We start from the raw sequence: 57,671 nt of genomic DNA on the forward strand, positions 1-57,671 counted from the left end.
TGCAACGCTAGTGTCAAATAATGTAGTATCTTGCGTTACTAAAGAGATTTGCCGTCTTAAAGAGTCAATTTTTATATCTTTAATATCGTAATCATCAATTAAAATTTGCCCGCTAGTTGGGTTATAAAATCTTACTAATAAATTAGCTAATGAAGTTTTGCCGCTACCAGAACGTCCTATAACAGCTGTAGTCTTCCCTTGCATTAATTGTAAATTCAGATGCTTTAAAGCTACTTTATTATTAAATTTTAGCTCTACATTATTAAAGATTATTGATGGATTAACTAACTGAATAGTCTGAGCATTTACACTATCTTTAATAATAGGCTCAGTATCTAGAATATTAAATATTCTTCTTGTCGCAGCAATTCCCTCTTGTAGGTTGATATTTAAAGACACCAAACTCTTAAAAGGTCTATACGCTGTGATAAAGGCTGTAATAAAAGCAAAAAGTGCTCCTGGAGTAGTCTCTCCTTCTATGACTAACAATCCACCATACCAAATAAGCCCACCAACTGTTATACCACTTAATATTTCCATAAGCGGTGAGATCAGTGCATCCAATTTGGCAGTTTTTTTTAGAAAACGTAAAATATTGCTGGAAATCAATAAAGCTCGATTGCTTTCAATTTTCTCTCCTAAGAAAGACTTAACAATTTTAATTGACCCAAAAGTCTCATCTAACCTTGAAGTATAATTAGCTAATTCCTCTTGAGCTTGACCGGATATTTTGCGAATTTTTCGTCCTAATTGTTGTGTTGGATAAATTGCTGCTGGAAATGCTATAAATACAATACAAGATAGCTTAGGTTCTAACCTAAACATCACTATGATCAGACCTAGTACTGTTAAAAAATGTTTGGCACAACATACCAGTATATTCGATACTGCACCACGCATCATCGAAATATCGTTAGTAAAACGTGATATTAAACGCCCCGATGATTGAGACTGAATAAATAGAATATCAGCAAATAATAAATGTTCATACATTTTAATTTGCAAATCAGTTAAAATTCTCTGACCAATAAATTTAATTAAATAACTTGAATAATATTCAGCAATCCCCTTAATAGTAAATGTTAGTACTACCATTAACGGTAAGAATAATAACATTTGACGATTATGTGTTAAAAATATTTGGTCAATGGTTGGTTGAACTAATTCAACAATATAAGCATTACAGCAAGCGTTAACTACCATAAACAATACTGCCACCCCAATCTGTTTTAGATAGGGTTTTATATGGTCAACTACTAGCCGTCTTAAAGTACTATAGGCACTATAGTCATAATTTATTAGATTATGTTTTTTTGGCAAAATTCTCTCCTTCCGTTTGATAATTTGTTATAACTCTTGCACTATACAGATAAATTACTGTACTGCACAATATTAGTAATAATAGCATAAAAAATCCTAGCACTAAGTATATTGAATTAAAATATTGCCATAATAACATACAAAAAAATGGTGTTGTCGATGAAAGTATCATTCCACCAAGTGAATGAGATAGGCTACACATTCTGCCCCTAATATTAGTTACAAACATAGATTGGACAATAATTTGTAATGGCACTACGTAAAATGGAGCAAGTCCGATAAGTATTACCGGAAAGTAAATTACCGAGATTTTTATATATAATAGCAATTGTACAATAATTATCACTAACAAACTTAATGATAGTGAGATGATAATTTGTTTTTTAGGATAAAACCTATCGGCTAAAAAACCAGACAATACCGACATACTAGCATAAATGCTTATTAAAACTATATTGATAATTTGAGATTGATGGCTATTCATAACCAATGCACTTTTTACAGCAAAGACTCCCAAAAAATAAATGAGGAAATGGTAAATACCCCCTATACAGCCACTGATTAATATTGCTAAAATAAATTTGCTAGGCAAATTTTTGATAATCTTTGCCAAATAAAAAAAGTTATAATCAGCAGATTTATGATCTTTTCTAGATTTTAAAAATTCTTCGCTTTCATGAAAATAGTGCCTCAGGAATATAATAATTAAGCCAAAAATTCCACCAATAATAAAATTCGCTCGCCATAAATAAGCAATTGACTCAAACTCTGTAGAAAAATGGTAAATTGTTGCCGCAAGCAATGCTCCAACCTGACTACAAAATGATACAATACCACTAGCACAATTTTTGCTAGCCTTACCCACTTTTTCTACAACATAAATTTTTATTGCATCACTTTCTCCTGCTAAACTCATTAAAAATGTCATACGGCAAAATATTAAAATTATTGTTGCCACTATACCAATTTTATCAAAATTAGGAGTTAACCCGATAAGAATTGTCGAGATAGTAGCTAAAAATACCGAAATTCTCACTGAGACAATTCTACCATATTTATCACTAATAAAACCAAAAATGATAGAACCAATGGGACGAGCTATTACAGCTATACTAAATATAGCAAAAAATAATAATATTTGTTGATCATTTGATCCTAATGGTAAAAAGTTCTTGGATAAAATAGTTGCTGATAGACCAAAAAGAGCATAATCATAATAACGAACAGTTGTTGTAAAAAAAGCAATTAGGAACGCCGGTCTTGTCATACATCTAGACCTATTATTTTTTTCATGGTATAATGAATAACCTCTATCGAATTTTCAACAGTTGTTGGGTCAATCTTCAATGCTTATTGACATTGGTCTCATGAATTAAAATATCAGCTGGAATATTCAAATACTCATGTAAATTTCGTATCATTGGTAATGTTAAATTCCTTTTTCTGTTGAGTATTTCTGATACTCTCCCCCTAGAACCAATAGTCTTTTCTAAATCCTTGCGTGACAACCCTAGTTGCTCTAGTCTGAAATTAATAGCTTCAATTGGATCGGACATTTCTATTTTATAATGTTTACTCTCATAATCTTCTACTAATATAGATAATATTTCTAGTTGTTCTGACTGCTCAGAATTTTCTGTAACTTCAAGTAACTCATCTATTTTTCTCAAAGCGGATGTGTATTCTTGCTCTGTTTTAATTATATGTATGTTCATAATTTTATATCTCTTTAGCATTAATTTTATCATGAACCCATATTGGGAGCAAATGCTATTTTACCAAACTGTCATTTTAGAATGTTATCAACATATATTAGAAAAAAGCTTGTATACCAATAGCAGAATATTGTACAATTATGTTGCACAATATTTATTATATAATAATCAAATGGAAAGAGTAACTTATTCATATACTAGACAACATTTAAATACAATTTTAGATCAAATTGCTGATAATACTGAAGTCTTTTGTATTCACAGGAAAAATGGAAAAGAAGTAGTAATGCTTGAAAAAGATCATTATGATAGTTTAGTAGAAACTGCCTATTTATTACGTTCACCTAAAAACGCTCAAGAATTATTTAAGGCTTTAGCAGAATCAAAACAAAATATAGGAAAAAAAGTTGAATTTTGAGATATAAGAAAATGTTAGTTATATGCGGACCTACCGCTAGTGGTAAGTCTTATTTGGCACATTATTTAGCCAAAATATATGATGGCGAGATAGTTAACAACGACTCTATGCAGATATATAGGCATATCCCTATTATTACTGCTTCACCATCACCAATATACCGAGACGAGATACCATATCATCTTTATAACTTTTTATCCGTAGATCAAGAATTTTCAGTAATACAATATGTAAATCATGCTCTTGAGAAAATTACAGACATCCGTAATAGAGGTAAGCTGCCAATAATTGTTGGTGGTACAGGGTTATATATTAATTCCCTGCTTTTTGGTTATAATGAAATACCCACAATATCTCCAGAGATTAGGCAATATGTTAGAGAGTTGCACTCTAAGATTGGCTCATGTCAATTCTTTAGTCAACTAAAAGAGCTTGATGTATTGGCTAGCCAGAAATTAAATAAGCATGATAGTCAGAGGGTTATAAGAGCCTATGAAGTATTTATGCAAACCAAGCAATCTATATTTACTTTCCAAGCTACACAGAATATACCCATTCTTCCAGAATTTGACTTTAAAGTAATTTTTCTACATCCGGAGCGAGAATTTCTTTATCAAACATGTAATACTAGGTTAGAAAAAATATTTAATGAAGGAGCAATTGAAGAAGTAGCTCTAATTAAAGAAAACTTTCCCGATATAATATCTTCTGCAATAAAAACCATTGGTCTGCGAGAAATATTATCTTATCTAAATAATGAAATTACTTTACAAACTGCCTTAAATCTAGCACAAATTAAAACCAGGCAATATGCAAAAAGACAAATTACCTGGTTTAAAAACCAAATAAAAGACAAGATTACTCTAGAATATTCCAATAATCAACAATTTGAAGAGTTATTAATAGACTTACCTAAATCTATCTCTTAGTGCTGGAAAATTTTGTGCTATACTAAAAATTATAAAGAACATTGATTATTAAAATAGGCTATACTGAAAATGTAAGCTTTTTATGCTAAATATGAGAAAATTATGATATATTGCAACCAATCTAACCAAAAATCCTATCCTTTTGTTTTGCCGGAATTACCTTATGGTAAAGGTGATTTTGTACCACATTTTTTCCCTGAAACGTTTGATTACCATCATGGGAAACACCACCAAACATATGTAACTAACTTGAATAATTTGTTGCAAAATAATCAGGAATTACAAAAGAAGAGTTTGGAAGAGTTAATAATTTACGCAAGTACCAAGCCAGATGAAGCAGCCATATTTAATAATGCTGCACAAATATGGAACCATAGTTTCTTTTGGCATTCTATTAAGCCTTCAGGTGGTGGAAAACCTACTGGTATGATGTTGGAGCAGATAAATAAAGATTTTGGTAGTTATGAGAATTTTGCTACTGAATTTAAGCAAGCGGCAATAAGTCAATTTGCTAGTGGCTGGGCATGGCTAATCTCTAATAATGGAAAATTACAGATAGTAAAGACTAGTAATGCTGAAACGCCTATTACTAAGTCTATGAAACCTTTGCTTAACTGTGATGTTTGGGAACATGCATACTATATAGATTACCGCAATAAACGTCCAGACTATGTTTCAGTTTATATAGAGCATATGATTAATTGGCAATTTGCTGCCAGTAATCTTTGAAATTGCCAAATATAGAATTACTTATTATTGCAATCTTCTAAATAACTATCTACTGCTTCATGAAAAGCTTTTACCAGAGATTTGGCTTCGAAAGCCTCATAATTTACTAAATCTCTTATAAATTCTATTTTTCCAAAAAAAAGCTCTTCTTGCGAATCAAAATGAACTGATCCATAATAATTTTTGTAACAAATTAAATCAATTTTTGTCATATCAGCCTCTCTTCTTCTAGTTTTTTAATTATAGTCAATTGACTATACTCTTTACAAATTTATTGATTGTTCTTGGCAGATTATTTTATAGATTTCACTTTTTTCTAACAATTTAACATGAGTATCCCGAGCAATTAACGTTCCATGATCAATTAGCAAAATTTCATCAGCCTGTTCTATACTTGAAATACGATGAGCAATCGATAATATAGTTTTGCCTTTCATTATTTCTTGCAATTTACTCAATAATTTTTGTTCATTCTCGCTATCTAAAGCACTCATTGCTTCATCTAAAAGTAAAATTTCTGGGTTATATAGAATTGCCCTACTGATAGCTATTCGTTGTTTTTGTCCTCCAGATAATCTAATACCCTTTTCACCAATTTCAGTATCTAGTCCTTCTTTAAGATTTTGGACAAAATCCATTATTCCTGTGCTATTAGCCGCTTCTATTATTTCTTCCATACTTGCATCAGGTTTAGCAAAAGCAATATTTGACCTAATTGTACCAGAAAAAATACTTGAATCTTGTGGAACATAGGCAATCTTGCGTCTTATCTGATGATCTTGAGTTTTTGATATATTTTGACCAGCAATTCTAATTATTCCTTTCTCAGGAAAATAAAATTTTAACATTAATTGCATAATAGTACTTTTACCAGCACCCGATCTGCCAACTATGCCAATAAACTTACCTTTATCTATCTTAAATGACAGATCATCTATAACTAAATTGTCTAATCTTGATGGATAGACAAAACTTACATTGTCAAACTCTATACTCAAAGAAGATTTATTATCTTGATAATCACCCATTGGAACATTAGTTAATTGATTTTTGCAAGTATAATCTATAAGAACAAAAACTCTTTCCGAGGCTACAAGAGATGAGTGGACTTCAGTTAAAAGCTCAAAAATACCCCCACTACTTACACCAGCGATGATAGCGTAATAAATAAATGATATCATCTGACCTGATGATAAATGCCCCTGTACTATGTCTCTACTACCTACCCATATAATTATAGTAATCGAGAATAATATAACTGAAATAGCCAAAGCAAAAAATACTGAACGGACTTTCAAACGACTTGCCGCATGTTGTAAATAATCAGAAATTTGCTTATTGAAAGCCTCTACTTTATTTGCCTGCTGATTAAAGGCTTGTATTGCACAAATATTTGATATGCTCTCTTCTAAATTAGCGGTAATATTAGCTTGTGATTGGAGAACATTTTTTGATAAATTTCGTACATATTTACCAAATTTTATTAGTGGTAGCAATAATAATGGTATAATAATAATGACAATCGCAGCGAGTTTAGGACTCTGGCAAAACATTAAGACAATTCCACCAATTAGCATTATTGAGTTACGAACAAAAAAAGAGAGAAAATTGACAATCAACTTATAAATAAGTTCTATATCTATACTCAGGCGGGAGATGATATCACCAATTTTGAGATCCTCAAAACAAACAATATCGAAATTAATTATGTTACTGTAAGCCTCTTGCCTAATTTGACTAACGATTTTTTCAGCAATATTATTAATGAAATAAGAACGGAAAAAACTACCCGTACTAAAAATTAATATTAAAATACTAATATATAATATTGATTGGTTGATTGATTGTAGATAATTTCCTTTCAAACCGCTATCGATTAACTGCCTAAAAGCTCCACCTATTGCTAGCAAAGAAATTGACACACATAATAATGCCAACATGACAATTGCAAGATCTAATTTATAGAACTTTAAATAGTTGATAAATCTACAAGGAATTGTCTTATGCATTACAAACATAATTTTGTTACTTGCTGTGGTGCCGGATGTCGGATTTGAACTGACGACCTACCGCTTACAAGGCGGTTGCTCTACCACTGAGCTAATCCGGCAAATAAGAAAAAGCTCGTGTGACCTTTAATGTCATTGCAAGGAGATACTTTACAACACATCATCATTATCATTGCGAGGAGGTGTAAACCTCCGAAGCAATCCATTTCTAATCACTTTTATAGATTGCCACGTCGCCGCTTTGCGGCTCCTCGCAATGACGTTTTTTAGACTTATAATTACTTCTTCAGCTTACGCCTTTTCGCAATGTCATATGTTCTATAACCATCATTGCGAGACCATGTAATGGTCGAAGCAATCCATTTTTAAAACCTTTATGGATTGCTCGTCAGCTAACGCCTCCTCGCAATGACAGCATGTTATTTAAGCTTTTTTGGACTCTTTCTTAGGAGGCTTTATTTTACGATTCTTAATTTTTATTTCCATTTTCTTTTTGATCGAGGCTGGGAGTGCTATACCTGCTTCTTCAATAAACCTAGCAACAAGATCTGTAGGTTGAGCACCAGTACTTAACCAATATTCTATACGATCCGATTTTAGAATTACACGATTTGCATCACCCTTGACAAGCATAGGATTATAAGTACCTACCTTCTCCAAAAAGTCACCATCTCTAGGAGCCGTTTCATTTGCTACAACCACTCTATAATGAGGACGTTTCTTGGTTCCACCTCTTGCCAAACGAATTTTTGTTGCCATATATTCCTACTATTTCACTACTTAATCTTTTCTTCTTTAAAAGGAACGTGTTTCCTAACTACCGGATCATATTTCTTAAATGCTAATTTCTCAGTTTGGGTCTTAGGATTACGTTTCTTTACCAAAAAATACCCTGTACCAGCTGTACTAACAAGTCTTACCAAAACATTTTTATTTTTTTTAGCCACAACTATCAAACCTTTTAGTATTATTTTATAAATTGCCAGTCATCATAAAACTAAGACAACAAATAGTCAAGAGTAAAATAGTTTTCTTACGTCAACTATTGTGCTAGGCTCTGTGAACAAAATTTTAATTGTTTAGATTTTGAGTATTTTTAAGCGAAAATTAATAAGATTTTTGCCGGAATAGTTAGTTCTATTTCAAAAAAATCTTATAATTTGCAGCTAAAAAGAGTCGAAATCTAGTAATTTAAATTTTGTTCACAGAGCCTAGGAGTCTGCCTAGGCTTTTTCTTTATCATTACTAGTACTCAACGTCACGAAACGTTGGGCTGAAGTATCTAAAGCACGGCAAGCAATTGATTGAATTTGTTGCGTTGCCATATCGGCTTTTGCAGTTAGTTCTTTCATTAAAATTTCCTGCTTGGTAATTTTATCTCAAGATAACTAATACTTTGTGCTTGCAATTTTAACTTGCCTTCATATTCCTGCTGTTTAAGTTGCATGTCAAAATCATATTGCTGTGATAGCTTACTACGAAGCAATTCTTCTGCATTATTTACCGCCTCTTTTATTATATTTGGAATTTGCCCTACTTGCATTTCTAAAGATTCATAATCACCCTCTTTTTCTACTAAATCAGCTTCTCGTTTTAATAGATTATCTCTTAAATCCGATAATTCTTTCTCCATAATAGCTTTCTTACTATTATATTCATCAATTTCCTTACGACGTTTTAATTCTAATGTATAAATATATTCTTCTTCCTCACGTTTCTTGGTCTTTTCAAGTTTTTCTTTTTGCTCTTTATAATCCCGCTCAAGTTGCTCACTTTGCTGTTGCCACTGAGATTTTTTGGCTGTCATTTCTTGAGTAAAAGTTTGTTTGTTCCATTTCTAATTTAAACTGTTCTTTTTGCCCAATTTGGGCTTGTAATAAGGCAGATAAAGTATTAGCTGTTTCATTAATTTGATATAATTCTTGTAAATGTTTTTGCTCTAAATTAATTGCTTCCCGTAAATTTACCAATTTTTCTGATTCTTTAAGCAATTGCTCTGATAAATTATCGATTTACGTCAATTCGGGATAAGGATATTGTGAACATGTAGATTAAAATCAAATTTTGTTGAAGGTTTATTTTTCTTTAATGAGTAAGCAACAAGAGTAGATAATATATGGACAAAGGCATTTATTGGTGATCTATGTCTAGTATGTTCAAGGTTCATTTTATTTTTTAGATAATCAAAAACTGTTTCAATTAAGTTACGCTTTCGAAGTAAGATTTTTTCTTTCAAATCCATTAATTTATTTTCCATATTCTTCTTAATTCCATGAATCATTTTTAAGCCTCTTTCATATAAATTTAAGAACAAATTTTGCTTAATATAACCTTTATCAGCTGCTATAATTCCAGTTAATCTTTTTGTTAACTCCGGTACTGGAACCCTATCATCTACATTGCCTTTGGTCACTTTTAATGCCATAAACTCCCCTTTATTATTGATTATTACATGTAATTTAAAACCATAAAAATACCCCATAGAGGATTTACTATGTTTGGCTAATCCTTTAAAAACTTTATTGCTATAACGCCTTTTATTGTGACAAGCTTTAATCGTTGTAGAGTCAATAAAATAAATACCTGTTTCCTCACCAAACAACAAATGAATCAACATATTTAGCGGTATGAATAATCGTGCCATTAATTCAACAAATCTATTATAACTCAAGGCTTTGGGAAAATCATCCTTATGCATGCACTCTATATAACTTTTATAGAAAAATTTAAAATTCTTAGCATAGGATGTATGAAACATAATTATTATTGTTAACATTTCACTTAGACTCATGCTACAACAGCGATTTCTTTGCTTATTTGATGGTAATAACTTTCTCTGTTCATACTCCAAATAAATTTTACAAAAATCATCTATAAAACTATATAATTCTGTGATATCTTTTTTCATGCCTGTAGTTTGTTTTTTTGTTTAAAAATATAAATACTGCAGGCACTCCTTTTTGACAATCCTTTTATCTATTACTATTTCATCTATATCTTATCCCGAACTGACGTGATTTGTTTAATTATCTTGGATTTTAAGGCACTAAGATCAGTTAATATAGCATCCGATGAATTGCTAACAGCTTTTGTTATAACAACTTGCTCATCTTGTCGTTGCTTTTGTTCTTGGGGACTAGTTACTTGCTTTTCAGCTAACTGCACTAACCTGGATATTGCATGAAGGTGGTATTTATAAAAATAAAATGGCAATATCGCTTATAAGTGGTAATGGATATGTTAATTTTCACTTAAATTATGTCTAGATATGCAATTCTTCCTGATTTAAGATAGAATCCCCCCTTACCCCCATTTTTTATTGTACCGGGGACAGTACCATATTAGCTTATTCTATAGCTAATTTTTTCATAACACTATCCCATATATGTTGGTAAGGATAAGATGAAGACAACAAGAATTTAATGCTCCTAGTATTTCTAATAATTACTGCTCCAATTTTGAACAATTTTAAACGCACCGTTCCTACCAAGGCTTTAGCTAATTCAGTACCTTGTAAAAACTTATCATGTATATATTCTACTAATGTATAGGCAAGGCTTGACAAAATTAGTCTGAGTTGATTAGCCCACCATTTATGGCATGAAGTGCGATCGGCAAATAGCTCTAACTGTTGCTCTTTTATACGATTTTCCATATCTCCACGTGCACAGTAATTTTTATCATATAAATCTTCTGGCTTACCTGCTAAATTAGTTACTATATATCTTGGATTCTCACCAAGGCTAGTTACTTCTGATTTACCAACTATCTTACGATGACGACTCCAGCTATCAGCTTTATATTTAAATTCACTAAAAAAGCGTTGCTTCTCTTTGCTAATTGTGAAGGCTTCGTTAGATTGTTGCATCAATGGCTCAAGCAGCTTGTTGAGTCTAGTATTTTGGGCTATTCCGACTATATATTTTACATTATTTTCATCACACCAATCCAGCATCTGATGACGACAAAATCCACCATCACCACGAAAAATAATCTCTACTTCAGGCCACGATTGACGAAAACGCTTGACTAATAGAGATAATATTGCCCAGCTATGCTTTGCTTGTTCTAGCTTTGAGCTGCGAAGATTGCTTACTAACAGCTTTTTTCCACAAAAAACATATAAAGGTAGAAAGCAATTATGACGATAATATCCATGATAAAACTTCCCCTCTTGATTGCCATAAATTTCATCATCAGTGGCATCAAAATCAAGTATTAATTGTTTCGGCACGGTTTTATGAGATTCGACAAACTTGTCAATCATCACCTTATGAGCTTTAAGAGCAAATCCACGATCTGCTTTATTTTCTAAACGGCATAAAGTAGAGCTACTAGCCATATCGTCCAGTGTGTATAATGGTTCCAATATTTTGGACAGAAAAATAAGAAAAATGAGATAGAATTCTTTAGCAAACAAGGAGAGCTAGAGATGAAAAAACAAGTAAGGCAATATAGTGCTGAGGAGAAAGCCAAAATTGCCATAGAAGCAATTAAGGGAGAGCTAACAATAGCCCAGATAACCAGTAAGTATGGTGTTCATGCAACACAGATCAGCAACTGGAAAAAACAAGGTCTTGAGTTGTTAGTACAAGGTTTTAAGAATAAAACACAGAGTGCTGATCCAAATCAGCAGGGGTTAATCAAGAATCTATATGAGCAAATTGGTCAGTTAAGCGTTGAGTGTGACTGGCTCAAAAAAAAATCTGCATTGTTTGGAATTAAAGGTTAGGTGTAATATGATAGAGCCTAATCATAATAAGTTAACAATTGTACAACAGTGTAAGTTATTGGATATTAGCAGGTCAACCTATTACTATCAACCTACTGGTATTAGTGAACAAGATATCAAGATTATGGCAATAATTGATGAGACCTATACTATGCATCCATATTATGGTATGCGGCGGATGGCTAAATATTTACAAGCCCAAGGTTTTTCGGTAGGTCGTAAAGCTGTTAGACGTTACTACAAGATAATGGGTCTTGAAGCTGTTTATCCTAAAATAAATTTAAGCAAGAGGAATCAAGCGCATAAAATATATCCTTATTTACTAAAAGGATTAGAAATAGTATTGCCAAACCAGGTTTGGAGTGCAGATATAACGTATATAAGACTGAGCCAAGGGTTCGTATATTTAGTAGCTATTATTGACTGGTATAGTCGTTATATTCTAAGTTGGCGAATCTCCATTAGTTTGGAAAGTGAATTTTGTGTAACAGCCCTTGAAGACGCTATAGAAAAATATGGTATGCCAAAAATATTTAATACCAATTGCAATAATTAACGCAGTGGTGTAAAATGGGTTTTTAACTGATAAAGGTACTCAAATGGCTAGGTTAATATTACCACAAGGTTTTCATGGTCATGATTTTATAAAAATGATGAAACATGAGCCGCATGGTCGAAATCGTATACGTTTATTGGCGATGTATCACCTTCAATTAGGCAAATCTTTAAAAGCCATATCTGAAATAGTGAAGTCACACTGGAAAACTGTGCAATCATGGCTCAGAAGATTTAGGAATCATGGTTTTGAAGGATTATTTGAATCACAAAGAAGCGGCGCCCCTAGGAAGATTAACACTATACAAGAGTCTGCTCTTTTTGATAAAATCAATACGCTCAGTGAAAGTAAAACTGGTGGGTATATAACTGGAAAGGAGCTACATATCATGTTACTTGAGGAATATGGTGCTAAATGCGCTTTAAAAACAGTCTACAATACTATGCACCGCCTTGGTTTTAGCTGGATTACTTCTCGTTCAATGCATCCAAAGTCAAATCAAGAGACTCAAAATACATATAAAAAAACTTCCCAGACATGTTAACAAAATTATTACCAAAAAATATCGATAGATGTAAAGTTGATATATGGTCTCAGGATGAAACTCGAGTTGGGCAACAAGGTAGCTTAACTCGTATATGGGCTAAGCGTGGCACTAGACCCCGTAAAGTTCGGCAACAGCAATTCATTTCAACATATATTTATGGAGCTGCTTGCCATGATACAGGAGAAGCTTTTGCATTAATTTTACCATATGCAAACACACAGGCAATGAATAAATTCTTAGAAGAGCTTTCTCGCAGTATTCAAGGCAACCGACATATAGCTTTACTAACGGATAATGCAGGTTGGCACACAGCCAAAAAACTAACTGTGCCAAGCAATATCACTTTGATACCGCTTCCGCCCTATGCACCGGAACTTAATGCAATGGAACAAGTTTGGGAATGGATCAAAAATCATTTCTTGTCTAACCAATGTTATGGTGTATATGAAGATATCGTCACTATGGCTTGTTACGCTTGGAATCAATTTGCTCATAATGTAGATTTAGTAAAATCAATTATGTATAGAGACTGGATAAACACACCGTGTTAATTATTGCAATTGGTATAATACTGATCAAGGAGTACAATTTACCTCGGAGAATTTTATTAGTATGCTAAAGCTACATAATATCTTGATTAGTATGGATGGTAAGGGACGAGCCTTAGATAATATTTTTATTGAACGTTTTTGGCGATCATTAAAACAGGAAAAAATTTATCGGATTATTTTAACAACAGTAAAGGAGGCAAAGACAGCAATTAACGAATATATGGACTTTTATAATAGACAAAGGATGCATCAAGCTTTGGATTATAAAACTCCAGAATGTGTATATTTTGAAAAAAATATTGTATAAAAACAACAATTTAATTTTTGTGAATTATATCTCTATTTATCTAAATTTTTGTCTAGACAAAGGGGACCACCTTAGTGTCTATACTTGTTTGCAAAGCTGGACATTTTCTTAAATTATCGTGATCATTTAAATCTTCATAACCAAGAGCAATACCATAAATACACTGTTTGAGCATTGTTAAAATAGTATGAGTAATTTTATCAGAATCTCGCTTATCAGGAAAAATCTTAGCCAGTTCATTAGTTAGACCAAGTCTTTTATCTGCTTCTCTTAGCAATAATACACCTCCATCGCTACTAATATTACCTCCTGTGAAATTTATTTCTATTTGACGATTTTTTACTTTCGATTGGTAAATTAATCCTGTACAATTTGTCATGGCAAAACCCTCTATGTAATCTTCTTTTAACACTGATATTATATAGTATTACAAGGGTTTTGTCTCTATTCTTTCATGCAATATTCAGGCTAGTACCTCATTATAGGCTGATAAAATTTGCTCCTTGGTACTTTTAAGCGACAATTGTTCCGGAGTATTGGATTTTTTCATTATTACCTCATCTCTTACGTAAAGTTTAACAGTTTAGGACGTTATATTAGTGTATTCTTTATTCAATTCTCTAATTACCCACATCCATATGATACAGATTATACCAAATACTATCATTAAATATATAGAAATAGATTGATAAGTTGCACAAGGTAAAATAATAAATATTAAAGACTGGAGAAGGGCACTCGTTGACTTTCCAAGTTTAGTACCAATTACGTCAGCAGCTGCTTTACCTTTTGTCTTAAGCTCAGTATCTAAAGGAACATATGACATTTCTTTAGTAGAATCAAATAAAGTATATTTACTTGATTTACTCAACACGTTGTTGATTAGTCCCATTGTAATAGCAATCGAAGAAGGATCAGTGAGCATAAAGCTAACCACAATTATAGCAGACAATCCATCAAAATTAGATACTAAGAAAAATAGCATGCCAGTTATAAAAACCATTATTGGCGTTATACTGGCTGCGGTAAACCAGCCCAACCTCCTGACAATATTGGAGCCAAGAATAACAAACAAAATGGTAAATATGCCAGTAATACTTAGATAATTGCCAACAAAAGCAGCAAATTCCGTCGGTGTTTTATAAATCTTTGAAGCTGATGCTTTCCAAGGTCCTTCAACTAAGTTTATAGCTATACCATAACAGACAAGCAGTGTAGCAATTAGCCTAATATATCTTGAAGCAATAACCATTTTAAAACTTTCTATAAGGGTTAGCGATTGTTTCTTGACAGAAAATTGCAGTTTTTCTACCTGAGATTTATCTAATATTTTATGGTTCAGCATCCAAAAAGTTGCTAATGCTATTGAGCCAAGTACCAATACGCATCCTAATATGATTTGTACTGAAAGTTCGGACTCTGTATGTTGTAGACCAAACTTCTTAATTAACAATTGATTTAGATAAGATAAGTTCTCTAGAAACTTACCTGATATGTAAAGTCCCGTTTGAGCAAAAAGTCCAAATAAAGGATAGAATCTTTTTGATTGTTCCACCGAGGTTATATTATTAACAAACTGCCAAAAAAGTAATGCAAATATCACGCTTGGCCATAATTCTGCTATAATATAGAACAAAGAAAAACTCCAATTAGATAAAAGTAATATAAACCATTTTAAATTGGGATAAGACTTTACTAAAATACCATCATGCTCACTATTCAAATGCAATGCCAAATGATTAGGAAAAATATAAAATGCAAATAAAGCAAAAAACAGTAGAAAAATTGACAATATAAGGTAGAATATATACTCCCCTTTTATGTTATTTACTAATTTCACATAGATTATCGACATCAAAAATGCCGAAGGTAAAACCCCCCAAAATTTAAGAAATGATACAGTTTCGGTACCAATCATGGTATTAATCAAACTGTCTTTTAAGGCTCTGATAATATTTTGTATAAATAAAATACAGAACATCAATAATGTTACATATAGAAATTTAGATAATTCATGCCTTTTGATAGGAAAGATATATTCTGACAATCTATTTGTTAATTTTGAGGTGGGTGATGTATTTTGAGTTATAGAGAGATACGAAAAAACTTTAGAAATTACTGCCATATAAGGCTCTAACCTACTTATTACTTGGTTAGAGCCACATACTAAAGCTTTTTGTCTTGATAGTCAAGGATAATATTTATTAATCAGCTAAATAGACGAGTAATATAGCTTTGAGCAAGCGTTATTTATTATTTTTTTCCCTCATTAATCTTATTATTATGTACTTTGTGGGCTAAATATAATCCGGCAAATATACATATATAAGCTGCTAATGAATATACACATTTAAATAGTACTTCTTGGTAAAAAATCGACAAAACTCTAGTTGCAGGAAATATATTGATAAAGAATCCTAACATTACAATACCATCTATAATGGCACATACTATTAAACTGATAAAATTCCTGTTATTAAAAGAATATGTTAATGCTGATTTGAGATGTAAAAATACACTCGTACTACAATATGTTGACAGCAATACAGAGACAAAAGTTGCAGACGCAACTCCCTTAATAACACAACCATTAATATAATAATCTAAATTCCATAACAAACCAAAGATTACTATCGTACTCAACACCACAGCAATCATAGCTTTTTTCTTGCCATATAGTTCAGATATAATATTAACAGTTAACGTTAAAAAGACAAATACTAAAGAACACTGAGATATTTTATTAAAGAAATTTAATAAATAAGTAAATATACAAAGTAACGTCACTAGTGGCATGTAAAATTTATTGTTAATATGGTGCATATTCCTTTCCTCTTTTTTTGGTCTAATCTTAGATAACCTGAATTCAGTATAACAAGTTATTCTAAAATCTGTTATATCTATAAGTATAACAGATTTTTATGATCCATTAATAGCTGTTTTCATTATTTTTGCGGTATTGCTTATTTTTTTCATGTATAGACCTACCAGATAATCCAAGAAAAAAAATAATATATAACAGCAAAAAAATTGAATGTAGTCATGTATCCGACTTATAGTTAACCTGAGTTTGACGTAAGCACCAAACAAAATGCTAAGCATTATGTAATAACATAAACAAACTGTTGGTGGTGAGCTATGGTAAAACTCAATAACTAACCAGCTGAAGCTGGTAGGTTGAAGTTGCGACTAGAAGTCACGGATTTACTCTAAAGAGATATTCATTACATTATTAGGCTGATGTGCATCTGAATGATTGTTAATGTAGTTATTGATTATATCATCAGTGACATTACCACTGGTTGAGCTAAAGAAGCCCCTAGCCCAAAAGTGGCGTCCCCAGTAAGTTTTTCTAATTTCAGGAAATTCTTGCTGAATTTTATATGATGAACGTCCTTTAGCTGCTTTAACAAACTGACTAATGGATATATGAGGTGGAATTTCAGCCATAATATGGACATGATCGGCAGATAATATTCCATTGATGATTTTGATACCAAGATATTCTGCTACCTGAGCAATAATTTCTCTAATTCTAATCCTGAGGTTACCTGTGAGTACTTTGTATCGATACTTAGTAATCCAAACGATATGGAAGCGGTGGTAAAATACGGTGTGGCTAGACTTACTATAATCAGTCATATATATTATTCTCTATTCAGAGAATAATATATATGATAACATTAGTAAATTGAAATATTTTAGAACAAGGACTGAAGTCTTTTCCGGCTGAAGCCGGAGGTTTTAACCAAATTTTGGGACAATAAAACCTTCTTTCAAACTAGTGTGTTAGGAGAAAGAATATTTGAAAAGTAAGAAGAGAGGGATTATAAAGTTCTCGAATAATAACAACAAAATTGGAGAATATATTATGATCCCTCTTACGGAGATTTTCTGCTTAATTGATGATTTTTGCAAGCATTTTGATACGGAGCAAAATAAATATATATTACCAAATCCTAACCGTAAGCGTAAAGTAGTTTGCAGTATAGGACTCTCAGAGATTATTACTATTATAGTAATGTTTCACTTGAGTCACTACCGTTATAGTACCCTACAATTTTGAGAAGATGAAGAAGAATGGTTGATTTAGAGTGGTGTGAAGTAGTATAAGGTAGGTATTTTTATAACAAAATGCATAATATAATACTTCAAGAATTGATTTTATATATAGACGGAAATAAATCAAGATTAAAATGTTTGGTTGGTATGGTAATTAGTTTGCTGACGGGCAGCTCAATTTATCAAAAAGGTTTAGCACTTGGTATTTTAGGTGATGCTAAAGCGACGTCAAAAACTCATAGAATTTATCGTTTTTTAAAAGATTTTAATTTTGATTATATGAAGGTTGGCTATTTGCTATTAAGCTTTTTTGCTTCAAAAAATTATGTCGTAGCAATGGATAGGACAAGTTGGAAATTTGGTAAATCCGATATTAATATTTTATTTTTAGTAATGGTAATTGGTAAAATATCGGTGCCAATATTCTGGAAGACTTTGTCGCATGGTGGCGGGTGTTCTGCAGAATTTATGAAGGAATTTTTACAGAAATTTATTAATAATTTTGGCGTTGAAAGAATAAAATATTTGCTTGCTGATAGAGAATTTATGAATAAAGAATGGTTAGACTTTCTGATAAATAACCATCTAAAGTTTGTTATTCCATTAAAAATGGATCATAAAATTCGTCTTACAAAAGGTTTAAGAACTTTAACCATTGAAAGAATATTTAGTGATGTTAAAGCCTTAGAGTATAGGGCTTGTAGTGGTATATTATGGAATAGAAAGGTTAATTTTACCGCATATAGAAATGATAAGAGCGAGCTGATGGTTCTGGTGTCTTCAATTGAAATAGAGCAAGATATTTTTGCTTTATATAAATTTCGTTGGAGTGTTAACGACTATTTTTGCACCTAAAAAGCGGTGGTTTTGATATTGAAAAAAGTCACATTGTAAAATTGGATAGATTTGAAAAATTATTAGTGATAACTGCTATTGCTTCAGCTTTAATAGTCAAAAATGGAATAATACAAAATGCCTTAAATCCCATCCGAATAAAACGGTACAAAACCATTGAAAGACAATTGTTTTCATTATTTACCTATGGCTTTGATCATATCAAAAATGCTTTTTATCAATCTACAACAGCCATAACGCAGCTAATATCCACATTATTAATACCTCCCAAACAAAAACTTTTTTCTATCCTAATACCATCTTTACAAAAATTGTAGGGTACTTATATCTTTAAATTATGATATAAGTAATGGTAAGAGGGTGATTTGAGGGGTACTTGATTGAGATAATCGAGCATAGAATAAGTACCCTCTTACAAAGTTTGCTTTGAACAAATTGCAGAAGGTGTTGGAAGTAGCAGCCTTGCACAATAAGACGAAGGAGATTATATCATGAGTAAAATAATAGGTCTAGATGTAAGTAAACAATGGCTTGATATATGTGTATATAATACAAGCGATAAACCTAAATATCATCGTTTTGCCAATGATGCAGCTGGTCATGAAGAGGTGATTAAATTAGTAAAAGAGCAAGAGATTAAGCTAATAATATGTGAACCCACTGGAGGATACGAAGCTGAGATTTGTCAAAAGCTGTATAATAATAAGCAACAAATACATAAGGTCAATACATATAGTTTTAATTCTTTTAGTAAATCGGTAAATTTGTGTAAAACTGATAGGAAGGATGCATTTAAATTAGCATATTATGGTGATAAGATGCAGCTTTCAGCGAATTATATATATCAAGTTGAATCAGAGAATTTGAAGAGATATAAGCAAAGACGAGAAGATTTAGTATTAATGCTTAGCAATGAAAAGAAAAGACTACATCATAGTATTGATGGTATTGATAAAGATAGTATAGAAAAACACATTAAATTCTTACAAAATGAAATAGCTGAGCTTGATAAGAAGTTAAACAAAACAATAGATGAGTCAGAAGAGTTAAAAGAGAAGGTAAAAATATTAGAGACTGTACCTGGTATTGGTAAATGTTTGGCTACAAAACTAATTAGTTTTGTACCTGAATTAGGGGATAAAAATTATAGTAGTAATGAATTGTCAGCAATTGTGGGGATAGCTCCGTACGCCCGTGATAGTGGTAATAAGCAAGGACGAAGATTTATTAGGGGAGGCAGAAAAATACCACGGGATGCTTTATACATGGCGGTATTAACTGGCAAAAATGGTTTTCAATATTTAAAAACTTTATACAATAGGCTTGTTAATAATTTTAAACCTAAGAAAGTTGCGATAGTTGCTTGTATGCGTAAGCTACTTGAAGTTTGCCATAAACTTATTCAACAAAAACGTTGTTTTATTATTTAGATAAATATTTTTTTGAAAATTTAGATAAAAGATAATTGCTATGTCACTACCGTACCTTTAAAGATTTTTATTTATGCTGCCTATGTCAAAGTTATAGAAAGGAATTTCCAAAACTTGTGAGCTATAGTCGTTTTGTTCAGTTAATGCCAATGAGCTTCATGCCCATGGTATTACTGCTAAAAAGCCTATCAGGAAAACAAACTGGTCAATATTATATCGACTCTACTAAACTTCCTGCTTGCCCTAATTTAAGAATTAATAGACATAAAGTATTCAAAGACATAGCAAAAAGAGGTAAGACTTCCACTGGGTGGTTCTTTGGTTGTAAGCTACATATTGTCATTAACAGTTGCGGAGAGATTATGAGTTTTTTTTAACTCCAGGAAATGTTGATGATAGAGCAGTGGTAGAAAATTTAGTAGATAAATTACAAGGCTGGCTTTTTGGTGATCGTGGGTATATCAGTAAAAAACTCACTCAATCCCTTGCTAATCAAGCTTTAGAACTAATAACAAAAATTAAAAGTAATAGAGTCTGTCCTATAGTTTGTGTAAGTTGCAAAGAAAGCAGTAAGAGATTACTGTAAAAAAAGTAACTTAAGCAAGCAAGGAGGAATTATGGCTAAAAAATTAGATACAGATAAAGATACATTAAACATCAGTAATCAGCTAGTAGAAGAATTATTATCAAAAGCAGATCCATCGGAGTTATTTGGTCGAGATGGTTTATTTCAACAGCTAAAGAAGCAAATAGTTGAGAAAATATTAGCAAGTGAGTTGGATCATGAATTAGGATATTCAAAACATAGCAAGATGCCAAAAGTAGATAATAATCGTCGTAATGGTAGCTATGAGAAGACAGTAATTGATGGGGATGGTCGTAAGCTGACAGTAGAAGTACCAAGAGATCGGGAAGGAGAGTATAATCCTCAATTAATACCAAAAGGGCTGAGGAGATTTAATGGATTTGATGAGAAAGTGATATCCCTTTATGGTCGCGGTATGACAGTCAGCGAGATCCGAGGGCATTTAGAAGAAATATATCAAACTGATGTATCTGGTGACTTGATATCCACCATAACAGATGGGGTAATAGAAGAAGTAACTAGGTGGCAAAATCGTTGTTTAGATAGGGTGTATCCAATATTATACTTGGACTGTATCTATGTAAAATCTAGAGACAATCACATAGTAATAAATAAAGCAGTATATTTAGCACTTGCTGTAAATATAGAAGGGAAAAAGGAGTTACTTGGCATTTGGATAGGCAAAAATGAAGGTGCTAAATTTTGGATGCAAGTAGTTACTGAGTTAAAGAATCGAGGAATTGAACAAATTTATGTTGCTTGTGTGGATGGTTTAAAGGGCTTTCCAGAAGCTATAAGCAGTGTATTCCCGAGTACTATAGTACAATTATGTATTGTACATATGGTTCGCAATTCAGTAAAGTATGTGTCATATAAAGATTTAAAAGAGGTCACATCAGATCTAAAACAAATTTATACAGCTAATAATGACGAAATGGCACGTTTAAAACTTCAGCAATTTGGTGTAAAATGGGATAAAAAATGAGCCTTTCTAATTAAGTGTGTAAATTTTTCATAGGGCTTAAATTCTACCTTCAAATTTTATCAAAAAGTGAGCCATAGCTGCGTTCCAGTTCGGAATCGGCATAACCCATTTCTTGGTCATATAATCAATTGCCAAATATAAGGTCTTAAAAACGGCATTATCATTTGGAAAAACCCTTTTATTCTTAGTAACCTTACGTAATTGGCTATTGACAGATTCTATACTATTAGTTGTGTATATTACTTTCCTTATCGCCTCAGGGTATTCTAGAAAAACCATTAAATTTTCCCAATGAACATACCAAGATTTAGCAATTTGTGGATACTGTTTACTCCATTTAGCTTCAAAAGATTCTAAAGCAAGATGTGCTTCTTCCTCTGTGCTAGCAGTATATATAGGCTTTAAATCAGCCGCTAATTCTTTTCGGTCTTTATATGATACATATTTTAAACTATTTCTAATCTGATGTACAATACATAATTGATGTTCGGTTTTCGGAAAAACTGCTTCTATTGCCTCAGACATACCGGTTAAATTATCACTGCAAGCAATAAGCATGTCTTGCATACCTCTGTTCTTCATCTCAGTAAAATTACCAAGCCAAAATTTAGCTCCTTCATTTTCACTGTTCCACAATCCTAAAATATCCTTCCTTCCAGATAAATCAATACCTAATGCTACATATACAGACTTATTGATAATTCGTTTATCTTGACGTACTTTTACTACTAAACAGTCAAAAAATACTATAGCATATACTCGATCCAATGGTCGGCTTTGCCATATCTTGACATCCTCAATTACATCATCAGTAATTTGACTTATCAAACTTTCGCTAACGTCAGCTCCATACAATTCTTGCATTTGAATCTTAATATCAGATAAGCTCATTCCTTTAGCGTATAACGATATTATTTTATCATCAAATCCTTCAATACGTCTTTGACGCTTCGGAATTAATGCAGGTTCAAATGTACTACTTCTATCCCTTGGAACCTCAATCTCTACAACTCCATTATTTGTTACTAGATTCTTTACTTTACTACCATTACGAACATTATTGCTATCAGTATGACAATATTTATCATATCCTAAGTGATTATTCATCTCTGACTGCAATGCCTTCTCTACAAGCCTTTTGGTTAATTGTTTTAATAAACCATCCTCTTTAAATAAAGTTGATATATCTGTATCATTATTTATTAATAAATCTATTGCTTGATTCATTGCTTCATTTTGTTTGTGACGCATTATAATTTCTCCTTTTGTTATATTATATTTTTATATAACCTTTGAAAAATTTACACACTTATTTGTACAGAGCCTGATATTTGGCAACGTAATTGGTCTGGGATAATACCGTTTTTTGCCTTTCCTGAAGAGAACAGAAAGGTAATTTATACTACTAACACTATAGAATCTGTAAATCGTCAAATTAGAAAAATTATCAAAAATAAGGGGGTGTTTCCAGATGATAAGTCAATTCAAAAAATAATATTTTTATCCCTACAAAATGCAGCCAAAAAATGGACCATGCCTATTAAAGATTGGTCTTTAGCTTTAAATCAATTTGAAATACTTTGTGGAGATTTTAAATATGATTTATTGGAAAATAAAAAATGAACTTTGTGAGTAGACCTAACCAATTGCTTGGTTAAGCCCCTCCTCAGAACCGGACATGCAGAGCTACCGCATCCGGCTCCCGAAAGGTAAGATAGGCTTGTACCCTATTTTTTTTGTTGGTTTTAGAACATTGAAATGGTCTTCCACTTATTTGGAAAGTCGACCCTTTTGAGTATTTCAGCTAATCTTTGCCAATTCATCTTACGCTTCCCACCCATTCTATTAAACCACCCATATATTGCTCGCCTAGTTTGGTGAATAAATGAACTTACTCGTCTTTGATTATCTGATATACCATGATAATTGATCCACCCCTTTGTAGCTCTAATGACTTGCAATAATATCTGTTCTTTGCCCCTCTCATTAAGGTGACTTCGTAGATATTCTCTTAGCCCTTTAAGCTTCTCGGTAAATCGATCTTTCCTTGTGGTATATTTTAATCTCCATATGTTACCAAACCTTGATTTACCCCAATAGCAAGTAAAGCCAAGAAAATTATAACTCTTGATCTTCTTACCTTGCTTAGCTAAGTCCTCAGCATGGTATCTACCGGACTGAATCATCTGCGATTTAGCTTCATTGATGTTCAAGCCATACTTGTTTAATCTTTTGGGCAAAACCTCATAAAACTTCCTCGCGTCTTCTTCATTCTCAAAGACGAACACCATATCGTCACAATACCTCACCATTCCAGTTTGCCCTCTTATGTTTTCCTTGCTGATTTTAGCAAACCAACAGTCAATAACATAATGTAGGAAGACATTTGCCAAAATTGGTGATGTTTTAGACCCTTGGCGGCATCCTTCCTTGTTAGTAACTGTAATGCCGTTTTCTATAATTGGTGTTTCCATCAGTTTCATAACTAGTCTTAGGAATCTTTTGTCAGATATTCTCTTTCTTAGGAATCCCATCAACTCAGAATGTTTGATTGAATTGAAGCACTTAGTTATATCAATTTCAACTACAGCTCCTTTATTGAAGTTATACGTAAGTCTATTCAACTCCTTAAGTGCATCATGGGCGTTTAATTTAGGTCGAAACCCGTAAGAACATTTTAAGAATATTGGCTCGAACACTGAGTTTAATATCTTGCTTACTGCCGACTCGATTATCTTGTCTTCAAAGCATGATATTACCAAAGGTCTTTTGCCTCCATCTTCTTTTGGAATCAATGTAATTCGTGCAGGTTTAGCTTGATATTGCCCCTTGCGAATTTTAGTAAGGAGCGAGAGCAAATTTGCTTCCAACTTCTTACCATAAACCGCTTTGGTTATACCATCTATTCCTACAGCTTTCTTGCTATCAAGTTCCTTATATTGTTCTTCTAACATCTTTAAATCAATAATATGTCCAAGATTATTAAACTTTATGTCTTGATTTTGTGATGATAGCAACTTTATACGCTCAAGTTTCGTTGACCATGTATTTCCGTCTATGCTGTGTACGGTCATTGTTTCCCTCTTACGTTCTTACCTTTCTGTCAGCCCTTCGCTCCACTCCCATTACGAAGCTTCATCACTACTACAACTGACTCAGCCATCCTTAACACCATCTCCAAAGCCTTATGTTTCGGCACTTGTACTTTGAATACTTACTTAACTCAGTAAGAGTTATAAGGACTTCTCAAGTTGTGTCATTAATCTCTACAAACTCGCTGACGCCTGAGACCCCGATGGTTGAAAACTTTCGGATTTTCGCTAGTTTGACCTCTAGTTTTCTCTTGTCTACTGCGTTGTGTAGCACATCGACTTCCACTACCAATATCATTTCAGGGCTATCACGTTCACCATTTGGTTTCGGCTCGGATGTTTCGCTGTCTACGCTTTACTACTGTCGTTACCTTCAGCAGCACAAGACTCGCTATATGGTGGAGCTAGCTACTCCTTCCATAACAGGACTTTCACCCGTAAGATTAATGCACCTTATCTTGACGCACACACAAATTAAATGATTGACTCAAGTAATATGAAAGAAAGAATAATAGATCCTATTAAAAAGCGGTTTTTAAATAAAAGGTATATTATTGAAACCATTAACGATCAACTAAAAAACCTTTGTCATATAGACCATACAAGGCATAGATCTGTTATGAATTTTCAAACTAACGTATTAGCTGGACTGCTTGCCTATGTTTTTAAGCCTAATAAAATTTCTGTAGCTTTTGGAAAATTAAACAATCTCAACCTTCCTCTTACATCAAACTGAGGTTATAGTTAATAAATTACTTTAAATTTACCCTATAGCCCTGATGGAATTCATTGGCTTACAAACTATATTACTTATCATTCCCTCGGCTTCTAAACGAACCCATGAACAAATCAGTTTTTTGTAAGCTAAGGTTCGTCTTATTTACCATCATTTTAGAATGTTATTGGCACTAATATATGATTTAAGTTGATAAATTTACTATTGCCGTTACAATGCTTATAATTCTAGCATTTGAGCCTCCAATACCTCTCTAGAAACCTGGATGTTATATATTTAGACAATATATTAGTTTTTTTCGATTTAAAATATATAGTAGTATGAATAAATTTATCCTTTACAACAATGGGGAATATGTCCTAGAACACGAAGCTAAGGTTTCTTTTTTAGATAGAGGTTTTCAATTTTCAGATGGTGTGTATGAGGTTATATCAATACACCTAGCTCATCCAGTAAAATTATCAGAACATTTAGAAAGGATTAACCGATCTTTCTCTATTATCATTATGGTACCACCATTTTCAAGTAATGAAGCGCATAAAGATATCATACGTGATTTAATGAGTAAGAATAATATAAAAGAAAAGGAAATAGAAGAAGGATATATTTATATACCAAGTAACACGAGGAGTAGCACCAAGAAGCAGACCTTTTCCGAAAGAAGCCAAACCTACGACTATCATTAGTGTAAAACCATATGATTTTCCAATCCGCTATAATCCTGTTAATGATAGTTATGAAGGTTATGTTAATGGAGTTAAAGCAATAACAGTACCTGATGAACGTTGGAAGCGTAGTGACTTAAAATCCTTAGCATTATTACCAACTGTTTTAGCAAGTCAAAAGCATCAGAAAATGATGCTTTTGAAGCTATAATGGTAAAGGATAATGGAGAAATAAGTGAAGGAACAGTCTCAAATGTTTGGATAGTTGATTCTAATGGAGTGCTGAGAACTCATTATGAAGGGTTTAGTATCTTACCTGGTATAGTGAGGAAAACTATAAAAGAATTTGCTTATAAGCAACGTTTAAATTTCGAAGAAAAACCTTTTTCAGTACAAGAAGCTTTAAATGCAAAAGAAATATTCTTAACTGGTACTAGAACTAAAATATTACCAGTAACTCAACTTAATGATAACTTAATTGCAGATGGTAAACCTGGAATTATTACGATGAACTTTCTTAAAACTTATTGGGAATTTGTATATTCTGGTATTTGGTTTGATTGGTAAGTGTCCAGTAAAGGAGGTCTACCAAAAGGAATTATTCTAAGAGGCTGCCCACGATAACTAATTAATTATATTTTGAGCTATTTTTCGACGAGAATAAATATGATTTTTGAAGCAATAACGTACCTATTGCAAGAAAATCATGTTTATACTAAAATGATTTGAAGAATTGGGACGTAAAACTGCGGGGAATTCGCACACTCAAATGTACACTCCGCTCGCTCACCCCTTGTTTTATGCTCCAATTATCCAAATCATTTTAGTATATCCGCAGCTAAAAAGAGCTAAATATAGAATTATACTTTAGTTATTGCAGAGTTCCCTAGGTTCCGTGAACATATAGCTAACCCGATTAGCTATATGTTCGTCTATTAGCGAGCAACAGCAAAACAATCTAAATCCAATCATTTTTTTGGATTATTTCGTTGCTACTAAAGTAGCTCTTCGCAATAACGAAGTACCGCCAATCTAGATAGCTTTAAAAATTTGTATTGCAAGCTTGGCAATGACTTACTCTCCCATGCCTCAGGGCATAGTACCATCAGCACTACAAGGTTTCACGTTCGAGTTCGGTATGGGATCGGGTGTTTCACTTGTGCTATAACCACCAAGCTAGCAATACAAATTTCTTACATCATAAGTCAACAAATATCTTTTACAACTCTACTTCTGCTGGTAATTTGGACAATGATGCGGTACCCAAATCCTCACATACATTATAGTATGCTACGATTCTGCGTCCGCGTTTTCCTTCAAATCCTTGCACATAAGCAAATTTTGCAAGAGGTCTAGTTGGTAATTTTGGCGTCAAAACTCACCTTCGCTCCTCACGTACGTCTATGTACGCTGCGGTACTCGATTTCGTTTCTCCCAAAAATTCATCAACTATCTTTGACAGCCTCCTAGAAGGCAAATAAAAAAATTTAATGTTGATAAAACTGAAAACTTGGTATGTTTTTTACAGAATTAATGCTGCACACAAAGTACAACCTCAGCAAAGTAAATCAATCGAGCTATTAGTACCAGTTAGCTACACACGTTACCGTGCTTCCACACCTGGCCTATCAACGTGGTGGTCTTCCACGGCTCTGATAGGGAAGTCTAGTTTTGAGGTAGGTTTCCTGCTTAGATGCATTCAGCGGTTATCCTTTCCGTACTTAGCTACCCAGCTATGCCGCTGGCGCGACAACTGGTCCACCAGAGGTACGTCCACCTCGGTCCTCTCGTACTAAAGGCAGATCCTCTCAAACTTCCTACACCCACGGCAGATAGGGACCAAACTGTCTCACGACGTTCTAAACCCAGCTCACGTACCACTTTAATCGGCGAACAGCCGAACCCTTGGGACCTTCTCCAGCCCCAGGATGTGATGAGCCGACATCGAGGTGCCAAACGATTTCGTCGCTATGGACGCTTGGAAATCATCAGCCTGTTATCCCCGGAGTACCTTTTATTCGTTGAGTGATGGCCCTTCCACTCGGGACCACCAGATCACTATGACCGACTTTCGTCTCTGCTCGTCTTGTCAGACTCGCAGTCAGGCTAGCTTATGCCATTGCACTCTAATAGTTGATTTCCGACCAACCTGAGCTAACCATCGCGCGCCTCCGTTACTCTTTGGGAGGCGACCGCCCCAGTCAAACTACCCACCATGCATTGTCTCGGATCCTGATTCAAGGATCGCGGTTAGATATCAAGAATCAAAAGGGTGGTATCTCAAGGGTGACTCCACAGTGGCTTGTGCCACCGCTTCATAGTCTCCCACCTATCCTGCACATCTAATTCCTAATACCAGTGCAAAGCTATAGTAAAGGTTCACGGGGTCTTTCCGTCTAACCGCGGGAACTCCGCATCTTCACGGAGAATTCAATTTCGCTGAGTCGATACTGGAGACAGCGGGGAAATCGTTACGCCATTCGTGCGGGTCGGAACTTACCCGACAAGGAATTTCGCTACCTTAGGACCGTCATAGTTACGGCCGCCGTTCACTGGGACTTCAATTCAGAGCTTGCACCCCTCCTCTTAATCTTCCAGCACTGGGCAGGCGTCAGACCCTATACTTCGTCTATTGACTTTGCAGAGCCCTGTGTTTTTAATAAACAGTCGCTACCCCCTAGTTTGTGCCACCTATAAATGGTTGCCCATTCACAGGTCATCCTTCTCCCGAAGTTACAGATGCAATTTGCCTAGTTCCTTCAGCATCGTTCTCTCAAGCACCTAGGTATACTCTACCTGTCCACCTGTGTCGGTTTGGGGTACGGTCTTTAACGAGGGTGTTATTTCCTGGAAGATATTCACCGCACACGCAATCCAATAAGCGTATACAATTTACTATCTCCGTCACATCCCTCAGGTTCAGGAATATTAACCTGATTCCCATCGATTACGCCTTTCAGCCTCACCTTAGGAGCCGACTAAGCCTGCGCAGATTAACTTTACGCAGGAACCCTTGGACTTTCGGCGAGAATGTTTCTCACATTCTTTATCGCTACTTATGTCAGCATTCTCACTTCCGATACCTCCAGCAAACTTCACAGTTCACCTTCACAGGCTTACGGAACGCTCCGCTACCATCTGCACTATTAAAGTGCAAATCCGCATCTTCGGTACATGACTTGAGCCCCGTTACATTGTTGGCGCAGGAGAACTTATTTAGACTAGTGAGCTATTACGCTTTCTTTAAATGATGGCTGCTTCTAAGCCAACATCCTAGTTGTTTTGGTTTTCCCACATCCTTTAACACTTAGTCATGATTTAGGGACCTTAGATGGCGGTCTGGGCTTTTTCCCTCTCGACTATGGACCTTAGCACCCATAGTCTGTCTGCTATGCTGTACTCGTCGACATTCGGAGTTTGGTTGAGTTTGGTAAGTCTGTAGGACCCCCTAGCTCATCCAGTGCTCTACCTTCGACGGTAATCGCTATAACGCTCTACCTAAATAGATTTCGCGGAGAACCAGCTATATCCGAGTTTGATTAGCCTTTCACCCCTAGCCACAGCTCATCCCCTACTTTTTCAACAGTAGTGGGTTCGGTCCTTCAGCGGATATTACTCCACCTTCAACCTGGCCATGGCTAGATCACTCGGTTTCGGGTCTAATTCATCTAACTAAAATCGCCCTATTCAGACTCGCTTTCGCTACGCCTACACCTAACGGCTTAAGCTTGCTAGATAAACTAAGTCGCTGACCCATTATACAAAAGGTACGCCGTCACAGAACATAAATGTCTGCTCCGACTGCTTGTAAGCATTCGGTTTCAGGTCTATTTCACTCCCCTTATCGGGGTTCTTTTCACCTTTCCCTCACGGTACTTGTTCACTATCGGTCACTAGAGAGTACTTAGGCTTAGAGGGTGGTCCCCCTATGTTCAAACAGGATTTCACGTGTCCCGCCTTACTCAAGGACTCCAAAACTTTTTACCTATAAGGGGCTATCACCCTCTATGGCCAACCTTTCCATGTTGTTCTAGTTTTTATTCTGAAGCCACTGGCCTGGTCCGCGTTCGCTCGTCACTACTAACGGAGTCTCGGTTGATGTCCTTTCCTCCAGCTACTAAGATATTTCAATTCGCTGGGTTTGCTTCGCATAGCTATGTATTCACTATACGATACCTGCTAAGCAGGTGGGTTTCCCCATTCGGAAATCTTCGGATCAAAGCTTATTCGCAGCTCCCCGAAGCTTATCGCAGCGTATTACGTCCTTCATCGCCTTCTAGTGCCAAGGCATCCACCAAATGCTCTTATTTTATTTACTTTAATTTTTTCAAACTTGAGATTGTACGATGTGTACAGAACTAATTCTGCACCATTACAGTATCCACTCGCGATCATAGAATTTTTATTAATCGCAGTGTGTATTTAGTTTTCAGCTTTATCAACTTGTCAAACAGCTACAGGATTTATTTACCCTGTGTGAAGTTTTATACCGATTATTCAAAACAATGTCAAACATTATTTTATAAATAATTCCAGAGGCAGGCTAAAGTTACAACTAATAACAAAAAATACTACATTATAAAAACGAATAATTGTCATTGCGAGGAGCTACTTTAGTAGCGACGAAGAATCTATGAGGGCAATCATTAGACCTCTTGCAAAACTCGCTTATGAGCAAGGATTGAAGGAGACTCGGAACCACAGCACACTCTAATGTAAGTGAGGATTCGAGTACCGAATCATTGTCCAAATTACCAGCAAAAGTAGAGTTTTGCAAGAGGTCTATTTTAGTCTCTCGATTTGCTCTTTAGATAAGCCTGTTAATTCAATGATCTCATTAATAGTCTTATGTTTAACTAGCATAGTTTTTGCTATAACTTTCATTGCCTCGACTCTACCCTCGGCTCTACCTCTAGCTTCTCCTCTGGCTTCTCCTCTAGCCTCTCCGATTTTAATACCATCCTGTAGCCCGATTTGAATCCCCTCTTCTTTCCATACTTGAGCTATACTAGGCATAATTCCCTCTCCTTTCTCTTTAGTTAAACTATTTTTTAATATTTTTTCTAACTCTATTTTATCACTTTGCTCAATAAAGGTCAAAGTATACTGTAATAGATTTCTTATATGGTCATAGCCTATTGTTATTTCACTCAATTTAGGCAAGAGATGAGAGATTTCTTGCCATCTCTTCAGTAATTGACGTTCGTGGATGTGTTTGAGGAAAAATAACAAAATCCCAGACCATACTTTTTCCTTAAGTTCTTCATCAGGAATATCATGTACGTTAATAAGCTGACAATCATTGATCCAGAAACCTCTAGCTAGCCTGGATATTGCATGAAGGTGGTATTTATAAAAATAAAATGGCAATATCGCTTATAAGTGGTAATGGATATGTTAATTTTCACTTAAATTATGTCTAGATATGCAATTCTTCCTGATTTAAGATAGAATCCCCCCTTACCCCCATTTTTTATTGTACCGGGGACAGTACCATATTAGCTTATTCTATAGCTAATTTTTTCATAACACTATCCCATATATGTTGGTAAGGATAAGATGAAGACAACAAGAATTTAATGCTCCTAGTATTTCTAATAATTACTGCTCCAATTTTGAACAATTTTAAACGCACCGTTCCTACCAAGGCTTTAGCTAATTCAGTACCTTGTAAAAACTTATCACGTATATATTCTACTAATGTATAGGCAAGGCTTGACAAAATTAGTCTGAGTTGATTATCCCACCATTTATGGCATGAAGTGCGATCGGCAAATAGCTCTAACTGTTGCTCTTTTATACGATTTTCCATATCTCCACGTGCACAGTAATTTTTATCATATAAATCTTCTGGCTTACCTGCTAAATTAGTTACTATATATCTTGGATTCTCACCAAGGCTAGTTACTTCTGATTTACCAACTATCTTACGATGACGACTCCAGCTATCAGCTTTATATTTAAATTCACTAAAAAAGCGTTGCTTCTCTTTGCTAATTGTGAAGGCTTCGTTAGATTGTTGCATCAATGGCTCAAGCAGCTTGTTGAGTCTAGTATTTTGGGCTATTCCGACTATATATTTTACATTATTTTCATCACACCAATCCAGCATCTGATGACGACAAAATCCACCATCACCACGAAAAATAATCTCTACTTCAGGCCACGATTGACGAAAACGCTTGACTAATAGAGATAATATTGCCCAGCTATGCTTTGCTTGTTCTAGCTTTGAGCTGCGAAGATTGCTTACTAACAGCTTTTTTCCACAAAAAACATATAAAGGTAGAAAGCAATTATGACGATAATATCCATGATAAAACTTCCCCTCTTGATTGCCATAAATTTCATCATCAGTGGCATCAAAATCAAGTATTATACCAATTGCAATAATTAACACGGTGTGTTTATCCAGTCTCTATACATAATTGATTTTACTAAATCTACATTATGAGCAAATTGATTCCAAGCGTAACAAGCCATAGTGACGATATCTTCATATACACCATAACATTGGTTAGACAAGAAATGATTTTTGATCCATTCCCAAACTTGTTCCATTGCATTAAGTTCCGGTGCATAGGGCGGAAGCGGTATCAAAGTGATATTGCTTGGCACAGTTAGTTTTTTGGCTGTGTGCCAACCTGCATTATCCGTTAGTAAAGCTATATGTCGGTTGCCTTGAATACTGCGAGAAAGCTCTTCTAAGAATTTATTCATTGCCTGTGTGTTTGCATATGGTAAAATTAATGCAAAAGCTTCTCCTGTATCATGGCAAGCAGCTCCATAAATATATGTTGAAATGAATTGCTGTTGCCGAACTTTACGGGGTCTAGTGCCACGCTTAGCCCATATACGAGTTAAGCTACCTTGTTGCCCAACTCGAGTTTCATCCTGAGACCATATATCAACTTTACATCTATCGATATTTTTTGGTAATAATTTTGTTAACATGTCTGGGAAGTTTTTTTATATGTATTTTGAGTCTCTTGATTTGACTTTGGATGCATTGAACGAGAAGTAATCCAGCTAAAACCAAGGCGGTGCATAGTATTGTAGACTGTTTTTAAAGCGCATTTAGCACCATATTCCTCAAGTAACATGATATGTAGCTCCTTTCCAGTTATATACCCACCAGTTTTACTTTCACTGAGCGTATTGATTTTATCAAAAAGAGCAGACTCTTGTATAGTGTTAATCTTCCTAGGGGCGCCGCTTCTTTGTGATTCAAATAATCCTTCAAAACCATGATTCCTAAATCTTCTGAGCCATGATTGCACAGTTTTCCAGTGTGACTTCACTATTTCAGATATGGCTTTTAAAGATTTGCCTAATTGAAGGTGATACATCGCCAATAAACGTATACGATTTCGACCATGCGGCTCATGTTTCATCATTTTTATAAAATCATGACCATGAAAACCTTGTGGTAATATTAACCTAGCCATTTGAGTACCTTTATCAGTTAAAAACCCATTTTACGTTAATTCGGGATAAGGATTAGTAAAAATGCTTTAGCTATAACTAATACAAGATTTTGGATATGTATAAATTGCATTTCTGTGAATTCATACATTAATTGCTCTTCGTAGTGTATATATGTCTGCTATTTTTACTAATCCTTATCCCGAATTAACGTAATTAGGTCTAAATGCAACCTAGCCGCAATATACTTGCAGACTTTATTTTAGTGCCATCGTGTCGCACTACGCAATATATAAACCTAAAGGTTTATTATTTGCTTGCTGGTTCATATGTTTGAGATTCAGTGGATAATTTTAAGATTGCATGGTAATGTCAACGATGGATTGAATAAGATTGAGATTCACGAACCATGGCGATACAGTTTGCAAGAATAGAAATAGTAGGCAGAAGTGAAGGTAAAAATGCTTGCCTTAAAGCTGCTTATAATGCGAGGTTGATTATTAAAGATCATCAGACTAATGTTACTTATAATTTTGCCAGAAAAGGAGATAACGTTTATCATACAGTTTTACTACCTAGCTATGTAGATCGAAGATTTAAAGTCCCTGAAATATTGATGAATGAGGTAGAACAGGCAGAGAAAAGAAAGAATAGCCAGTTATTAAAAGATATTGTTATAGCCTTGCCTGACGATAAGGAGCTAAATTTACAAGATAGAATAGCCATTACCCATGAAATAATAGAAGAGATGGCATGGGTAAAAAATGGTTTAGGAGTGCAAGTAGATATACATAAACCCCATAATACGTCAATTCGGGATAAGGATATTGTGAACATGTAGATTAAAATCAAATTTTGTTGAAGGTTTATTTTTCTTTAATGAGTAAGCAACAAGAGTAGATAATATATGGACAAAGGCATTTATTGGTGATCTATGTCTAGTATGTTCAAGGTTCATTTTATTTTTTAGATAATCAAAAACTGTTTCAATTAAGTTACGCTTTCGAAGTAAGATTTTTTCTTTCAAATCCATTAATTTATTTTCCATATTCTTCTTAATTCCATGAATCATTTTTAAGCCTCTTTCATATAAATTTAAGAACAAATTTTGCTTAATATAACCTTTATCAGCTGCTATAATTCCAGTTAATCTTTTTGTTAACTCCGGTACTGGAACCCTATCATCTACATTGCCTTTGGTCACTTTTAATGCCATAAACTCCCCTTTATTATTGATTATTACATGTAATTTAAAACCATAAAAATACCCCATAGAGGATTTACTATGTTTGGCTAATCCTTTAAAAACTTTATTGCTATAACGCCTTTTATTGTGACAAGCTTTAATCGTTGTAGAGTCAATAAAATAAATACCTGTTTCCTCACCAAACAACAAATGAATCAACATATTTAGCGGTATGAATAATCGTGCCATTAATTCAACAAATCTATTATAACTCAAGGCTTTGGGAAAATCATCCTTATGCATGCACTCTATATAACTTTTATAGAAAAATTTAAAATTCTTAGCATAGGATGTATGAAACATAATTATTATTGTTAACATTTCACTTAGACTCATGCTACAACAGCGATTTCTTTGCTTATTTGATGGTAATAACTTTCTCTGTTCATACTCCAAATAAATTTTACAAAAATCATCTATAAAACTATATAATTCTGTGATATCTTTTTTCATGCCTGTAGTTTGTTTTTTTGTTTAAAAATATAAATACTGCAGGCACTCCTTTTTGACAATCCTTTTATCTATTACTATTTCATCTATATCTTATCCCGAACTGACGTATTTTACACCACTGCGTTAATTATTGCAATTGGTATAAGCTACATATTGTCATTAACAGTTGTGGAGAGATTATGAGTTTTTCTTTAACTCCAGGAAATGTTGATGATAGAGCAGTGGTAGAAAATTTAGTAGATAAATTACAAGGCTGGCTTTTTGGTGATCGTGGGTATATCAGTAAAAAACTCACTCAATCCCTTGCTAATCAAGCTTTAGAACTAATAACAAAAATTAAAAGTAATATGAAAGAAAGAATAATAGATCCTATTAAAAAGCGGTTTTTAAATAAAAGGTATATTATTGAAACCATTAACGATCAACTAAAAAACCTTTGTCATATAGACCATACAAGGCACAGATCTGTTATGAATTTTTAGCTGGACTGCTTGCCTATGTTTTTAAGCCTAATAAAATTTCTGTAGCTTTTGGAAAATTAAACAATCTCAACCTTCCTCTTACATCAAACTGAGGTTATTTAACTTTGACATTTTATACCTCTAATATTAAATTTGTCAGTAGACCTCTTGCAAAACTCGCTTATGAGCAAAGATTTGGAGGAAACGCTTCACCTCGAACCGCAGCGTACTCTAAATGTACGTGAGGATTCGAGCATAGTACCCTACAATTTTTGTAAAGATGGTATTAGGATAGAAAAAAGTTTTTGTTTGGGAGGTATTAATAATGTGGATATTAGCTGCGTTATGGCTGTTGTAGATTGATAAAAAGCATTTTTGATATGATCAAAGCCATAGGTAAATAATGAAAACAATTGTCTTTCAATGGTTTTGTACCGTTTTATTCGGATGGGATTTAAGGCATTTTGTATTATTCCATTTTTGACTATTAAAGCTGAAGCAATAGCAGTTATCACTAATAATTTTTCAAATCTATCCAATTTTACAATGTGACTTTTTTCAATATCAAAACCACCGCTTTTTAGGTGCAAAAATAGTCGTTCAACACTCCAACGAAATTTATATAAAGCAAAAATATCTTGCTCTATTTCAATTGAAGATACCAGAACCATCAGCTCGCTCTTATCATTTCTATATGCGGTAAAATTAACCTTTCTATTCCATAATATACCACTACAAGCCCTATACTCTAAGGCTTTAACATCACTAAATATTCTTTCAATGGTTAAAGTTCTTAAACCTTTTGTAAGACGAATTTTATGATCCATTTTTAATGGAATAACAAACTTTAGATGGTTATTTATCAGAAAGTCTAACCATTCTTTATTCATAAATTCTCTATCAGCAAGCAAATATTTTATTCTTTCAACGCCAAAATTATTAATAAATTTCTGTAAAAATTCCTTCATAAATTCTGCAGAACACCCGCCACCATGCGACAAAGTCTTCCAGAATATTGGCACCGATATTTTACCAATTACCATTACTAAAAATAAAATATTAATATCGGATTTACCAAATTTCCAACTTGTCCTATCCATTGCTACGACATAATTTTTTGAAGCAAAAAAGCTTAATAGCAAATAGCCAACCTTCATATAATCAAAATTAAAATCTTTTAAAAAACGATAAATTCTATGAGTTTTTGACGTCGCTTTAGCATCACCTAAAATACCAAGTGCTAAACCTTTTTGATAAATTGAGCTGCCCGTCAGCAAACTAATTACCATACCAACCAAACATTTTAATCTTGATTTATTTCCGTCTATATATAAAATCAATTCTTGAAGTATTATATTATGCATTTTGTTATAAAAATACCTACCTTATACTACTTCACACCACTCTAAATCAACCATTCTTCTTCATCTTCTCAAAATTGTAGGGTACTATACTCTCAGTCACTTATTCAATTTATTATTTTAACCCTCCTGTAAAATCTGTGGGATACTTATATCTTTAAATTATGATATAAGTAATGGTAAGAGGGTGATTTGAGGGGTACTTGATTGAGATAATCGAGCATAGAATAAGTACCCTCTTACAAAGTTTGCTTTGAACAAATTGCAGAAGGTGTTGGAAGTAGCAGCCTTGCACAATAAGACGAAGGAGATTATATCATGAGTAAAATAATAGGTCTAGATGTAAGTAAACAATGGCTTGATATATGTGTATATAATACAAGCGATAAACCTAAATATCATCGTTTTGCCAATGATGCAGCTGGTCATGAAGAGGTGATTAAATTAGCAAAAGAGCAAGAGATTAAGCTAATAATATGTGAACCCACTGGAGGATACGAAGCTGAGATTTGTCAAAAGCTGTATAATAATAAGCAACAAATACATAAGGTCAATACATATAGTTTTAATTCTTTTAGTAAATCGGTAAATTTGTGTAAAACTGATAGGAAGGATGCATTTAAATTAGCATATTATGGTGATAAGATGCAGCTTTCAGCGAATTATATATATCAAGTTGAATCAGAGAATTTGAAGAGATATAAGCAAAGACGAGAAGATTTAGTATTAATGCTTAGCAATGAAAAGAAAAGACTACATCATAGTATTGATGGTATTGATAAAGATAGTATAGAAAAACACATTAAATTCTTACAAAATGAAATAGCTGAGCTTGATAAGAAGTTAAACAAAACAATAGATGAGTCAGAAGAGTTAAAAGAGAAGGTAAAAATATTAGAGACTGTACCTGGTATTGGTAAATGTTTGGCTACAAAACTAATTAGTTTTGTACCTGAATTAGGGGATAAAAATTATAGTAGTAATGAATTGTCAGCAATTGTGGGGATAGCTCCGTACGCCCGTGATAGTGGTAATAAGCAAGGACGAAGATTTATTAGGGGAGGCAGAAAAATACCACGGGATGCTTTATACATGGCGGTATTAACTGGCAAAAATGGTTTTCAATATTTAAAAACTTTATACAATAGGCTTGTTAATAATTTTAAACCTAAGAAAGTTGCGATAGTTGCTTGTATGCGTAAGCTACTTGAAGTTTGCCATAAACTTATTCAACAAAAACGTTGTTTTATTATTTAGATAAATATTTTTTTGAAAATTTAGATAAAAGATAATTGCTATAGGATTCGAGTACCGCATCGACGTACAAATTACCAGCAGAAGAAGTAGAGTTTTGCAAGAGGTCTAGTGTACTGCCCACTTAATTTGCTTTAAATTAACACCTTCTTGAACCATCTCCCAAAGAGGACTCAGTTCTCTTAATTTGTTAATTTTTGACTTTATTAACTCTACAGCATAATCTATTTCTTCTTTAGTGGTAAATCTACCAATACCAAACCTAATTGATGTATGAGCCATTTCTTCGTCAACCCCCATAGCTCTTAACACATATGATGGCTCCAGTGAAGATGAGGTACAAGCTGAGCCGGATGAAACGGCTAAATCCTTAATAGCCAATATCATTGACTCCCCTTCGACATAAGCAAAACTTAAATTTAAATTTCCCTTATATCTCTTATGCATATCACCGTTTAAATAGACATCAGCAATTTGTTTAGTAATATTATTATAAAATCTATCAAAAAGCTCTTCTACCCGCTTAGCATCTTGTGACATTTCTGATAGAGCTAATTCAGCTGCTGCCCCGAGTCCAACAATTAAAGGAGTTGGGAGAGTTCCAGAACGCATACCTCTTTCCTGTCCACCACCATTTAAAATTGGCACTAATCGTACCCTAGGTTTTTTTCTTACATATAAAGCTCCAATACCTTTGGGACCATAAATTTTATGCCCAGAAATACTTGCCAAATCAATGTTACAATCATTAACATCTATAGGGATTTTACCATATCCTTGGGCAATATCTGAGTGAAAAAATACGCCTAATTCCCGACAAATTTTACCAATTTCTTTAATTGGCTGAATAACACCGATTTCATTATTTACTGCCATCACCGATACCAGCATAGTTTGGTCGGTTATGGCATTTCTTAATTGCTGTAAATCAATCAAGCCATTTGTTTGAATTGGCAAATATGTTACCTTAAATCCTTCATTTTCTAAATGCCGACAAGCATCTAAAACGCATTTATGTTCACTTATCACTGTTATTATGTGATTTTTCTTACTACCATAAAATTTAGCAATACCTTTTATCGCTAAATTGTTAGATTCAGTAGCACCAGAAGTAAAAACAATTTCTTTAGAATCAGCACCAATAAGCCTTGCCACTTTCTTTCTTGACATTTCTACAGCTTCTTCAGCTTCCCAACCAAAGGAATGACTCCTAGAGTGTGGATTACCAAATTTAGTAATAAAATATGGCAACATACATTCTAGAACCCTTGGATCCATAGGGGTTGTTGATTGATAATCCATATAAATTGGCAACGATTTACCAGTTAATTTTACTTGTTGTCTTAATTCTTCTAACTTATCCATTTGAGTATACTTCTTCAAACGCTTTAATAAATGTCACAACATCTTCAATAGTTTGTTGATAATCGAAGCTGATTCTAATCGAAGACCTAGCATCTTCCTCACTAACCCCCATAGCAGATAACACATGTGACTTACCAACTTTTCCTGATGAACAGGCAGAGCCGGAACTAACCGCTATACCCCTTAAATCGAAAGCTATCAACTTAGTTTGTGCATCAGTTTTGGGTACAATCATCAAGGTAGTATTAGGTAGTCTTTCAACATTCTTTGACACTATTTTAACATTTTTATAGTTGAGTAAATTCTGCTCCAAATATGTTTGTAATTTCTTCATTTTATTATATCTATCTTTTAGCTCATTAGTAACTATTGATGATGCAAGCCCGAACGAGGCGATTGCCAGTACATTTTCTGTACCTGAACGAATATTCCTCTCTTGCCCTCCGCCAATCATCATCGCTTTAAGCGTATTTCCTGCCTTAACAATCAACGCACTACTACCCTGCATTCCACCTAATTTGTGAGCCGATATAGTAGCAAAATCAACAGCTAGTTCTTTAATATTGACCGGTATTTTGCCAACTGCTTGCACGCAATCACTATGCAATACCGCCCCATATTTTTGGGCAATTTTAACTAGCTGCTGTATGTTTTGTACAACACCACTTTCATTATTAGCCAACATCACAGAGACTAGCTTTTTACTAGCTTGACTAGTTGATAATAATTGCTCTAAATGTTCAATATCAACAATGCCATCACTATCAACACGGATAATTTTAATATTATCCCGATATTTAGTGTGATCAAAGATCGATAAATGCTCTATACTAGAAACAAAAATTTCTCCATCATAATAATTATTCATCAGCAAATTATTACTCTCTGTACCAGAGGAAGTAAAAATTACCTGATATTCCCTAGAATTTATATCAGCTCCAACAGATTTGGCAACCTGCTGCCTAGCTATTTCTACTAAACTTCGAGCATAACGCCCCTTTGTATGAATAGAAGACGGATTATAATAGGTCTCTTTCATCAAATTCTCCATCAGCTCTTTAACCTTAGGATGAATGTTAGTAGTAGCATTATGATCTAAATATAACATAATTTTTCAGCCCACTAATACAAAAGTTGTAAAAAAATAATTTTTATATTAGTTATTGTTCACGACGTCATGGCAAGGAGCTACTTTAGTAGCAACGAAGCAATCCAGAAAACGAGTAGAAATGGATTGCTTCGGAGGCTTACGCCTTCTCGTAATGACGGAAGTATAGCTAATCGGGTTAGCTATATAGGGAATTTAGTTTGACTATATACGCTCCTAATCATTTGAAAAGTTGGTAGACGAAGATCAAAATCAAGAAGTGCTAGGAGTATTCAAGCCGAGGAGCGGAGCGTACATTTAGTACGTGAGTACCGCAGGTCTTGAATAACGACAACGCAATTCTTGATTTTCATCGAGTATACCTAAAGCATATCAGCTATCGAGATAGTATCAAAATAATCCCTTATATGCCGACTCAAACCTAACCATAAATGATGGGCGTTACATTGCACTTTATTAGGTACACAACTATTTCCAGATTTCCCTAAACATCTGGTCATTTCGATATTCTCATCTACCGCATCAATAATATTAGCAATCTTGATTTTATCTAATTTTTCATTAATGATGTAACCACCTTTTCGACCTTTAGCTGATCTAACTATGTTAGCTTTCTTCAGTTTTGCAAAAATTTGCTCCAAATAATTAACCGGTATATGTTGTTTTGCTGAAATTTCAGCCAAGGTAACAGGCATATTCGACATTTGCGATGCAATTTCTAAGATTGCCATCACCGCATATCGCCCTTTTGTAGTTAATTGCATACAAACGACTCCACCATTATAGCATATATCTTATAATATCCTACTAATTTAATCAAGTATTATATTAATAAAAAAATCCAATTGACAGTAGCGAAATTGGTAACTAAACTTCTATTTATGGTTAATCCGATTAGCATTACTCCATCGTTGTAACGCATAAGCGTCAGTTTAAGAAAACAATAATTGAAAAACCGTCATTGCGAGGAGACCGTAAGGTCACGAAGCAATCCAGAAAAGTTATTAGAAATGAATTGCCACGCCACCTACGGTGGCTCGCAATGACGATTTTTCTACTTATATTTTCTTAAACTAACGCCTATGCGTTGTGACGAGATTACTAGGAGGTTGCCTGCGATAACTAATAAATTAATAATCATATTATAATATTTTAAAATGGAGAGTAACCCATGTCTAAGAATCAAGATAATGCTTCTTTAATAAGTGATGAAACAACAGAAGCACAAAGAAAAAAACACGAAGAATTTTTAGCAGATTTAGAAGATGTCCGAGCAAAATTTGAGGAAAAGTCAGTAGAGGAAATCAAAAAATCTAGCATATTAGAGTTGGCTAAGTATTTTTGTAATGATTATTTGCTTATCATAAAACATCAAAAACAGAGCGAGAAATTTTCTGATCCCCAAAGCAGTGAGGAAGAACAACTTAAAGCTCATAGCTATCTAGACAAACATACTGAATCTAACACCATAGTACCCTACAATTTTTGTAAAGATGGTATTAGGATAGAAAAAAGTTTTTGTTTGGGAGGTATTAATAATGTGGATATTAGCTGCGTTATGGCTGTTGTAGATTGATAAAAAGCATTTTTGATATGATCAAAGCCATAGGTAAATAATGAAAACAATTGTCTTTCAATGGTTTTGTACCGTTTTATTCGGATGGGATTTAAGGCATTTTGTATTATTCCATTTTTGACTATTAAAGCTGAAGCAATAGCAGTTATCACTAATAATTTTTCAAATCTATCCAATTTTACAATGTGACTTTTTTCAATATCAAAACCACCGCTTTTTAGGTGCAAAAATAGTCGTTCAACACTCCAACGAAATTTATATAAAGCAAAAATATCTTGCTCTATTTCAATTGAAGACACCAGAACCATCAGCTCGCTCTTATCATTTCTATATGCGGTAAAATTAACCTTTCTATTCCATAATATACCACTACAAGCCCTATACTCTAAGGCTTTAACATCACTAAATATTCTTTCAATGGTTAAAGTTCTTAAACCTTTTGTAAGACGAATTTTATGATCCATTTTTAATGGAATAACAAACTTTATACCAATTGCAATAATTAACACGGTGTGTTTATCCAGTCTCTATACATAATTGATTTTACTAAATCTACATTATGAGCAAATTGATTCCAAGCGTAACAAGCCATAGTGACGATATCTTCATATACACCATAACATTGGTTAGACAAGAAATGATTTTTGATCCATTCCCAAACTTGTTCCATTGCATTAAGTTCCGGTGCATAGGGCGGAAGCGGTATCAAAGTGATATTGCTTGGCACAGTTAGTTTTTTGGCTGTGTGCCAACCTGCATTATCCGTTAGTAAAGCTATATGTCGGTTGCCTTGAATACTGCGAGAAAGCTCTTCTAAGAATTTATTCATTGCCTGTGTGTTTGCATATGGTAAAATTAATGCAAAAGCTTCTCCTGTATCATGGCAAGCAGCTCCATAAATATATGTTGAAATGAATTGCTGTTGCCGAACTTTACGGGGTCTAGTGCCACGCTTAGCCCATATACGAGTTAAGCTACCTTGTTGCCCAACTCGAGTTTCATCCTGAGACCATATATCAACTTTACATCTATCGATATTTTTTGGTAATAATTTTGTTAACATGTCTGGGAAGTTTTTTTATATGTATTTTGAGTCTCTTGATTTGACTTTGGATGCATTGAACGAGAAGTAATCCAGCTAAAACCAAGGCGGTGCATAGTATTGTAGACTGTTTTTAAAGCGCATTTAGCACCATATTCCTCAAGTAACATGATATGTAGCTCCTTTCCAGTTATATACCCACCAGTTTTACTTTCACTGAGCGTATTGATTTTATCAAAAAGAGCAGACTCTTGTATAGTGTTAATCTTCCTAGGGGCACCGCTTCTTTGTGATTCAAATAATCCTTCAAAACCATGATTCCTAAATCTTCTGAGCCATGATTGCACAGTTTTCCAGTGTGACTTCACTATTTCAGATATGGCTTTTAAAGATTTGCCTAATTGAAGGTGATACATCGCCAATAAACGTATACGATTTCGACCATGCGGCTCATGTTTCATCATTTTTATAAAATCATGACCATGAAAACCTTGTGGTAATATTAACCTAGCCATTTGAGTACCTTTATCAGTTAAAAACCCATTTTACACCACTGTGTTAATTATTGCAATTGGTATCACAGAATTATATAGTTTTATAGATGATTTTTGTAAAATTTATTTGGAGTATGAACAGAGAAAGTTATTACCATCAAATAAGCAAAGAAATCGCTGTTGTAGCATGAGTCTAAGTGAAATGTTAACAATAATAATTATGTTTCATACATCCTATGCTAAGAATTTTAAATTTTTCTATAAAAGTTATATAGAGTGCATGCATAAGGATGATTTTCCCAAAGCCTTGAGTTATAATAGATTTGTTGAATTAATGGCACGATTATTCATACCGCTAAATATGTTGATTCATTTGTTGTTTGGTGAGGAAACAGGTATTTATTTTATTGACTCTACAACGATTAAAGCTTGTCACAATAAAAGGCGTTATAGCAATAAAGTTTTTAAAGGATTAGCCAAACATAGTAAATCCTCTATGGGGTATTTTTATGGTTTTAAATTACATGTAATAATCAATAATAAAGGGGAGTTTATGGCATTAAAAGTGACCAAAGGCAATGTAGATGATAGGGTTCCAGTACCGGAGTTAACAAAAAGATTAACTGGAATTATAGCAGCTGATAAAGGTTATATTAAGCAAAATTTGTTCTTAAATTTATATGAAAGAGGCTTAAAAATGATTCATGGAATTAAGAAGAATATGGAAAATAAATTAATGGATTTGAAAGAAAAAATCTTACTTCGAAAGCGTAACTTAATTGAAACAGTTTTTGATTATCTAAAAAATAAAATGAACCTTGAACATACTAGACATAGATCACCAATAAATGCCTTTGTCCATATATTATCTACTCTTGTTGCTTACTCATTAAAGAAAAATAAACCTTCAACAAAATTTGATTTTAATCTACATGTTCACAATATCCTTATCCCGAATTGACGTGTTATATTATCAGATACACCAAAAATCATATTAGACAAATCCGCTGCTACCACTACATTCTTATCAGGAAAATATATGTTCTTTAAATATTGGTTAAGACTCAAACTTCCCTTAGGGTCGTCTGCCAAAGCTGTATGCTGAGCTGCAATATATTTCCCTATATCCTCAATAGTAGGGCGATATTTCTCAATTTTAACAGCAATATTATCAAAAACAGATTTTTCTTTTACCATAACTTCTACTCCTAATTACTTTTGTGCTTACCATACTATAACTTAGAGATTTAATAACAAACGATCTGGATTTTCAATTAATTCCTTGATTTTCACAAGAAAAGTAACAGCTTCCTTACCATCAATAATACGATGATCATAAGATAAAGCTACATACATCATCGGACGTATTTCTATTTTGCCATTAACCACTACTGGTCTTTCTTCAGTCTTATGAAGACCTAAAATACCTGATTGAGGAGGATTAATAATAGGGGTTGATAATAATGAGCCATAAACACCACCATTGGAAATAGTAAAAGTTCCTCCTGATAAATCAGACATCGATAACTTTCCTTCTTTAGCCTTTTTACCCAGACCGGCAATTTCTTTCTCAATACCAGCAAAACTCAATTTGTCAGCCTGCCTGACTATTGGTACTACTAACCCCTGTTCTGTTCCTACTGCCACCCCAATATCGTAATAATTCTTATACAGAATCTCATCCCCTTCTATTTCAGCATTTACCGAAGCTACTACTTTCAGAGCTTCAATAGTAGCTTTTACAAAGAATGACATAAACCCCAGCTTAACACCATGCTTCTTCTCGAACTCTTCACGATACTGCATACGCAAATTAATAACTTTCAACATATCAATTTCATTAAAAGTTGTTAAAATAGCTGCGGTATTTTGCGATTGTTTCAAACGATCTGCAATAGTCTTACGAAGTCGCGACATTCTAACGCGTTCTACCGCCCCTGCATTTGCCAATGCAATATTGCTCACAGGTGATTCAGTTGCCTGTATAGATGAAGTTGTTGTTGGACTATTTATAAATCCTAATACATCTCCCTTAGTTACCCTACCCTCTCTACCAGTACCTTTTATGTCATCTAAGGACAGTTTATTTTCACTCACTAATCTTCGTACAGAAGGTGGGGAAGCAATGCTGTTTATATTTGCAGGTTGTTGTTGTACCTCTTTACCTGACGTGCTAGGTAAAGCTACAGCAGAAACTGCTCCTTCGGTAATTTGCCCAATGCTATCACCGACAGATACCGTATCTCCCTCATTCTTAAATATTTTGCTTATTACCCCAGATGAAACTGCATTTACTTCCAACGTAACTTTTTCTGTTTCAAGCTCTAAAAGTAGCTCATCCACTTTAACCACATCTCCTTGTTTTTTATGCCACTTGGCAATAGTAGCCTCTGATACTGACTCTCCAAGGGATGGAACTGTAATTTCAATAGTCATATTATTTTATTCTCCAATTATATTCTATATTATACTATATATTATCTTCTCCACTAATAGCAAAAATTGTTTTAGCACTCAAATGATGTTAAAAACATCTATTTTTTGCAGTCATTTTAGTATACTATTATTTTATTTATACTCAAATGATTTGGAGAATGGGGACAATAAACAAGGGGTGAGCGAACCGAACGTACATGAACACAAATATTTGCGAAACCAATTCTTCAAAGCAAAAGAGTATACCACTAAGTAATATATTATAGGAATGCAATGAAAGATCGGAAAGAAATTGAGCCATATATGGCATATAAGCCTACTCAGGTATATAATGTCTTGAAAAATTTATCTAAAAGACAAGGATATAAACTATCAGCAGAGACATATGAAAATCCGGGAAATCCTGAAAATAAAATCAATTATTATCTTAAAAAGGACAATAATTATATCACTACCCCATCTCATGATGCTCAAAAAGGCAGTCCACTTACAACAACTGCAGCCCCATTAAAGGATACACTTGGAATATTAAACCAAGATACTAATTGGAAGAGAGCAATAATTCCTATTTGTCAGTCTAACAAATATTTTCTTGGATTGTTGACAAGAAAACACTTCACATATTTAGAGTTGAATAAAGATAACGCTGGGAATATAACATCTCATCATCATGATTCCAAAGGATGGCTTAGTCGTTTTTATCCACTAAAACCAATTAGAAATTTACTAGAAGAAACATTTGGAAAAGATAGAGTTACCTTTAAATCATCATATCTAGGTCATCAAAAAATAGCTGATAATATAAATTGCGGTCGATTCATCCTGTCTTATATAAAAGACATTATTACTTCGGGTTCTATTAAAAATAAAATAAATCCTCAAACCCAAACAAATTTATTTAGTGATTTTGACACAACAATTAACAACCCACCTAGCAATCCACCTAAGGAGGAAAAGATTTCACCTAAAACTAAAGTTCCAACACCATCTCCTCCCAATATGGTAGACCGCGTATCTCGCATTAGTAAAAAACCTAATAGTTCAGCAAGAACACATTAACTGGTATACTCAAATGATTTGAAGAATTGGCTCCGTAAAACTTCGGGGCATTCGCGTACTCACGTAGGTTTACTACGCTCCGCTCGCTCACCCCTTGTTTTGCGTTCCAATTCTTCAAATCATTTGAGTATAGCACTCCTCCTACCATCCATATCAGCAAATACCTCTTCCCACGATCCAACAGTTGCAGCTTTGGTATATTCGGTTACCCTTGCTTCAAAGAAATTAGTATGCTCCATACCGTTTAAGATTTCATCAAGCCAAGGCAACGGATTATTATCAATTAAATAAATTTCTTTAAGTCCAAGCTGCATTAATCGGCGATCAGCAATATAACGAATATATTGTTTTACTTCTCTAGCGGTTAACCCTTCAATACCACCAACTTCAAATGCTAGTTCAATAAAGGCATCTTCAAAATGGACAATAGTAGCACAAGCTTCATACAGACGACCACGAACTTCCTCAGTCCATACTTCAGGATTTTCCCTAATAAAAGTTTTAAATAACATAATGATTGAATCAGTATGTAACGTCTCATCCCTTACTGACCAACTAATGATTTGCCCCATACCTTTCATTTTATTAAAACGAGGAAAATTAAGCAAAATAGCAAATGAGGCAAATAGCTGTAATCCTTCAGTAAATGCCCCAAATACTGCTAAAGTTGTAGCAATATCTTCTTTCGTTTCTACCCCAAAACGTTGCATATAGTCGTATTTATCTTTCATTTCTCTATATTTAAGAAATGCTGAATATTCAGTTTCTGGCATACCCACAGTATCAAGCAAATGAGAATAAGCCGCAATATGAATTGTTTCCATATTAGAAAATGCTGATAACATCATCAATACTTCCGTTGGCTTAAATACCCTGGAGTAATGTTTCATATAGCAATTATTTACTTCAATATCAGCTTGAGTAAAGAAACGAAATATTTGAGTTAATAGATGTTTTTCTCCAGGAGTTAAATTATATTTCCAATCTTTTATATCATCAGCTAGCGGCACTTCTTCTGGTAACCAATGAATTCGTTGTTGAATATGCCAAGCTTCATAAGCCCATGGATAAGAGAATGGTTTGTAGATTGGACTGGCATCAAGTAAAGACATATTATATTTCCTTTTTAATTTATTCGAATTTTAATTATACCCATCTATTAGAAGGCTGTTCGGCGAAGCAAAGCCCCCAACGTCATTGCGAGGAGCTACTTTAGTAGCAACGAAGCGATCTATATGACAAGCTTCATGGACTACCACGCTCACATACGTTCGCTCGCAATGACTTACCTATTAATTCGTCATTGCGAGAAGTGCGTAAACACGACGGAGCAATCCATATGACAAGCCTAGATAAATCAAAAATTATTGACAGGCTAAACACTCATCATATTTAGAAGACTCTTCTTCTTGTTTTTTCTTATTAGCTATTTCAATATCTTTAAAATCTACTTTCTTGACATCGTGTGATACTTTATCGGGTCTTTGAATTGAGGTTGATCTACAATAATATAAACTCTTTACTCCTTTTTTCCAGGCTCTAAAATGGATATTATTTAAGTACATCTTACTTACATTACCTGCTAAGAAAAGATTTAGAGATTGAGATTGCGAAATATGTGGCGTCCTATCTGCTGCTAAATCAATAAGCCAATTTTGATCAATCTCATGTGCCGTTTTAAAAACCTCTTTTTCATGAGCAGATAAAAAAGTTAAATGTTGAACCGAGCCTTCATGCGTGGCAATTGATGACCAAACTTGATCATTATTAAAGCCTTTGCTACTTAATAATTTTTCTAAATATTTGTTACGTACATTAAAAGATCCGGTAAGAGTCTTTTGAATAAAACTATTAGCAGCAAATGGTTCAATTCCAGGCGAACTATTACCAGCAATAATTGAGATTGATGCTGTGGGAGCAATAGCTGTTTTATTACTAAAACGCTCTTTACTACCTACTTCATCTGCATCAGGACAAGCCCCACGTTCATCAGATAAAATTACGGAAGCTCTATCAACTTCTTTATGAATATGTTCAAATATTTGGTTATTCCAAACCTTTGCCATTACCGATTCTACCGGCACATCCTTTAATTGTAAGAATGAGTGAAAACCCATAACCCCTAACCCTACGCTACGTTCACGCATGGCTGAATATTTTGCTCGCTCCATGGTGTTTGGGGCTTTAGTGATAAAATCTTCAAGCACATTATCTAGAAAACGCATGGCGGTAGGAATAAACTCTGGATCATTTTGCCAATCATCAAAATATTCTAAATTTACCGAAGATAGGCAACAAACAGCAGTTCTCGCTTTACCCAAATGATCAATACCAGTTGGTAAAGTAATCTCACTACAAAGATTTGAAGTTTTTACCTGTAGCCCAAGTTTTTTATGATGTTCAGGAATATATTTATTGATAGTATCAATAAATATTATGTAAGGTTCTCCAGTTTCTATTCTAGTAGTTAATAACTTCACCCATATCTCTCTTGCCTTAACTACCCGTACAACTTTTTTAGTATCAGGGCTAATTAAAGAAAAATCCTCATCATTTTCTACTGCTCGCATAAAGGCATCTGTTACAGCTATACCATGATGAATGTTCAAAGCTTTACGATTAGTATCACCACCTGTATGACGTCTTAAATCGATAAATTCCTCAATTTCTGGATGGTCAATTGGTAAGTATATAGCAGCACTACCACGTCTAATTGATCCTTGGGAAATAGCTAAGGTCATAGAATCCACAACTTTGACAAATGGAATAATGCCAGAAGAAGTGCCTTTGCCTTTAATTTCCTCATTAATCGAACGAACGTTGCCCCAGTAGCTTCCTATACCACCACCACGCGAGGCTAACCAAACATTCTCCGTCCAAAGGTCTACAATACCTTCTAAACTATCATCTGTTTCATTCAAAAAACAAGAAATAGGCATCCCTCTATCAGTTCCACCATTACTAAGAACTGGAGTGGCTGGCATAAACCACAGCTTGCTTATATACTCATATAATTGCTGGGCATGTTGGGTATTATCAGCATAGTAGCTAGCAACTCTAGCGAATAAATCCTGAAAATCCTCTCCGGCTAATAAGTACCTATCCTTTAGGACGGCTTTACCAAAATTAGTCAATAAATTATCTCGTTTCTTGTCAATTTCTATAGGAAATTTAGTATTTGCTTGCGTTGTCATGTTGTATTTCTTAGTTTTTGAATTAAGTTGTGATTATAACTGAATTTGATTATAATAAATGAAAAAAATCTAAATTATAGCAGATTTTTATTTTAACACTAAATACAAGGTGTCATTGCGAGAAGGCGTGAGCCAAGAAGCAATCTAACCTCACAACCGTCATTGCGAGGAGCTACTTTAGTAGCATTGAAGCAATCCATTCATGATCATTTTTGGATTGCCGCGTTGCCGCAAAGCGGCTCTGAGCCATGACGTCTTGATTTTTCAGTCTACTATCCATCATATATGCTCAACATATTGGTCTTAAGTAATTGAGTTGATTACATGCTCGACAAATACCGATCTTTTCATGCGACGCTCTTCAGTATTGGCTCAGCTAACTCCTACTAACAATTCTGCAACAGTAATGGAACTAATATAACCTGAGTTTGACGTAAGCACCAAACAAAATGCTAAGCATTATGTAATAACATAAACAAACTGTTGGTGGTGAGCTATGGTAAAAATAAAACCTTCTTTCAAACTAGTGTGTTAGGAGAAAGAATATTTGAAAAGTAAGAAGGGAGGGATTATAAAGTTCTCGAATAATAACAACAAAATTGGAGAATATATTATGATCCCTCTTACGGAGATTTTCTGCTTAATTGATGATTTTTGCAAGCATTTTGATACGGAGCAAAATAAATATATATTACCAAATCCTAACCGTAAGCGTAAAGTAGTTTGCAGTATAGGACTCTCAGAGATTATTACTATTATAGTAATGTTTCACTTGAGTCACTACCGTACCTTTAAAGATTTTTATTTATGCTGCCTATGTCAAAGTTATAGAAAGGAATTTCCAAAACTTGTGAGCTATAGTCGTTTTGTTCAGTTAATGCCAATGAGCTTCATGCCCATGGTATTACTGCTAAAAAGCCTATCAGGAAAACAAACTGGTCAATATTATATCGACTCTACTAAACTTCCTGCTTGCCATAATTTAAGAATTAATAGACATAAAGTATTCAAAGACATAGCAAAAAGAGGTAAGACTTCCACTGGGTGGTTCTTTGGTTGTAAGCTACATATTGTCATTAACAGTTGCGGAGAGATTATGAGTTTTTCTTTAACTCCAGGAAATGTTGATGATAGAGCAGTGGTAGAAAATTTAGTAGATAAATTACAAGGCTGGCTTTTTGGTGATCGTGGGTATATCAGTAAAAAACTCACTCAATCCCTTGCTAATCAAGGTTTAGAACTAATAACAAAAATTAAAAGTAATATGAAAGAAAGAATAATAGATCCTATTAAAAAGCGGTTTTTAAATAAAAGGTATATTATTGAAACCATTAACGATCAACTAAAAAACCTTTGTCATATAGACCATACAAGGCATAGATCTGTTATGAATTTTCAAAATAACGTATTAGCTGGACTGCTTGCCTATGTTTTTAAGCCTAATAAAATTTCTGTAGCTTTTGGAAAATTAAACAATCTCAACCTTCCTCTTACATCAAACTGAGGTTAATAATAATCAAGATACAAAGAAAGAAAATTAGGAGAGAAGTACAGTTATAATAAATTATATAGCCCAGATATTGCATGATAGATTATTACAAGGGGTTCAGAGGTAAATATTGGTGCCTTTATACAATATCTGGGTTAGATTTTATAATTTATACAAAGTTGGCAAGATAGTAAGAAACTAGCTGTTGAAAAAAATATATAATTGACAACCAGGGGCAAAATTTATAGTGTCTGGGGGAGTAGACGTAATAGTCACCTATTACGCCCCTCGTTAGAACCGCATCGTGCCCTATTAAGGCAATGGGCTCAAGATATCATCATTTACACGGTATGCTCACTGAAACATGACATGATATACTTTTACCTTTGGCAAAGGATGGCGTGTAATAAAAAGTCTAAATTGTTCCCAGTTAAATGATTTCTTCTGACTGCGTCTATTTAGCCATTTGAACATTATTTTAACCGCCTTCCATATGAAACCATTTACGGCATCGCAATTGTGCGACACTCCATAATATTGGATATGTCCTCTAAGCTTACTGCAAAAGATTGTCCATATGATAGGTAGTTTGTATTTGTTTCTAATGCCTTTACACCAATCATTAACTTTCTTTAACTTGGTGCTTATCCTTTTTCCACTGCTCTTTAACTTAGGTATTATTCTACCATTCCTAGACTTTCCCAGATAAAAGGTAAATCCTAGAAAATCAAAGGACTCCTGTTTTATGCCTCGAGACAACTGGTTCTTTGAAAATCTGACCAATTTGGTCTTTTCTTCATTAAGTTTAAGTTTGTACTTTTCAAGTCGTTTCACAAGAACTACTTTAATCTTCTTTGCATCCTCTTCATATCTACAGCATATCACTGCATCGTCACAGTAGCGAAATAATTCTACCGTACCACTGCAATGCTGGGTTACTACTTTTTTAATCCATTCATCTAGTACATAGTGAGCAAATATATTCGCAAGTATGGGGCTTACAATACTTCCTGCAATTACCCCTTCTTCTAGGATAGTTAACTCTCCATCAGATAATACTCCCGCCTTAAACATACGGATTAAATACCTAATTAGCCTCTCATCCTGAACCTTCTCCCGTAATATTTCGATCAATATCTTCCTATCCAATGTACCAAAAAAAGTTCGCTAAGTCTAAGTCTATTATGCTCTCAACCTCATTTTCATAAAGATGTTTAGAAAGCTCCCTTACTGCATCATGACATCCAATCCCTGCCCTGAAACCGTAGGAACACTTAAGGAATAATGGCTCATAGATATTTTCAAGTACCTTCTTCATCATCTTTTGGCAAAGCTTATCTTCAAAATTGCTAATCCCTAAAGTCCTATACTTACCCGGGCTTCCTTCCTTTGGTATCTTTACCTCTAGTATATTCCCTGGTTTATATACCATGTTCTTTAGTTTCTTAACCAATTCTCTGATATTTTCTGTAAGGTTTAAGCTATAGCTCGATTTGTCCATACCATCTGTTCCCACCGCTCTATTTACATCAAGCTCTTGGTAACATTTGGTAAGTGCTTCTTCATTAAATAAATGCATGAGATTGTTAAATCTCTTGCCCTTATCCTGTGAGGATAACCATGCTATTCTTTTTAGTTTCGTTTCTGTATTTATTTGATATTCTGTTGTTATCATAACATTTCCCTAAAAAGATCGATTTTACCCAGGATCCTTCGCTCCACAAACTTTCCTCTGCTTCAACACTACTATGATCCATCCGACTTCCTATATCCCCTCTCAGCTCCCTTGGGTTTTACTCTTGTCGGCTGATTATAATGGTTCCAATATTTTGGACAGAAAAATAAGAAAAATGAGATAGAATTCTTTAGCAAACAAGGAGAGCTAGAGATGAAAAAACAAGTAAGGCAATATAGTGCTGAGGAGAAAGCCAAAATTGTCATAGAAGCAATTAAGGGAGAGCTAACAATAGCCCAGATAACCAGTAAGTATGGTGTTCATGCAACACAGATCAGTAACTGGAAAAAACAAGGTCTTGAGTTGTTAGTACAAGGTTTTAAGAATAAAACACAGAGTGCTGATCCAAATCAGCAGGGGTTAATCAAGAATCTATATGAGCAAATTGGTCAGTTAAGCGTTGAGTGTGACTGGCTCAAAAAAAAATCTGCATTGTTTGGAATTAAAGGTTAGGTGTAATATGATAGAGCCTAATCATAATAAGTTAACAATTGTACAACAGTGTAAGTTATTGGATATTAGCAGGTCAACCTATTACTATCAACCTACTGGTATTAGTGAACAAGATATCAAGATTATGGCAATAATTGATGAGACCTATACTATGCATCCATATTATGGTATGCGGCGGATGGCTAAATATTTACAAGCCCAAGGTTTTTCGGTAGGTCGTAAAGCTGTTAGACGTTACTACAAGATAATGGGTCTTGAAGCTGTTTATCCTAAAATAAATTTAAGCAAGAGGAATCAAGTGCATAAAATATATCCTTATTTACTAAAAGGATTAGAAATAGTATTGCCAAACCAGGTTTGGAGTGCAGATATAACGTATATAAGACTGAGCCAAGGGTTCGTATATTTAGTAGCTATTATTGACTGGTATAGTCGTTATATTCTAAGTTGGCGAATCTCCATTAGTTTGGAAAGTGAATTTTGTGTAACAGCCCTTGAAGACGCTATAGAAAAATATGGTATGCCAAAAATATTTAATACTGATCAAGGAGTACAATTTACCTCGGAGAATTTTATTAGTATGCTAAAGCTACATAATATCTTGATTAGTATGGATGGTAAGGGACGAGCCTTAGATAATATTTTTATTGAACGTTTTTGGCGATCATTAAAACAGGAAAAAATTTATCGGATTATTTTAACAACAGTAAAGGAGGCAAAGACAGCAATTAACGAATATATGGACTTTTATAATAGACAAAGGATGCATCAAGCTTTGGATTATAAAACTCCAGAATGTGTATATTTTGAAAAAAATATTGTATAAAAACAACAATTTAATTTTTGTGAATTATATCTCTATTTATCTAAATTTTTGTCTAGACAAAGGGGACCACCTTAAATAGTAACAATAAAGAGAACGAAAGTTAAAGAGTTAATGAATAAGTATTCTGAATAAAATCCGTAATTATGTCGAGGCTCTAGAAGCCGTGGGAATGAGAGGTCACTCAAGGATATTTATAAGAATGCAGAAACCATTATGGCACTCGATGCCGAATATATGACCGCTTCCTTTGTGGCTCTATTTTTTTATTTTCTTTGTTGACAAATTCACTCGTCCATATATGACAAGAGTACGCAGGAATGACAAATTTTGCGTTTAAAGATAGATGTTGTGACTCGGATATATTCAAATTTCCTTCGAACAACCTACTATTTATAAGCTCTACAAAAAACTTGATTATCTAGTAATAAACACACATTTACTATGGCTCAAATACTAATCAAGTTAGGTTAAAAAGAAAATTTGTGCTTTGCCCCTAAATAATTAAGCTGTTTGGTTGAAGAAGTTCTAACGCAAACATCATCCGGTATTTCCCTAAGAAATCTAGAAGGAGAAGACCTTATTACTTCATGAAACATAAAACGACTTTCGGCATAAGTAATATACAACTCTTTCTTCGCTCTAGTAATACCAACATAAGCAATTCTCCGCTCTTCTTCTAAACCTTTCTCCCCATCTTCATTTAGTGATCTTTGATGTGGAAAAACCCCCTCTTCCCAACCGGGCAAAAAAACTAAATCAAATTCAAGACCTTTGGCAGCATGTAGAGTCATAATACTAATAGACCCACCAAAATTTGATTCTAACGTTTCATTTTCCATTACCAAACTCGAATGTTCGATAAAGTCTTGAATATTATCAAATTCTGCAATTGCTCTCAGCATTTCATTAATATTCTCAATCCTGCCAATTGCCTCGTCAGTCTTTTCTTCTTGTAACATTGGCAGATAACCTGATTCTTTTAATAAATCTTTTGTCACATTAAGTGCTGGCTCGTTTTGATATCGCAAATTCCAATTATCTATGTTAGTAATTAACTGATTTAAACTATCTTTGACCTTATTTTTAACAATTCCTTCTTGCAACATTTGACGAATAGCAACAAGAATAGGTATGTTATGTTCAGCTGCATAATCTTTTATTTGTTTTAATGTACTATTGCCAATGGCTCTTCTTGGAACATTTATTATACGTTCAAGAGCAAGACTATCACTATGATTTAAAGTGATACGTATGTAGGAGAGTAGGTCGCGTATTTCCATTCGTTCATAAAACTTAAGACCACCGATTATTTTATACGGTAATGCATTACTAATCAGAACTTCTTCAAATGCTCTAGTTTGAAAACCAGCTCTAACTAATATCGCAACTAAACTGGCATTATACTTACCTTCTGTAACTAATTTGTCAATTTCAGATACAACAAATCTTGCTTCTTCTTTATCGTTCCAACAAGATATAATTTTAATTTTTTGTCCATCATTTTTATCAGTCCACAAGGTTTTACCATGACGATTCTTGTTATTGTCAATTACACTGGATGCAGCTGATAAAATTTCTGAACTAGACCTATAATTTTGTTCTAATTTTATTACTGTAGCATCTGGAAAATCCTTTTCAAAACGTAATATATTACCAATTTCTGCACCACGCCAACCATATATAGATTGATCATCATCGCCAACGCAACAAATATTCTTTGTGCTACTCGCAAGCATCCTAGCCCAAAGATATTGGACAGCGTTGGTATCTTGATATTCATCAATTAAAATATATTGATATCGTTCCTGATAATGCTTTAATATTGCAGGATTTTTTATAAATAACTCATTATTGTATAGTAGCAAATCTCCAAAATCCACTACGTTAGATGCTAATAAATTTTGTTGATACTCGTCATAGATCAACTTAGCCACTTTATGAATCGGTAGCTTAATGTCAGATTCCGAAAGTTTACACGGCAATAATCCTTGATCCTTCCAACGCGAGATAATAATATGTAAAATTTTAGGAACGTATTTTTTGGGATCTATATTTCTCTGTTTAACTATGTCTTTAATCAATTTAAGCTGATCATCATGACTAATAATAGTAAATCTACTGTTTAAACTAAGATTCAAAAACTCTGCTTGCTGGCGTAAAATCTTGGCTGCTATAGAATGAAAAGTTCCTATGTTTAGCCCATAACAATCAATCATTTTACTGATTCGATCTTGCATTTCTCTAGCCGCTTTATTGGTAAAAGTAACTGCTAAAATATTGCCAGGTGACGCTAAACCCTGATTAATTATGTTGGCTATTCTTGTTGTTAATACTTTAGTTTTACCAGTCCCTGCTCCAGCAAGCACAAGAAGAGAACCACGCACGTGTAAAACCGCTGCTAATTGCTGATGATTTAATGAATCTAGAAAGCTTTGTTGGGTCATTATCTAATGCCAATACCAATGGAAAT

The 57,671-nt window shown here is 33.9% G+C and carries 58 protein-coding genes, 1 tRNA gene, 2 rRNA genes and 8 pseudogenes (1 of these 69 only partly in view); 27 read left to right on the plus strand and 42 right to left on the minus strand.

Features of this window, described 5'->3' with window-relative positions; translation table 11 throughout:
* From NBW66_RS12195 to NBW66_RS12205, 3 genes are all read right to left on the minus strand, one after another.
* A protein-coding gene (locus tag NBW66_RS12195; RefSeq protein ID WP_250311149.1) for an ABC transporter ATP-binding protein crosses the window boundary here: on the minus strand, positions 1–1,320 show its 5' portion. Its footprint begins 453 nt before the window's first position; 1,320 of the gene's 1,773 nt are visible here — the first part of the coding sequence; it begins with the start codon at positions 1,318–1,320; its stop codon lies beyond the left edge, outside the window.
* Positions 1,304–2,587 (minus strand): MFS transporter, encoded by a 1,284-nt coding sequence (locus NBW66_RS12200; RefSeq protein WP_250311150.1) that lies wholly within the window; start codon positions 2,585–2,587, stop codon positions 1,304–1,306. Before NBW66_RS12200 ends, NBW66_RS12195 begins: the two co-directional genes overlap by 17 nt.
* A 76-nt stretch (positions 2,588–2,663) precedes the next feature.
* Positions 2,664–3,035, minus strand: coding sequence for a helix-turn-helix domain-containing protein (locus tag NBW66_RS12205; RefSeq protein WP_250311151.1), 372 nt, complete (start codon positions 3,033–3,035; stop codon positions 2,664–2,666).
* A gap of 31 nt (positions 3,036–3,066) precedes the next feature.
* On the opposite strand from NBW66_RS12205, the gene NBW66_RS12210 reads away from it, so the two are divergent.
* From NBW66_RS12210 to NBW66_RS12220, 3 genes are all read left to right on the plus strand, one after another.
* Positions 3,067–3,453 carry a type II toxin-antitoxin system Phd/YefM family antitoxin gene (locus NBW66_RS12210; protein WP_250311152.1) on the plus strand — a complete coding sequence of 129 codons (387 nt, stop codon included), beginning with the start codon at positions 3,067–3,069 and terminating at the stop codon, positions 3,451–3,453.
* On the plus strand, positions 3,450–4,382 hold the full coding sequence (gene miaA / locus NBW66_RS12215; RefSeq protein WP_348539281.1) for a tRNA (adenosine(37)-N6)-dimethylallyltransferase MiaA: 933 nt from the start codon (positions 3,450–3,452) through the stop codon (positions 4,380–4,382). The genes NBW66_RS12210 and miaA overlap by 4 nt, the downstream gene beginning before the upstream one ends.
* Positions 4,383–4,484: 102 nt before the next feature.
* Positions 4,485–5,111, plus strand: a complete 627-nt coding sequence (locus NBW66_RS12220) for a superoxide dismutase (RefSeq protein WP_250311153.1) — start codon at positions 4,485–4,487, stop codon at positions 5,109–5,111.
* A 17-nt stretch (positions 5,112–5,128) separates the two neighbouring features.
* On the opposite strand, the gene NBW66_RS12225 is transcribed toward NBW66_RS12220, so the two are convergent.
* The 11 genes from NBW66_RS12225 to NBW66_RS12270 all read right to left on the minus strand — a co-directional run bounded on the left by NBW66_RS12225 (position 5,129) and on the right by NBW66_RS12270 (position 11,462).
* On the minus strand, positions 5,129–5,323 hold the full coding sequence (locus NBW66_RS12225; protein WP_239832603.1) for a hypothetical protein: 195 nt from the start codon (positions 5,321–5,323) through the stop codon (positions 5,129–5,131).
* A gap of 51 nt (positions 5,324–5,374) precedes the next feature.
* Positions 5,375–7,120: an ABC transporter ATP-binding protein gene (locus tag NBW66_RS12230; RefSeq protein ID WP_410525800.1), complete on the minus strand. Its 1,746-nt coding sequence runs from the start codon at positions 7,118–7,120 to the stop codon at positions 5,375–5,377.
* A 26-nt stretch (positions 7,121–7,146) separates the two neighbouring features.
* Positions 7,147–7,221: transfer RNA gene (locus tag NBW66_RS12235), tRNA-Thr, on the minus strand.
* A 322-nt stretch (positions 7,222–7,543) separates the two neighbouring features.
* The gene (rpsP, locus tag NBW66_RS12240; protein ID WP_250311155.1) at positions 7,544–7,879 is read right to left on the minus strand and encodes a 30S ribosomal protein S16; all 336 of its coding nucleotides are present in this window, start codon (positions 7,877–7,879) and stop codon (positions 7,544–7,546) included.
* A gap of 17 nt (positions 7,880–7,896) precedes the next feature.
* Complete coding sequence (gene rpmG, locus NBW66_RS12245; RefSeq protein WP_094649033.1) at positions 7,897–8,067, minus strand: 50S ribosomal protein L33; 171 nt, start codon at positions 8,065–8,067, stop codon at positions 7,897–7,899.
* Positions 8,068–8,343: 276 nt separating this feature from the next.
* Entirely contained in the window at positions 8,344–8,472 is a 129-nt protein-coding gene (locus NBW66_RS14690) for a hypothetical protein (RefSeq protein ID WP_284346693.1), read from the minus strand.
* Entirely contained in the window at positions 8,472–8,927 is a 456-nt protein-coding gene (locus NBW66_RS12250; RefSeq protein WP_250311156.1) for a hypothetical protein, read from the minus strand. The genes NBW66_RS14690 and NBW66_RS12250 overlap by 1 nt, the downstream gene beginning before the upstream one ends.
* The gene (locus NBW66_RS12255) at positions 8,890–9,111 is read right to left on the minus strand and encodes a hypothetical protein (protein ID WP_250311157.1); all 222 of its coding nucleotides are present in this window, start codon (positions 9,109–9,111) and stop codon (positions 8,890–8,892) included. The genes NBW66_RS12250 and NBW66_RS12255 overlap by 38 nt, the downstream gene beginning before the upstream one ends.
* A 26-nt stretch (positions 9,112–9,137) precedes the next feature.
* Positions 9,138–10,028 (minus strand): IS982 family transposase, encoded by an 891-nt coding sequence (locus NBW66_RS12260; protein WP_250310582.1) that lies wholly within the window; start codon positions 10,026–10,028, stop codon positions 9,138–9,140.
* An 83-nt stretch (positions 10,029–10,111) separates the two neighbouring features.
* Positions 10,112–10,333 (minus strand): hypothetical protein, encoded by a 222-nt coding sequence (locus tag NBW66_RS12265; RefSeq protein ID WP_250311158.1) that lies wholly within the window; start codon positions 10,331–10,333, stop codon positions 10,112–10,114.
* A gap of 133 nt (positions 10,334–10,466) precedes the next feature.
* Complete coding sequence (locus NBW66_RS12270) at positions 10,467–11,462, minus strand: IS1380 family transposase (RefSeq protein ID WP_250311159.1); 996 nt, start codon at positions 11,460–11,462, stop codon at positions 10,467–10,469.
* 90 nt (positions 11,463–11,552) lie between these two features.
* On the opposite strand from NBW66_RS12270, the gene NBW66_RS12275 reads away from it, so the two are divergent.
* The 5 genes and pseudogenes from NBW66_RS12275 to NBW66_RS12295 all read left to right on the plus strand — a co-directional run.
* Positions 11,553–11,852: a transposase gene (locus tag NBW66_RS12275; protein WP_250310554.1), complete on the plus strand. Its 300-nt coding sequence runs from the start codon at positions 11,553–11,555 to the stop codon at positions 11,850–11,852.
* A gap of 7 nt (positions 11,853–11,859) precedes the next feature.
* Positions 11,860–12,408 carry a DDE-type integrase/transposase/recombinase gene (locus NBW66_RS12280; protein ID WP_250311160.1) on the plus strand — a complete coding sequence of 183 codons (549 nt, stop codon included), beginning with the start codon at positions 11,860–11,862 and terminating at the stop codon, positions 12,406–12,408.
* A 43-nt stretch (positions 12,409–12,451) separates the two neighbouring features.
* Entirely contained in the window at positions 12,452–12,952 is a 501-nt protein-coding gene (locus NBW66_RS12285) for a helix-turn-helix domain-containing protein (RefSeq protein ID WP_250310542.1), read from the plus strand.
* Positions 12,946–13,506 carry an IS630 family transposase gene (locus tag NBW66_RS12290; protein WP_250310543.1) on the plus strand — a complete coding sequence of 187 codons (561 nt, stop codon included), beginning with the start codon at positions 12,946–12,948 and terminating at the stop codon, positions 13,504–13,506. The genes NBW66_RS12285 and NBW66_RS12290 overlap by 7 nt, the downstream gene beginning before the upstream one ends.
* A gap of 13 nt (positions 13,507–13,519) precedes the next feature.
* Positions 13,520–13,813 (plus strand): annotated as a pseudogene (locus NBW66_RS12295) (transposase); the annotation flags it as partial.
* Positions 13,814–13,865: 52 nt separating this feature from the next.
* On the opposite strand, the gene NBW66_RS12300 reads toward NBW66_RS12295, so the two are convergent.
* From NBW66_RS12300 to tnpA, 4 genes are all read right to left on the minus strand, one after another.
* Entirely contained in the window at positions 13,866–14,225 is a 360-nt protein-coding gene (locus NBW66_RS12300) for a transposase (RefSeq protein WP_250311162.1), read from the minus strand.
* A 171-nt stretch (positions 14,226–14,396) separates the two neighbouring features.
* On the minus strand, positions 14,397–15,902 hold the full coding sequence (locus tag NBW66_RS12305; protein WP_250312199.1) for an Npt1/Npt2 family nucleotide transporter: 1,506 nt from the start codon (positions 15,900–15,902) through the stop codon (positions 14,397–14,399).
* 164 nt (positions 15,903–16,066) lie between these two features.
* Positions 16,067–16,636 (minus strand): VUT family protein, encoded by a 570-nt coding sequence (locus tag NBW66_RS12310; RefSeq protein ID WP_250311163.1) that lies wholly within the window; start codon positions 16,634–16,636, stop codon positions 16,067–16,069.
* Positions 16,637–17,017: 381 nt separating this feature from the next.
* Entirely contained in the window at positions 17,018–17,455 is a 438-nt protein-coding gene (gene tnpA / locus NBW66_RS12315) for an IS200/IS605 family transposase (protein WP_250310592.1), read from the minus strand.
* A 229-nt stretch (positions 17,456–17,684) separates the two neighbouring features.
* On the opposite strand from tnpA, the pseudogene NBW66_RS12320 reads away from it, so the two are divergent.
* The 6 genes and pseudogenes from NBW66_RS12320 to NBW66_RS12345 form a co-directional block, all read left to right on the plus strand.
* Positions 17,685–17,858: pseudogene (locus NBW66_RS12320) on the plus strand (IS982 family transposase); the annotation flags it as partial.
* Between the two features lie 89 nt (positions 17,859–17,947).
* Positions 17,948–18,730: a transposase gene (locus NBW66_RS12325; RefSeq protein ID WP_250310771.1), complete on the plus strand. Its 783-nt coding sequence runs from the start codon at positions 17,948–17,950 to the stop codon at positions 18,728–18,730.
* On the plus strand, positions 18,721–19,047 hold the full coding sequence (locus tag NBW66_RS12330; protein WP_250310575.1) for a hypothetical protein: 327 nt from the start codon (positions 18,721–18,723) through the stop codon (positions 19,045–19,047). The genes NBW66_RS12325 and NBW66_RS12330 overlap by 10 nt, the downstream gene beginning before the upstream one ends.
* A 174-nt stretch (positions 19,048–19,221) precedes the next feature.
* Positions 19,222–20,160, plus strand: a complete 939-nt coding sequence (locus NBW66_RS12335) for an IS110 family RNA-guided transposase (protein ID WP_250311165.1) — start codon at positions 19,222–19,224, stop codon at positions 20,158–20,160.
* A gap of 38 nt (positions 20,161–20,198) precedes the next feature.
* A pseudogene (locus NBW66_RS12340) lies at positions 20,199–20,689 on the plus strand (IS982 family transposase); the annotation flags it as partial.
* An 88-nt stretch (positions 20,690–20,777) separates the two neighbouring features.
* Positions 20,778–21,722: pseudogene (locus tag NBW66_RS12345) on the plus strand (IS256 family transposase); the annotation flags it as partial.
* A gap of 45 nt (positions 21,723–21,767) precedes the next feature.
* Here the strand turns inward: NBW66_RS12345 and NBW66_RS12350 are convergent.
* Positions 21,768–22,982, minus strand: coding sequence for an IS256 family transposase (locus tag NBW66_RS12350; protein ID WP_250310568.1), 1,215 nt, complete (start codon positions 22,980–22,982; stop codon positions 21,768–21,770).
* A gap of 81 nt (positions 22,983–23,063) precedes the next feature.
* On the opposite strand from NBW66_RS12350, the pseudogene NBW66_RS12355 reads away from it, so the two are divergent.
* Positions 23,064–23,354 (plus strand): annotated as a pseudogene (locus tag NBW66_RS12355) (transposase); the annotation flags it as partial.
* Positions 23,355–23,476: 122 nt separating this feature from the next.
* Here NBW66_RS12355 and NBW66_RS12360 read toward each other — a convergent pair.
* Positions 23,477–24,805, minus strand: coding sequence for a reverse transcriptase domain-containing protein (locus NBW66_RS12360; RefSeq protein ID WP_250310618.1), 1,329 nt, complete (start codon positions 24,803–24,805; stop codon positions 23,477–23,479).
* Between the two features lie 508 nt (positions 24,806–25,313).
* On the opposite strand from NBW66_RS12360, the pseudogene NBW66_RS12365 reads away from it, so the two are divergent.
* From NBW66_RS12365 to NBW66_RS12375, 3 genes and pseudogenes are all read left to right on the plus strand, one after another.
* Positions 25,314–25,559, plus strand: a pseudogene (locus NBW66_RS12365) (transposase); the annotation flags it as partial.
* A 320-nt stretch (positions 25,560–25,879) separates the two neighbouring features.
* Positions 25,880–26,245, plus strand: a complete 366-nt coding sequence (locus NBW66_RS12370; RefSeq protein WP_250311167.1) for an aminotransferase class IV — start codon at positions 25,880–25,882, stop codon at positions 26,243–26,245.
* 129 nt (positions 26,246–26,374) lie between these two features.
* Entirely contained in the window at positions 26,375–26,791 is a 417-nt protein-coding gene (locus NBW66_RS12375; protein WP_284346767.1) for an aminotransferase class IV, read from the plus strand.
* 494 nt (positions 26,792–27,285) lie between these two features.
* Here the strand turns inward: NBW66_RS12375 and rrf are convergent.
* The 7 genes from rrf to NBW66_RS12410 form a co-directional block, all read right to left on the minus strand.
* A 5S ribosomal RNA gene (gene rrf, locus NBW66_RS12380) occupies positions 27,286–27,400 on the minus strand.
* A gap of 43 nt (positions 27,401–27,443) precedes the next feature.
* Positions 27,444–27,599 (minus strand): palindromic element RPE1 domain-containing protein, encoded by a 156-nt coding sequence (locus NBW66_RS12385; protein WP_250311168.1) that lies wholly within the window; start codon positions 27,597–27,599, stop codon positions 27,444–27,446.
* A gap of 184 nt (positions 27,600–27,783) precedes the next feature.
* Positions 27,784–30,543 (minus strand): 23S ribosomal RNA (locus NBW66_RS12390).
* A gap of 463 nt (positions 30,544–31,006) precedes the next feature.
* A complete protein-coding gene (locus NBW66_RS12395; protein WP_250311169.1) occupies positions 31,007–31,594 on the minus strand; it encodes an RpnC/YadD family protein in 588 nt (195 codons plus the stop codon).
* A 133-nt stretch (positions 31,595–31,727) separates the two neighbouring features.
* Entirely contained in the window at positions 31,728–32,624 is an 897-nt protein-coding gene (locus NBW66_RS12400) for an IS1380 family transposase (protein ID WP_250311170.1), read from the minus strand.
* A complete protein-coding gene (locus tag NBW66_RS12405; RefSeq protein WP_250310543.1) occupies positions 32,618–33,178 on the minus strand; it encodes an IS630 family transposase in 561 nt (186 codons plus the stop codon). Before NBW66_RS12405 ends, NBW66_RS12400 begins: the two co-directional genes overlap by 7 nt.
* The gene (locus NBW66_RS12410) at positions 33,172–33,672 is read right to left on the minus strand and encodes a helix-turn-helix domain-containing protein (protein ID WP_250310542.1); all 501 of its coding nucleotides are present in this window, start codon (positions 33,670–33,672) and stop codon (positions 33,172–33,174) included. Before NBW66_RS12410 ends, NBW66_RS12405 begins: the two co-directional genes overlap by 7 nt.
* A gap of 386 nt (positions 33,673–34,058) precedes the next feature.
* Here NBW66_RS12410 and NBW66_RS12415 point away from each other — a divergent pair.
* Positions 34,059–34,454, plus strand: a pseudogene (locus NBW66_RS12415) (MobA/MobL family protein); the annotation flags it as partial.
* A 3-nt stretch (positions 34,455–34,457) separates the two neighbouring features.
* Here NBW66_RS12415 and NBW66_RS12420 read toward each other — a convergent pair.
* The gene (locus tag NBW66_RS12420; protein WP_250310582.1) at positions 34,458–35,348 is read right to left on the minus strand and encodes an IS982 family transposase; all 891 of its coding nucleotides are present in this window, start codon (positions 35,346–35,348) and stop codon (positions 34,458–34,460) included.
* 143 nt (positions 35,349–35,491) lie between these two features.
* On the opposite strand from NBW66_RS12420, the pseudogene NBW66_RS12425 reads away from it, so the two are divergent.
* A pseudogene (locus tag NBW66_RS12425) lies at positions 35,492–35,922 on the plus strand (IS982 family transposase); the annotation flags it as partial.
* 150 nt (positions 35,923–36,072) lie between these two features.
* Here the strand turns inward: NBW66_RS12425 and NBW66_RS12430 are convergent.
* A complete protein-coding gene (locus tag NBW66_RS12430) occupies positions 36,073–37,173 on the minus strand; it encodes a transposase (RefSeq protein ID WP_250310546.1) in 1,101 nt (366 codons plus the stop codon).
* 315 nt (positions 37,174–37,488) lie between these two features.
* On the opposite strand from NBW66_RS12430, the gene NBW66_RS12435 reads away from it, so the two are divergent.
* Positions 37,489–38,427 carry an IS110 family RNA-guided transposase gene (locus tag NBW66_RS12435; protein WP_250310767.1) on the plus strand — a complete coding sequence of 313 codons (939 nt, stop codon included), beginning with the start codon at positions 37,489–37,491 and terminating at the stop codon, positions 38,425–38,427.
* A 105-nt stretch (positions 38,428–38,532) separates the two neighbouring features.
* On the opposite strand, the gene NBW66_RS12440 is transcribed toward NBW66_RS12435, so the two are convergent.
* The 3 genes from NBW66_RS12440 to NBW66_RS12450 form a co-directional block, all read right to left on the minus strand.
* A complete protein-coding gene (locus tag NBW66_RS12440) occupies positions 38,533–39,789 on the minus strand; it encodes an IscS subfamily cysteine desulfurase (RefSeq protein WP_250311173.1) in 1,257 nt (418 codons plus the stop codon).
* A complete protein-coding gene (locus NBW66_RS12445; RefSeq protein WP_250311174.1) occupies positions 39,782–40,897 on the minus strand; it encodes a cysteine desulfurase family protein in 1,116 nt (371 codons plus the stop codon). The genes NBW66_RS12440 and NBW66_RS12445 overlap by 8 nt, the downstream gene beginning before the upstream one ends.
* A gap of 362 nt (positions 40,898–41,259) precedes the next feature.
* Positions 41,260–41,661: an Rrf2 family transcriptional regulator gene (locus NBW66_RS12450; RefSeq protein WP_250311175.1), complete on the minus strand. Its 402-nt coding sequence runs from the start codon at positions 41,659–41,661 to the stop codon at positions 41,260–41,262.
* Between the two features lie 407 nt (positions 41,662–42,068).
* Here NBW66_RS12450 and NBW66_RS12455 point away from each other — a divergent pair, with 407 nt between their 5' ends.
* Positions 42,069–42,473, plus strand: a complete 405-nt coding sequence (locus NBW66_RS12455; RefSeq protein WP_250311176.1) for a hypothetical protein — start codon at positions 42,069–42,071, stop codon at positions 42,471–42,473.
* Here the strand turns inward: NBW66_RS12455 and NBW66_RS12460 are convergent.
* From NBW66_RS12460 to NBW66_RS12470, 3 genes are read right to left on the minus strand one after another with little or no spacing between them, the layout of a single operon-like run.
* Positions 42,374–42,982: a transposase gene (locus NBW66_RS12460; RefSeq protein WP_250311177.1), complete on the minus strand. Its 609-nt coding sequence runs from the start codon at positions 42,980–42,982 to the stop codon at positions 42,374–42,376. The genes NBW66_RS12455 and NBW66_RS12460 overlap by 100 nt on opposite strands.
* On the minus strand, positions 42,976–43,536 hold the full coding sequence (locus NBW66_RS12465; RefSeq protein ID WP_250310543.1) for an IS630 family transposase: 561 nt from the start codon (positions 43,534–43,536) through the stop codon (positions 42,976–42,978). The genes NBW66_RS12460 and NBW66_RS12465 overlap by 7 nt, the downstream gene beginning before the upstream one ends.
* Positions 43,530–44,030, minus strand: a complete 501-nt coding sequence (locus tag NBW66_RS12470; protein ID WP_250310542.1) for a helix-turn-helix domain-containing protein — start codon at positions 44,028–44,030, stop codon at positions 43,530–43,532. Before NBW66_RS12470 ends, NBW66_RS12465 begins: the two co-directional genes overlap by 7 nt.
* 49 nt (positions 44,031–44,079) lie before the next feature.
* On the opposite strand from NBW66_RS12470, the gene NBW66_RS12475 reads away from it, so the two are divergent.
* Positions 44,080–44,970: an IS982 family transposase gene (locus tag NBW66_RS12475; RefSeq protein WP_348539290.1), complete on the plus strand. Its 891-nt coding sequence runs from the start codon at positions 44,080–44,082 to the stop codon at positions 44,968–44,970.
* Here NBW66_RS12475 and NBW66_RS12480 read toward each other — a convergent pair.
* Positions 44,946–45,206 (minus strand): hypothetical protein, encoded by a 261-nt coding sequence (locus NBW66_RS12480; RefSeq protein ID WP_250311179.1) that lies wholly within the window; start codon positions 45,204–45,206, stop codon positions 44,946–44,948. The two genes, NBW66_RS12475 and NBW66_RS12480, sit on opposite strands and share 25 nt — an antisense overlap.
* Positions 45,207–45,248: 42 nt before the next feature.
* Positions 45,249–46,445 (minus strand): 2-oxoglutarate dehydrogenase complex dihydrolipoyllysine-residue succinyltransferase, encoded by a 1,197-nt coding sequence (odhB, locus tag NBW66_RS12485; RefSeq protein WP_250311180.1) that lies wholly within the window; start codon positions 46,443–46,445, stop codon positions 45,249–45,251.
* Positions 46,446–46,718: 273 nt separating this feature from the next.
* Here odhB and NBW66_RS12490 point away from each other — a divergent pair, with 273 nt between their 5' ends.
* A complete protein-coding gene (locus tag NBW66_RS12490; RefSeq protein ID WP_250311181.1) occupies positions 46,719–47,504 on the plus strand; it encodes a hypothetical protein in 786 nt (261 codons plus the stop codon).
* A 119-nt stretch (positions 47,505–47,623) separates the two neighbouring features.
* Here the strand turns inward: NBW66_RS12490 and NBW66_RS12495 are convergent, their stop codons facing one another.
* Together NBW66_RS12495 and NBW66_RS12500 are read right to left on the minus strand one after the other, a co-directional pair.
* Entirely contained in the window at positions 47,624–48,616 is a 993-nt protein-coding gene (locus NBW66_RS12495; protein ID WP_250311182.1) for a ribonucleotide-diphosphate reductase subunit beta, read from the minus strand.
* A gap of 252 nt (positions 48,617–48,868) precedes the next feature.
* The gene (locus NBW66_RS12500) at positions 48,869–50,698 is read right to left on the minus strand and encodes a ribonucleoside-diphosphate reductase subunit alpha (protein WP_250311183.1); all 1,830 of its coding nucleotides are present in this window, start codon (positions 50,696–50,698) and stop codon (positions 48,869–48,871) included.
* 613 nt (positions 50,699–51,311) lie between these two features.
* On the opposite strand from NBW66_RS12500, the gene NBW66_RS12505 reads away from it, so the two are divergent.
* Positions 51,312–52,202 (plus strand): IS982 family transposase, encoded by an 891-nt coding sequence (locus NBW66_RS12505; protein WP_250311184.1) that lies wholly within the window; start codon positions 51,312–51,314, stop codon positions 52,200–52,202.
* 339 nt (positions 52,203–52,541) lie between these two features.
* Here the strand turns inward: NBW66_RS12505 and NBW66_RS12510 are convergent, their stop codons facing one another.
* The gene (locus tag NBW66_RS12510) at positions 52,542–53,336 is read right to left on the minus strand and encodes a reverse transcriptase domain-containing protein (RefSeq protein ID WP_250310563.1); all 795 of its coding nucleotides are present in this window, start codon (positions 53,334–53,336) and stop codon (positions 52,542–52,544) included.
* A complete protein-coding gene (locus NBW66_RS12515) occupies positions 53,329–53,862 on the minus strand; it encodes a reverse transcriptase domain-containing protein (RefSeq protein ID WP_250310562.1) in 534 nt (177 codons plus the stop codon). Before NBW66_RS12515 ends, NBW66_RS12510 begins: the two co-directional genes overlap by 8 nt.
* A 213-nt stretch (positions 53,863–54,075) precedes the next feature.
* Here NBW66_RS12515 and NBW66_RS12520 point away from each other — a divergent pair, with 213 nt between their 5' ends.
* Together NBW66_RS12520 and NBW66_RS12525 are read left to right on the plus strand one after the other, a co-directional pair.
* A complete protein-coding gene (locus tag NBW66_RS12520; RefSeq protein WP_094649795.1) occupies positions 54,076–54,375 on the plus strand; it encodes a transposase in 300 nt (99 codons plus the stop codon).
* Positions 54,376–54,382: 7 nt separating this feature from the next.
* Positions 54,383–55,201 carry an IS3 family transposase gene (locus NBW66_RS12525; RefSeq protein WP_250310686.1) on the plus strand — a complete coding sequence of 273 codons (819 nt, stop codon included), beginning with the start codon at positions 54,383–54,385 and terminating at the stop codon, positions 55,199–55,201.
* A gap of 467 nt (positions 55,202–55,668) precedes the next feature.
* Here the strand turns inward: NBW66_RS12525 and NBW66_RS12530 are convergent, their stop codons facing one another.
* Positions 55,669–57,645 carry a UvrD-helicase domain-containing protein gene (locus tag NBW66_RS12530; protein ID WP_250311185.1) on the minus strand — a complete coding sequence of 659 codons (1,977 nt, stop codon included), beginning with the start codon at positions 57,643–57,645 and terminating at the stop codon, positions 55,669–55,671.
* Positions 57,646–57,671 lie beyond the last annotated feature (26 nt).

This window comes from Rickettsia endosymbiont of Oedothorax gibbosus (assembly GCF_936269705.1).
In the GTDB taxonomy this organism is placed as follows: Bacteria; Pseudomonadota; Alphaproteobacteria; order Rickettsiales; family Rickettsiaceae; genus Tisiphia.

Coding starts and splice junctions, on each gene's coding strand:
- NBW66_RS12200 (WP_250311150.1), bottom strand. CDS start 2,587: ATGACAAGACCGGCGTTCCTAATTGCTTTTTTTACAACAACTGTTCGT.
- NBW66_RS12205 (WP_250311151.1), bottom strand. CDS start 3,035: ATGAACATACATATAATTAAAACAGAGCAAGAATACACATCCGCTTTG.
- NBW66_RS12210 (WP_250311152.1), top strand. CDS start 3,067: ATGAACCCATATTGGGAGCAAATGCTATTTTACCAAACTGTCATTTTA.
- NBW66_RS12220 (WP_250311153.1), top strand. CDS start 4,485: ATGATATATTGCAACCAATCTAACCAAAAATCCTATCCTTTTGTTTTG.
- NBW66_RS12225 (WP_239832603.1), bottom strand. CDS start 5,323: ATGACAAAAATTGATTTAATTTGTTACAAAAATTATTATGGATCAGTT.
- NBW66_RS12230 (WP_410525800.1), bottom strand. CDS start 7,120: ATGCATAAGACAATTCCTTGTAGATTTATCAACTATTTAAAGTTCTAT.
- rpsP (WP_250311155.1), bottom strand. CDS start 7,879: ATGGCAACAAAAATTCGTTTGGCAAGAGGTGGAACCAAGAAACGTCCT.
- NBW66_RS14690 (WP_284346693.1), bottom strand. CDS start 8,472: ATGAAAGAACTAACTGCAAAAGCCGATATGGCAACGCAACAAATTCAA.
- NBW66_RS12250 (WP_250311156.1), bottom strand. CDS start 8,927: ATGACAGCCAAAAAATCTCAGTGGCAACAGCAAAGTGAGCAACTTGAG.
- NBW66_RS12260 (WP_250310582.1), bottom strand. CDS start 10,028: ATGAAAAAAGATATCACAGAATTATATAGTTTTATAGATGATTTTTGT.
- NBW66_RS12270 (WP_250311159.1), bottom strand. CDS start 11,462: ATGGCTAGTAGCTCTACTTTATGCCGTTTAGAAAATAAAGCAGATCGT.
- NBW66_RS12275 (WP_250310554.1), top strand. CDS start 11,553: ATGAAAAAACAAGTAAGGCAATATAGTGCTGAGGAGAAAGCCAAAATT.
- NBW66_RS12280 (WP_250311160.1), top strand. CDS start 11,860: ATGATAGAGCCTAATCATAATAAGTTAACAATTGTACAACAGTGTAAG.
- NBW66_RS12285 (WP_250310542.1), top strand. CDS start 12,452: ATGGCTAGGTTAATATTACCACAAGGTTTTCATGGTCATGATTTTATA.
- NBW66_RS12290 (WP_250310543.1), top strand. CDS start 12,946: ATGTTAACAAAATTATTACCAAAAAATATCGATAGATGTAAAGTTGAT.
- NBW66_RS12310 (WP_250311163.1), bottom strand. CDS start 16,636: ATGCACCATATTAACAATAAATTTTACATGCCACTAGTGACGTTACTT.
- tnpA (WP_250310592.1), bottom strand. CDS start 17,455: ATGACTGATTATAGTAAGTCTAGCCACACCGTATTTTACCACCGCTTC.
- NBW66_RS12325 (WP_250310771.1), top strand. CDS start 17,948: ATGCATAATATAATACTTCAAGAATTGATTTTATATATAGACGGAAAT.
- NBW66_RS12335 (WP_250311165.1), top strand. CDS start 19,222: ATGAGTAAAATAATAGGTCTAGATGTAAGTAAACAATGGCTTGATATA.
- NBW66_RS12350 (WP_250310568.1), bottom strand. CDS start 22,982: ATGCGTCACAAACAAAATGAAGCAATGAATCAAGCAATAGATTTATTA.
- NBW66_RS12360 (WP_250310618.1), bottom strand. CDS start 24,805: ATGACCGTACACAGCATAGACGGAAATACATGGTCAACGAAACTTGAG.
- NBW66_RS12370 (WP_250311167.1), top strand. CDS start 25,880: ATGAATAAATTTATCCTTTACAACAATGGGGAATATGTCCTAGAACAC.
- NBW66_RS12405 (WP_250310543.1), bottom strand. CDS start 33,178: ATGTTAACAAAATTATTACCAAAAAATATCGATAGATGTAAAGTTGAT.
- NBW66_RS12410 (WP_250310542.1), bottom strand. CDS start 33,672: ATGGCTAGGTTAATATTACCACAAGGTTTTCATGGTCATGATTTTATA.
- NBW66_RS12420 (WP_250310582.1), bottom strand. CDS start 35,348: ATGAAAAAAGATATCACAGAATTATATAGTTTTATAGATGATTTTTGT.
- NBW66_RS12430 (WP_250310546.1), bottom strand. CDS start 37,173: ATGCATAATATAATACTTCAAGAATTGATTTTATATATAGACGGAAAT.
- NBW66_RS12435 (WP_250310767.1), top strand. CDS start 37,489: ATGAGTAAAATAATAGGTCTAGATGTAAGTAAACAATGGCTTGATATA.
- NBW66_RS12440 (WP_250311173.1), bottom strand. CDS start 39,789: ATGGATAAGTTAGAAGAATTAAGACAACAAGTAAAATTAACTGGTAAA.
- NBW66_RS12445 (WP_250311174.1), bottom strand. CDS start 40,897: ATGTTATATTTAGATCATAATGCTACTACTAACATTCATCCTAAGGTT.
- NBW66_RS12450 (WP_250311175.1), bottom strand. CDS start 41,661: ATGCAATTAACTACAAAAGGGCGATATGCGGTGATGGCAATCTTAGAA.
- NBW66_RS12455 (WP_250311176.1), top strand. CDS start 42,069: ATGTCTAAGAATCAAGATAATGCTTCTTTAATAAGTGATGAAACAACA.
- NBW66_RS12465 (WP_250310543.1), bottom strand. CDS start 43,536: ATGTTAACAAAATTATTACCAAAAAATATCGATAGATGTAAAGTTGAT.
- NBW66_RS12470 (WP_250310542.1), bottom strand. CDS start 44,030: ATGGCTAGGTTAATATTACCACAAGGTTTTCATGGTCATGATTTTATA.
- NBW66_RS12480 (WP_250311179.1), bottom strand. CDS start 45,206: ATGGTAAAAGAAAAATCTGTTTTTGATAATATTGCTGTTAAAATTGAG.
- odhB (WP_250311180.1), bottom strand. CDS start 46,445: ATGACTATTGAAATTACAGTTCCATCCCTTGGAGAGTCAGTATCAGAG.
- NBW66_RS12490 (WP_250311181.1), top strand. CDS start 46,719: ATGAAAGATCGGAAAGAAATTGAGCCATATATGGCATATAAGCCTACT.
- NBW66_RS12495 (WP_250311182.1), bottom strand. CDS start 48,616: ATGTCTTTACTTGATGCCAGTCCAATCTACAAACCATTCTCTTATCCA.
- NBW66_RS12500 (WP_250311183.1), bottom strand. CDS start 50,698: ATGACAACGCAAGCAAATACTAAATTTCCTATAGAAATTGACAAGAAA.
- NBW66_RS12505 (WP_250311184.1), top strand. CDS start 51,312: ATGATCCCTCTTACGGAGATTTTCTGCTTAATTGATGATTTTTGCAAG.
- NBW66_RS12515 (WP_250310562.1), bottom strand. CDS start 53,862: ATGATAACAACAGAATATCAAATAAATACAGAAACGAAACTAAAAAGA.
- NBW66_RS12520 (WP_094649795.1), top strand. CDS start 54,076: ATGAAAAAACAAGTAAGGCAATATAGTGCTGAGGAGAAAGCCAAAATT.
- NBW66_RS12525 (WP_250310686.1), top strand. CDS start 54,383: ATGATAGAGCCTAATCATAATAAGTTAACAATTGTACAACAGTGTAAG.
- NBW66_RS12530 (WP_250311185.1), bottom strand. CDS start 57,645: ATGACCCAACAAAGCTTTCTAGATTCATTAAATCATCAGCAATTAGCA.